Origin of the sequence: Sinosporangium siamense, assembly GCF_016863435.1 — a bacterium.
GTDB classification, from domain to species: Bacteria; Actinomycetota; Actinomycetes; order Streptosporangiales; family Streptosporangiaceae; genus Sinosporangium; species Sinosporangium siamense.
This window is the reverse complement of record NZ_BOOW01000020.1, coordinates 288,358-345,384: the sequence shown is the minus strand read 5'-3', so window position 1 is coordinate 345,384 and position 57,027 is coordinate 288,358. Positions and strand designations below refer to the sequence as shown.

Genomic DNA, 57,027 nt, shown 5'->3' with positions numbered 1-57,027 from the left:
GCCTCGGGTCGTGCCAGCCTCGGGTCGTGCCAGCCTCGGGTCAGTGGCCGCGGCGGGTGCGGAGGAAGTCGTTGACGACATACTCCCCCAGCCGGTCGGCACTCGGGGAGAAGACTCGGCCCCCGTTGCGCCGGGCCACGTCGTTGACGAACCCGACGAGGCGTTCGTCGTCCGCCAGCATGAAGACGTTGATCGTCGCCTTGCGCCGGGTCATCTTGTCCACCTCGGCCAAGGTGAGCTGAAGCGTCTCGGGCGAGGGTGGCCACGCGAAGGCACACTGGCCGTTGCGCATGAGGTGTGCGGTCGGTTCGCCGTCGGTGACCATGAGCACCACCGGCTCGAAGTCGGGGTGCCGGTCGAGGTGGCGGCCCGCGATCAAGAGCGCGTGGTGCAGGTTGGTGCCTTGGACCATGTCCCAGTCGAGGCCGGCGAGCTCGTCGGCCAGCAGCACGCGGGCATAGTTCGAAAAACCGATGATCTGCACGGCGTCCTGCGGGAACCTCGTGGACACCAGGGCCTGCAGGGCCAGCGCGGTCTGCTTGGCGGCGGCCCAGGTGCCGCGCAGCGCCATGGAGTAGGACAGGTCCACGAGCAGGCACACGGCTGCCGCGGTGCGCCGTTCGGTCTCGGCCACCTCGAAGTCGTCCACGGTGAGCCGCACCTCGGCTCCGCCGGGGCGCGGGCGCACCGCGCCTCGCCGCACTCCGTTGACGACGGTGCGCACCACGTCGAGCGGCTGCTCGTCGCCGTAGTGCCAGGGCCGTGACGCGCCGGTGAGCTCGCCCGCCGCGCCCGCGTCGTGCTGCTCGCGGTCGCCGCGGCGGCCCGCCGACATCGAGGTGAAGATGCGGCGGAGCGCGGTTTCGCCGAGGCGGCGCACGGCCTTGGGGGTGAGCTCCAGTTTGCCGCGCCGGCGGCGGAGGTAGCCCTGCCGTTCGAGCTCCCTTTCGATCTGGCGCAGCGTGTTGAGGTCGTCGACGGCCGACCTGCCGAGGGCCCGCCGTACGGCTTCCTCGTCGATGTCGTCGAGGGTCGCGCCCGGGTAGTCGAGGCGCAGGGCGGCTTCGAGGCCGCTCAGGTCGGCGAGTTCCTCGATGGCGGTGACGGCGTCGGACATGCCGAGGGGGGTGTCGCCGGAGAGCCGTTCCGGGGTGTCCCAGACCAGATCGGGCCGTCTGCGCAGGAGGGCGTCGCCGAGGCGGCGCATCTGCTCGCCGAGGCCGCTGTGTTCGAGGGTCTCGGCCATGAGGGCGGAGAGTTCGGCTCGCTGCCTCGGGGTGAGGGAGGCGAGCATCCGCTGGGTGGCGGCGGCACGGCGGGCAAGGAGATCGACCAGCTCCTCAAGATTCTTCGGCTTACCGCCCAAGAGGTCGCCATATTTCTCAAAAAACCGGGCAAAGTCTTCTTGGGTATGCTCGCCGCGGGCGTCCCGGTCGAGCATCTCGTTGAGCTCGGCGATCATGTCCCGCACCCGCGCCAGCACCGCCGGGTCCGGATTGGTGAGCGAGTCCCGCAGTCCGTGGAACTGACTGTCCAGCACCTCGCTGCGCAAAAGGTCGCGTAGCTCCTCGAACGCCTGCCGCGCCTCCTCCGACCGCCACCGATAGGACGCCAGCTCCCTGATCGCGCCCGCCGTGTCGTCCGGCAGGTTGTCGAGCTCGGCCAGCCGCAGCCGCGTCTCGTCGTCAAGCTCGCCGGGCGGCCCGGCGAGCTCCGCCCGCTCAAGGTCCAGGGCCCGGTCCAGCAACTCGCGCGCCCGCTCCAGGGTGCCGGAAAGGCGCCCGCTCTCGCGCAGCTCGGCCCGGCGCCGCCGTACCTCCGCCAGCATCCCGGCCAGCCCCCGGCGCTCCCCGGTGCCGGGCAGCCCCCGCTTGAGCAGGTCGCGCAGGGCGTGCACCGGGGTCGAGCCGGCCAGGATGGCGTCGCCCATCTCGTCCAGCGCCGCCCGCACGTCGTACGGCGGAGCCAACGGGTCGGGCCCGTCGTGATAGCGGCTATAGCGGTAGGACATCTCCCTGGATCACGTCCGATAGGTCATGACGCCGTCAACGTCGTCCTTGGACAGGCGACGGGTGAGGAACAGGCCCTCCAGGGCGAACTCCACCGCCGCCGCGGCGTGGCCGGGAGATTCGTCCCCCTCGCCCATGCCGACCCCCGCCATGATCTTCGACAGCCCCGCCACGGTGCCGACCCGCCGCAACAACTCGGCGGCCGGGACCAGCTCCCCGGACTCCACCTGCCCGCCGTCGGTGAACTTCTCCAGAAGCGGCACGAGGTCGGTGCCGCCGAGCGTGCTGCGGAAGGTCTCCGCCGTGGCCCGGCGCAGGAGATGGGCGAGGATCTCCGTCTCGCGCCCTTCCTCGCTCACCTCGAACTCCACTTTTCCGCGCAATGTGTGGACGATGCCTGGTAGGTCGCAGATGCGGGCCACCGCATGCTCCTCACCGGCCAGCGCCGCCCGCCGTACGGCGGAAGCCGAGGCGGTCTCGGCGGCCGCGACGGCGAAGCGTGCCGACACGCCCGACCGCGCGTCCACGGCGGTGGACTCCCGGACCAGCCGGGTGAACCTCGCGATCACGTCGACGAGATGGCCGGGCAGGTCGGAGCCGAGGCCGTTCCAGTCGAGCCTGGCCTCCTGCCGGATCAGCCGGAGCTCGGCGGCCAGGTCGAGCGGGTAGTGGGTGCGGATCTCCGCGCCGAAGCGGTCCTTGAGCGGGGTGATGATGCGTCCCCGGTTGGTGTAGTCCTCCGGGTTGGCGCTGGCGATCAGCAGCAGGTCCAGGGGGAGGCGCAGGCTATAGCCCCTGACCTGCACATCCCGCTCCTCCAGCACGTTGAGCAGGGACACCTGGATGCGCTCGGCGAGGTCGGGCAGCTCGTTGACCGAGAAGACGCCGCGGTTGCTGCGGGGCACAAGCCCGTAGTGCACGGTCTCGGGGTCGCCGAGGGTGCGTCCCTCGGCGATCTTGATCGGGTCGACGTCGCCGATCAGGTCGCCCACGGAGGTGTCGGGGGTGGCGAGTTTCTCGCAGTAGCGTTCGTCCCGGTGGCGCCAGGAGATCGGGAGGTCGTCCCCCGCCTCGGCGGCCAGACGCACGCATCGTACGCAGACCGGGGCGTAGGGGTGGTCGTTGATCTCGCATTTCTCGACGACCGGCGTCCACTCGTCGAGCAGTCCCGCTATCGTGCGGATCAACCGGGTCTTGCCCTGCCCTCTCTCTCCCAGCAAAACCAGGTCGTGTCCGGCCAGAAGCGCTCGCTCCAGGCGGGGGAGCACGGTGTCGTCGAAGCCGACTATTCCCGGGAACCTCGATTCCCCGGCGCGCAACCTGGCCAGGAGGTTTTCGCGGATCTCCGCCTTGACCGTGCGGTGGACATGGCCGCTCTCACGCAACTCACGCAGAGTGCGGGCTCCGGGCGTTTGATGCACGTGATTGAGACTACGTGGCTATCGCCGGATCTGGCAGCCTGATTGGCATTGCGCCTTTTCATGCCGTCCACTGGGGCACCGCTGGAAGTGCCCTCATCTCACCTCATACGTTGCCATACCCAGCAGATATGAAAAATGCTCATTCGAGGCGTCTGCGGATCTTGACCATTGCGTGACCCTTGGGAAGCGTGCAAGTCCCCCAAGTGGGGAGAATCGGGCCAAGAGGGCTACCTTCGTCGGAGGAGGCGAGTACATGTGGCATTGATGACAAGCCGCTTCGCCGACGGTCTCGCGACTGGACCCGATCTTGAGTCTGCGGCCGAATCGGCGGTACGGCAGGCCGTATCCGGCCTTAGCGGTCCCCCTGACCTCGTGTGTTTCTTCGTCTGCGGCGACGACCCAGACGACGTGGTCAGAGCGGGACAGCGGGCCATGCGGTGTGCCCCCGGAGCCAACATCATCGGATGCAGCGCCACGGGGGTGATCGGCGACGGCCAGGGAGTCGAACTGACCCCCTCGGTGAGCGCCTGGGCGGCCACCCTCGAAGGCGCGCGGCTGACGACGTTCGCGCTCGACACCATGCGCGCGAACGAGCGTTACGTCGTCGTCGGCCTGCCCGACCGCGACCCCGACGACCGGGTCGCGATCCTGCTGGCCGACCCTTACACCTTCCCGACCGACGCCTTCGTCGAGCGCTCCTCCGAGGTGCTCGGCGAACTGCCGCTCATCGGCGGCATGGCCAACGGTCTCCAGGGCAGGGGCTCGGTCCGGCTGTTCGCCGACGGCGAGGTCTACAACGAGGGGGCCGTCGGCGTCATGCTCAGCGGCCCCATGAACGTCAGCACCGTGGTCAGCCAGGGCTGCCGGCCCATCGGCCCCACGATGGTGGTCACCAGGGCCGAGGAGAACCTCCTCCTCGAACTGGCCGGGCAACCCGCGCTCGCCAGGCTGGAAGAGATCGTCAGCGCGCTCGACGAAGACGACCGCGAACTCGTCGCCTCCGGGCTGCAGATCGGCCTGGCCATGGACGAATACGCCGAACGGCACGAACGGGGTGACTTCCTGATCCGCGGCGTCCTCGGCATCGACCCCGAACGCGAAGCCGTCGCGATCGGCGACGTCGTGGAGATCGGCAGGACCGTGCGCTTCCAAGTGCGCGACGCGGCGGCCGCCGACGAGGACATCTACCAACTGCTCGAAGCGCACCAGGAGGAATTCGGGGGAGTGGACGGCGCGCTGCTGTTCTCCTGCAACGGCAGAGGATCGTCCATGTTCGGCAGCTCGGACCACGACGCCATGGCCCTGCGCGACACGCTCGGCCCCGTCGGCGTCGCTGGATTCTTCGCCGCAGGGGAGGTCGGACCCGTGGGCGGGCACAATCATGTGCATGCCTTCACCGCGTCCATCCTGGTCTTCTCCTCACCTCGGCGCTGAGACGGCACCGGCCCCGTGAAAAGACCTATGCGACGACCTAGGCGACAGGGCCGGCCCGGCGTGGTCCGGGGTGCCGTCGGTGAGGACTACCGGTGACACCCTCCTCAGCAGTGCTCGCCATCGATATCGGGGGCACCAAGTTCGCCGCCGCGATCGTCGCCCCCGACGGCGAGATCCACCGTGCCGGCCGCATCGCCACACCCCCGACCGCCGACGCCGACGAACTCTGGCACACCCTCTCCAGCCTGATCGACCACATCTGCGAAGGCGAAAGCGTCAGCGGCGTCGGGATCGGCTGCGGCGGGCCCATGACCTGGCCCGGCGGTGAGGTGTCCCCCCTCAACATGGCGGGCTGGCGCAGATTCCCGCTGCGGGCACAGCTCGCCGTGCGATTCCCCGGCGTGCCGGTCCGCATCCACAACGACGCCATCTGCGTCGCCGTCGCCGAACACTGGCGCGGCGCCGGCAAAGGCACCCGCAACATGCTCGGCATGGTCGTCTCCACCGGCGTCGGCGGCGGCCTCATCCTCGGCGACCGCGTCATCGACGGCGGCACCGGCAACGCCGGCCACATCGGCCACGTCATCGTCGAACCCGAAGGACCCGCCTGCGGCTGCGGCGGCCGCGGCTGCCTCGAAGCCGTCGCCCGCGGCCCCGCCGTCGCCGCCTGGGCCCTCGACCACGGCTGGCGCCCCGTCACCCCCGAGATCCACGACGACGCCTACCGCGAATACGGCTCCGCCACAGCCCGCCGCCTCGCCGCCGACGCCCTCATCGGCGACGAGATCGCCCTGGCCGCCATGGCCCGCGCCGGCCACGCACTCGGCCTCGCCATCGCCTCCGCCACCCACCTGTGCGACCTCGACCTCGTCACCATCGGCGGCGGCGTCTCCCAGGCCGGAGCCCCCCTGTTCGGCCCCCTGGAGGTCACCCTCCGCGAACACGCCCGCATGGACTTCTCCCGCCGCCTCCACGTCGTCCCCGCCGCCCTCGGCCAGGACGCCGGCCTCGTCGGCGCGGCGGCCCTGGTTCTCGCGGGCGACCGGTATTGGTCTCCCGGCGACGGGCCTTGGTCATCCGGCGACGGGTCCCCGGGCGAGTAGGGCCCGCCCTGTTGTTAGTTCTGCCCGTCGTGAGTTCTGCCCGTCGTGAGTTCAAGGGACACGAGATTTACGGCTGGCGCCAGACCCTTGGCCGCCTCCTCGGGGGCCGGGTGAGTTTGGGGGCTGATGATCGTCGTCTTGTGCGGCTTCCGGGACAAGACCGAAGAAGGAACGCCGACCAGGGGCCCGGCGGCGTCCGCGGGACGGGTGAGAAAACATGACACAAGACGTCGGGTTTTACAGCAACTATGGATTCCCCGGTCGGCACGGATGTGGGTGTGGACCGGAGCCTCATGGATAGACAAGGACCTCAATGCGCGAAACGCCCGAAGAGCTCAAGGAGCTTCAGGATCTCCTCGAAGCCTCCCTTTCCAGCTCCACCTCGCACCTCCGCTCGATCGTCACCGAGAACACTCTGACCGCGGAGCAGGTCACCCGGGTCCTGACCGGCATGTGCACTCTCGCCCTGTCCACCGTGACGGCGAAGGGCGAACCGCGGATCAGCGGTGTGGACGGGCACTTCCTCCACGGAAAGTGGTGCTTCGGCACGGCGCGCGACGCCGCCAAGGCCCGCCATCTCGCCGCCCGTCCCGCCGCCAGTGCCGCGCACATGCGCGGGGAGGACCTGGGCGTGTTCACGCACGGCACGGTGGAGATCCTCAACCCCCAGCACGGCGAGCCGGCCGCGGACTGGCCTTACCTGCGCGCCTACTTCAAGGACTTCTACGGCGACGACTCCTTCGACTGGGACAACGATGTGGTCTACTACCGGCTGCATCCGCACTGGATGACCGTCTACGCCCCCGACGTAGACAAGCTCACCGCGGTGTCCAGGTCCTGATTCCGGGTAACGGGCCGCGCCGAGTCTCGCGGTCGACCAGCGCCGTCTGACAGCGTCGTCTAGCAGCGCCGAGCCGTCTAGCAGCGCCGACTGACAGCGCCGACTGACAGCGCCCGTTAAAACCCGCGGCGACCCCGGTTCACGGTCGCGACCGGCCTCTGGCACCGGCCCCTGGGAGGGGGAGGCCGAGAGGTCAACACACTGTTCTCTTGGCCCCCTTTGCCCGCGCCACTTTCCGGTGTCGTCTGCTTGGTGGGATGAACTACGTCAGATGTCTGGCTTCCGCCGTACGTGGTGGGGTCAGCGGAGGGCGTCGACCGGTTCCATGCGGGCGGCGCGCAACGCCGGGTAGAGGCCGGCGAGGAGGCCCACAACGGCACCTGCGACGGGGGCGAGCAGGGCCAGTTGGAGGTCGAGGACGGGGGTCCACTCGCGGATGGCGGACACCGCGACCACCGCCACCACGCCCACGCTCGTGCCGATCACGCCCCCGGTCAGGCCGATCAGGGTCGACTCCAGCAGGAACTGCCCCGCTATGTGCCGCCGGGCGGCGCCGAGGGAGCGGCGCAGGCCGATCTCGGCGACGCGTTCCATCACCGTGACGAGGGTGACGTTCGCGATGCCGACCGCGCCCACGACGAGCGAGACCAGCCCGAGGATCAGGAACAGGCTGTTGACGTCGCTCTCCACGCCCTCCTTGGCCCGTTTGGGGCTGGGCGGGGCGGCGACGTGAAGCTCGGGGGCGCGGTTCGGGCTGAGGGCCGTGGGCACTTGCTTGGCGATCATGTCGGCCGCGCCGAGGGAGGTGTTGATCAGCACACGGGACACGTGACGAATATCGAAGTCGGCGCCGACCGAGCGGGGCACGATGACCGCCGATCCCAGGATCTGCTCGCGCCGCAGATCGCCGAGGATGCCGATCACGGTATATGCGCGTCCGCCGATGAACACGGCGGGTGCCTTCTCCAGCCCGGAGATCTTGAGCAGTTTCGCCGCCTGCTCACCCAGCACGGCCACCCGTTCGCCGCGCCGGTCGTGGCCGTCATCGAAGAACCTCCCCTTGACCATGCGGCCCTTGGCGGCCGTCGGCAGGTCCGGCGTGGCGGCCAGCACGGTCATGCTCTGCTCGCTCACCGCCGTCGGATCCACCAGGTTGTTGGCCTTGACCGCGAGGTTGGTGCTCTTGTCCGTCTGGGCGATGGCCGCGACCGAGGTGACGCCCCGCAAACGGGTGAGCTCCGCCGGGGCCTTCCAGGTGACCAGGGGGTTCTTCTTGTCCTGGGGCACGTCGACGCTGATCGTGGTGACGGTCAGCTCGTCGAAGCGGCCGACGATCTGGTTGCCCGCAGTGGCGGCGATGCCCATGGTGATGACAAGCGTGGTGATGCCGAGCACGGTGCCGAGCGTGGTCAGAGCAGAACGCACCGGGCGCGCCAGCACCCCGGCGAGCGCCTCCGCCCACAGATCACGCGGGTCCATGCTCGACGCACGAACGGTCTTCGCCGCCGCGGACCGACGCCTCGCCCTGGACCGGGGCTCGCTCGACCTGGGCTCTGTCGAGCCGGGTTCTGTCGACCTGGGCGCTGCGCCCGCCGGCTCCGCGTCCACCGAACGGTGTGGAGGCATCAGTGCTCCTCGGTGAGGACGCCGTCGCTGATCCGGACCCGGCGCTGCGCACGCGTGCTCACCTGGTCCTCGTGAGTGATCACGACGAGCGTCATGCCCTGGTCTCGCAGCGAGTCGAACAGGTCGAGCACCGCGTCGGTGTTGCGGGTGTCGAGGTTGCCGGTGGGTTCGTCGCAGAGCAGCAGGGACGGCGAGCCCATCAGCGCCCGGGCGATGGCGACACGTTGCCGCTCGCCACCGGACAGCCGGTTGGGCAGAAACTGCACCCGATGCCCCATGCCGACCTGCTCCAACGCGTCGATCGCCCGCTTCCGGCGATGACGCCGATCCCTCCCGCCGTACACCTCGGCCAGCATTACGTTCTCCACCACGCTGCGCTGGGGAAGCAGGTGAAAGGACTGGTAGATGAAGCCGATGCGGCTGCCACGCAACCAGGTGCGTTGTTTGTCCTTGAGCTTGGTGGTCTCGATGCCGTCGAGCAGATAACTGCCGCTCGTGGGGCGGTCGAGGAGGCCAAGAGTGTTGAGCAGGGTGGACTTCCCAGACCCCGAAGGGCCCACGATGGCCAGATAGTCACCCTGCCCAACGATCAGCGACACCTTCGACAGGGCGTATACCGGTGGGTCCGAGGGGAAGACCCGGCTGACGTCCTGAAGGCGAATGACCTCGGTTGAACTTCCACGATGCGCTGTTGGGTCGTGCGGAGTCGAGCCACGGGGTGCTGTGTTGTGCAATATCGACTCAAGTGGTGTTTTCTCACGCATTCCCGACCACGACCCGGTCGCCCTCTTTGAGGTCCGCTGAGTTCACCGGGGTGATCTCCACGTCCCCGTCCGCAGTGAGCCCGGTGCGGACCTCGACCTCCTTGGTCTTGTCCGTACTCGTCTCCACCTGCACCCGCGGCTTGCCGTCGGCCGAGGTCACGACCGCCGCGACCGGCACCGTGAGCACGGGCTCGTCGGTCTCGCCCACGGAGATGCGTACGGTGACCGGTGTGCCGACGAGTGCCCGCAGCCCCTTGGTCGTCGTCGGGGTGAGCAGCACGGGCTCGGCGCCGATGGCCGGCTCCTCGTTCTGCTCCCCCTTGGGCTTGTCCTCGCCACTGTCGATGCGGGCCCTCGCGCCGATGGCGGTGACCTTCGCGGGGAACGTTCGCCCGTCGCCGGTCTCCATGGTGGCCGACAGGCCCACCTTGAGCAGCTTCGCCTCGGCGACGTCGACCGAACCGGTGATGGCGAAGGACGAACTGGTCACCGTCGCCACCTTGCTCTCCACGACCGCGCCAGCTTTGACCTCCACCTTGTCAATCCGTGCCGGAAGCGTGGGGAGGAAGACGATCTCGCCGGGGGGCAGGCTGATGCCGTGCGTCTTGAGCTGTTCGCCCAGCAACCGCCGGGCGTCGGCCAGGCTCTGCTGGGCATTGCTCACCTTCAGGCGTTGAGGGGAGAGTCTGCGGGCGTTGCGCAGGTCGCGCTCGGCGGCGAGGAACGCCTCGTCCGCTGTGCGCAGCGCCTTACGCTGCTCTTCCAGCAGTTTGTCCCGGGTCAGGGTCTGCTGCTCGCTGTAGTTCACGAGGGCGGCGTTCGCCTCGTCCAGGCTTTGGCGGGCGTTGTCGACCTTGAGCTGGAGCAGGCGCTTGTCGTCTTCCGGCTTGGCCGCCGCGAGCGCCTGCTCGGCCTCATGCAGGCTTTCCTCGGCGGTGCGGATGGCGGCCTGCATCGTGCCGATCTTCTCCCGGTCCTCGGGCGTCTCGTTGGTGCTCCGCGTGCGCTGGAGCGCCTTCTGCGCGAGCTCCAGATCTCTGCGGGCGTTGTCGTATTTGATCTTCAAAAGGTAGAGGTCGCGGCCCTCGTCGAGCGCCTTCTTCTCGCTGAGCAGGGTCTCCTCGGCGATGCGTACACTGCGCCGCAGATCGTCGATGGATCGCTGCGCGTCAAGCGACGGCTCCTGCGCCTTGTAGCCGCGCTTGGCATACCAGTTCTTCAGAGCGGTGGCCGTCGCCTGGTCGAAGGTGCCCGACGTCGGGCTGCCGAACCCGAGCCGGCGCAGCGCACGCTGGAGTTGCCGCACGTCGGCGCCGGAGGTGCCGAGCGTGATGGTGCGGTGCATCGGCACCTTCCCCCGCAAGGTGAACACCGGGCGGCCGTTGACCTCCATCATCACCGACCCCTCGCGGACCCGGCCCACCCGCGGCGCGCGCGTGACCCGCTGTGCCTCACCTGCGGCGCTGGTCGACGCCGTGCCGGTGCCCACCACGCCGCCGAGGGTGACGGGCAGCGGCGAGCCGTAGGCCAGGGTGCCGCTCACCGCGACGGTGCTGGTGAGCTTCTTCCGCTCGACGGCCACCGTGATCAGCGACGGGGGCGGCGGTTTGCGGGAGGCGGCCTCGTCGGCGGGCGACCGCAGTTGGTTGCCGACGAGCCAGCCACCCCCCGCGATGAGCAGGACCCCGCCCACGACGAGGGCCAGGATCCGCTTGGGGGATTTCACCGTGATTCCTTGGAGGTTTCCGTGGATTTCTTATCCCGAGTGGAGCCGGCGCTTACCATGTGAACCCGGTGTCCAGGTCGTTTGCCTGGCGCACTTGGTTTGTGACGTCCAAGTTCTTCGGCAGATAGGCGGCGTAGAAGTCCTTGCCGCACTCCAGGTCGTCGAGCGCGTCCTTGATCTCCCGCGTCAGAGCGGCTCTGGCCTGCTCCGGCGCGAGTTTCCTGGGCCCGCCGGCCTTCATCGCCTCCAGGGTGTGACCGAGCGCCTCCGCCCGCTCACCAAAGAAGTGGTTCTCCCCCCGAGTCGCGATCTCCGTTGGTTTGAGGGAGGCGACCTCGTATCCCCTGCCCTTCATGCATTCGCCGAACTTCTGGGCCGACTGGACCAGGGCGGTGTCGCCGTCGAGGGAACGGTCCCTCGCGCTCTTGATCGCGGTGGCCTGCGACTCGAGAACGTCGTCGTAGTTCGACACCTTCATCCCGAGCACGGATTTGGCCGCCTCCACGGAGCATGCCTCCTGGGCATTCCTGTGTGCGGTCCGCTGCGTGGTCGACAGGCTCGCCACGATTTTGTCGTTGGGATTCGCCGACGTGCTCTCGGCGCTCAACTCATCGGGGTAGACCTCGTGGGCGAAGGCGCCGTAGCCGTACTTCGACCGGTGTTTCTTCATGGTCTCGTAGTCGCCGGACTTCATCTTCCGCTCCTCCTCGCTTTTGACGAGGGGACGCGCGTATGCGATGTACTTGAAGCCCTTTTCCTTCATGCAGCCGACGAGGTGGCTTTGCACGAGCTGCTGTCTGTCCTGGCCTGCGGCAGGCGCCCCTTCGCTCGCGGGCGCGCCCGCGGGGGCGGCGGTGTTCCGCTCGCCCTGCCCGCCGCAGCCGGCGAGTGCGGCGAGGGAAAGCGCGAGGATTCCGGTATATAGCCGTGCGGACATGAAACATGTGCTCCGTTCACTGCGGGGGAGGGCGGAGGCGGCCGGCGGCCTTCGACTCCGCAATGTTTTCCGCGTTTTCCACTCGACGGCCACCGCGATCAGCGACGGGGCGGCGGCTTGCGGGAGGCGGGCTACCAGATGATTCCGGACTCCACTGAGTAGTCCTGACGCACCTGATCGAAGACTTCCGTTTCCTTCGGCGTGTAGGCGGCGTAGAAATCCTTGCCGCACTCCAGGTCGTCGAGCGCGTCCTTGATCTCCTTGGCCAGATAGGCCCTGGCCTGCGTCGGCGAGAGCTTCTTCCCCTCGCCCTCCTCCGGCGGCCCGTCGTCCAGGCCGAGCACCTTCGACCGCTCCTGGATGAAGGTGCTGGCGCCCCGGCCCACGATGTTCGTCGGTTTCATAGACGTGATCTCGTAGCCCTTGGCTTTCATGCAGTCGCCGAACTTCTGCGCCAGTTGGACCAAGTTGGGGTCGCCGTCGAGAATCCGCTGCCGCATGCCCGTCATCACGGCGACTTGTTCCTTGAGAATGTCGTCGTACTTCGACACCTTCATCCCGAGCACGGATTTGGCCGCGCTCAGGGAACACGCGTTATGGGCCTTGTCATATGCCGTGCGCTGCGCGGCCGACAGGCTTCCCGTCATCTTATCGTTCGGATTCGGCGACCTGCGCGCGCCGGAATCGCGGTGTTCGGGGTAGACCTCGAAGGCGAAGGAGCCGTAACCGTACTTCGACCGGTATTTCTTCATGGTCTCGTAGTCGCCGGACTCCATCTTCCGGTCCTCTTCGGTCTTGACGTCGGAAGGCGTGTAGGAGATGTACTTGAATCCCTGCTCCTTCATGCACGCCGCGACATGGTCCTGCACGAGCCTTGGCTTGTTCTGGCCGGAATCCGGCGAAGCCCCTTCCCCCGCGGGGGCGGCGGTGTTCTGCTCACCCTGCCCGCCGCAGCCGGCGAGCACGGCTAGGGAAAGCGCGAGAATTCCGGTGTACAACCGTGCGGACATGAAACGTGTGCTCCGTTCACTGCGGGGGAGGGCGGAGGCGGCCTGACGGACACCGCGATCAGCGGCGGGGGCGGCGGCCCGCGAGCGGCGGCTCACCATATGATTCCGCTGTCCACGGCGTATTCCTGGCGCACCTCATTGATGACCTCGGTCTCTTTCGGTGTGTAGGCGGCGTAGAAGTCCCTGCCGCATTCCAGGTCGTCGAGCGCGTCTTTGATCTCAGCGGTCAGGTGGGTCTTCGCCTGGCCCTGCGACAGCGTCTGCGGCGTACCGGCCTCGTCGTCGGAGACCTCGCTCGCACCGGGACCGGGCCCTCCGATGCCTGGAGCCGGTCCCCTTTGGAAACGGTGGGAGCCGCAGGCCGGGAACCGCCCGCCTCATCGCCACCGCCGTCGGCCCCGCAGCCGGTGAGGACCGCGGCGGGCAGCACGAGCAGGGCGACGCACTTTCTCAGATGCATACTGGGACTCGATTCGTGAGAAGGCATGGTGAGGAGAAGGCACGTCACCATGCGGGACGCCGCCTCGACAGATCACGTTGTGCGTGCAGGGGGGATCGGCGCCCGGCCCGGGGGCTCCGGTCGGATTTACACGGTCCAGCCCGGGTTAGAGCAGGACCTGCCGCCTGGCTTGGTACGGCACAGCCGCGGCGGCCACTGTCAAGAAGAAGAGCAGGAGCCAGTGGGCCACGTCCTGCGGCGTGTAGGTGACGATGTTCTCAACGGTGATCTCCGCGAGGACGGCGAGCATCGACACGAGGTAGATCGCCGCCGCGACGGCCCAGCGAGGATCCTTCGCGATATATCCGGCGAAGACGGCCATCAGCAGAAGCGCCGTCTCCAGCACGATCCTGCTCATCGTGCCCGCACTCCGGCCGGCCACGTCCAGCCACGCCGGGTCGCTGAACGACAGAGCGGGCACGGTCGCCCACCACCACCAAGAGCGGACCTTCACCCGCCTTTTCCTGGCGGCGAGGACCGCGATCCCCAGGAAGAGCACGGCATACGTGATCAACGGGGCCACCGGTCCGCCCATGCCGTACATCGCGGGTCGATCCCAGAGATCGTCCGCGATGACCGGCACCAGCGTTTGGTCCAGCAACGGCACGCCCAGCGCGATCGACCCCGACTTGAAACCGATCAACGCCGCGAACGGCAGTGCCGTCCATAACCAGCCGCGCATCACGGCCAGCACCAGGAACGCCGACATGCCCACCCAGAGGGGAAGCTCCCTGAAGAAGGGCGCGAGGTACGCGAAGTTCGCCACCGCCAGGATCAGCGTTCCCAAGTGCAGACCATCTGCCCAAGGGATGCCGACCGCGGCGTATTCGGCTCTGGCCCGGAGCCCTCCCCGGACCAGAGCCACGGCCTCGCGGAACGAAGGGAAGGTCCTGCCGGGCTCTGCGGTGTCCAGCAGGGTGCCTATGAGCTCTTCGCCGTAACCATCACGGTATCCACGAGGGTAAACACGCATCAGAGAGCGGCATCGTCGTTCCATCAACGCCGTGCCGGCCCCCCCTGGCGGCGCGGGGCTCGGTGCCGACGGTCATGAGAATGTCGCCCCCGGGCGTGGAATCCGGTTCACCACGATCGAGGCGGCTTGCTGCATGCGGTAAGCCTCCGCGGAGACCACCCCGCGCCCGTCGTCGGTGATCACGAAATAGCGGCGTGGCCGCCCGTCGACGACCTCCTCACGATCCACGGCGATCAGTCCGTTTGCCGCGAGCCGGTCGAGCGCACCGTAAAGCGTGCCGACCGGCAGTTTCACCCGGTCCTCCGAGAGGACCATGGTCCGCTTGATGATCCCGTGCCCATGGAGTGGGCCGTCGAGCAGGGCGGCCAGGATGAAGTACGTCGGCTCGCTGACCGAAGGTGATCCTTTCGCCATACTGGAAGACCATACTTCGGGCAGCGAAGTATGGCAACTCGGTCAAAGCAGCTTTGTGGATCGGCGGACCCCATCGTGGCGGCCCGCCGTCGGGTGGCAGACTGCTGACATGGCGAAACCCGAGGTGACCTACGACGACGTGGTCGCCGCCCGCGATCTGCTCTCCGATGTGGTCGTGCACACGCCCGTGCTCCACTCCCGCCTCCTCTCCGAGGCCGTGGGCGGGCCCGTCTACCTCAAATGCGAAAACCTCCAGCGTGCGGGCTCGTTCAAGATCCGCGGCGCTTACGTGCGCATCGCCCGGCTCACCGAGGAGGAGCGCTCACGGGGAGTCGTGGCCGCCAGCGCCGGCAACCACGCCCAGGGCGTCGCGCTCGCCGCCGGGCTCGTCGGCGCCAAGGCCACGGTCTACATGCCCGAGGGCGCCCCGCTGCCCAAGATCGCCGCCACCCGCTCTTACGGCGCGGACGTCGTCTTCGCAGGACACACCGTCGACCCCGCCCTCACCGCCGCCCGCGAGCACGCCGAGCACACCGGCGCGGTCTTCATCCACCCCTTCGACCACCCCGACGTCATCGCCGGCCAGGGCACCATCGGGCTTGAGATCATCGAGCAGCTCCCCGAGACCGGCACCGTCGTCGTCGGCATAGGCGGGGGAGGGCTCGCCGCCGGCGTAGCCCTGGCCGCCAAATCCCTCCGGCCCGGCCTGCGCATCGTCGGCGTCCAGGCCGAGCGCGCCGCCGCCTATCCCGCCTCCCTCGCCGCCGGCCACCCCGTGCTCGTCGAACCCGCCACCACCATGGCCGACGGCATCGCCGTCGGCCGCCCCGGCGACCTGCCGTTCGAGCTCATCCACTATCTGGTCGACAGCGTCGTGACCGTCACCGAGGAGGAGATCTCCAAGGCGCTCGTGCTCTGCCTCGAACGCTCCAAACAGGTCGTCGAGCCCGCCGGCGTCGTAGGCGTCGCCGCGATCCTGGCCCACCCCCACGCCTTCGACCCGCCCGTGGTCACCGTACTTTCGGGCGGCAACATCGACCCCCTCCTGCTCTCCAAGGTCCTCCGCCACGGCCTCGCCGCCGCCGGACGCTATCTCGCCTTCCGCATCCGCCTCCCCGACCGCCCCGGCGCCCTCGCCACCCTCCTGGGCCGCCTGGCCGACCTCGGCGCCAACGTCCTGGAGGTCGTACACGAGCGCGTGGGGGCACGCCTGCACTTGGACGAGGTCGAGGTGCTGCTCCAGCTGGAGACGAGAGGGCCGGCCCACTGCGACGAGGTGCTCGGCGCCTTGCGGGGGGACGGTTACAAGCTGATCTTCGGCTGACCCTTTTGGGGCCGGTCTTCCAGAGCCGGTCTTCAGGGGGCGGTCTTTGAAAGGCGGTTTTTAAGAGTCGGGTACGGCATGAGCCAGGTCAGGCGGCGGCGGTGAACTCCGCCCCCGCCTGTCGTGTTCGTGGCTCGCGCTCCGCCGCCACCTGCACACGCCGCCACGTCCCCACCGGTCGGCGGTGAGCCGTGATGCCCTTCGTCTACGACCCGAAGGCGGGGCAGTTCGCCCCCACCGGCAACGACAGCACCACCCGGCCATGGAGCACCGCTGCCGGGCGATCCGTCATATCACGATAAGTGCACCGGTTGGCCGGTATAGTTTGATCTATGGTGAGACCCAGTTCCAAAGAGCGTCTGCTGGACGCCGCCGCCGAGGTGCTGCTGAGCCAGGGCGCGGAATCCCTGACCCTGGAAGCCGTGGCCAAGCAGGCCGGCGTTTCCAAAGGCGGCCTCTTCTACCACTTCCCCACCAAACAGCGGCTGGTCGGGGCGATGGTGGAACGGCTGACCCAGGCATTCGACCACGCCCTGGCCCAGGCGGGGGCGAGACCGGGCGACTACCTGCGTGCCTACATCGAGGCCACCATCCCCGCCGAGCCCACCGCGAGCGCACCCATCGACCGTGTGACCGTCGCCCTGCTGGCCGGAGTGCTCGTCGATCCGGCGGGACTCGCGCCGCTCCGGCAGCGCTACGAGGCCTGGCAGGCCAGACTCGTCGAGGACGGCGTCGACCCCGCCGTCGCCACCGCCGTCCGGCTGGCGGTCGACGGGTGGTGGGCGGCCAGGCTGTTCGGCCTGGGCGAGCCCGGCCCCGAGCTCCACAGACGCACCCGTGCCTACCTTCTGGAGCTTGTCGATGCTGCGCACGACTAAGGTCCTCATGCTGCTGACCGACCTGGGCTTCCTGGTCTACTTCAGCGTCATCGGGTTAGGACTCCTGCCCCCTGAATGGGCCTTCGCCGACTACGCGAACCCGCTCATGGTGGACTGGAACTGGTCGTTCCTCTGGATCGACCTTGTAGCCGCCTTCACCGGCCTGATCAGCCTGCGGCTCAACCACTCGCCCCTGATGCTGGTCTCCCTCGTCCTGACCATGGCATCCGGCCTGATGGCGATCGCCTTCTGGACCCTGCGCGGAGACTTCTCCCTCGCCTGGTGGATCCCGAACCTGTACCTGATGCTCTTCCCCATCCCGGCCATAGCCCACTTAACAGCAACCATGAACCCCAAACCATCGCGAACCACGACTCCGTAGCCCCGCACCCGTGAAGGTGGGCCCGTCGAGGGCCGTCGCAGGCGGCCACGATCGGTGGTTGTCTCGCTTGGCAACCGGGCGAGTGGCGTGGATATGGCTGCGAGGCAAGGTGGGGTGGTGTGCATATGGGTCCGGATGCCGTTGGCGGTGTAAAGCCGTTGACGGTGTAAACGGGAGGAGCGGCGATCGAGGAAACCCGGTGTGATCCGGGTTCTGAAGCATGGAAGAAGATCTACTTAGTTTCCTAGACCTGGAGCGCGCGTAGCGGATACCTTCCCTGGGAATCCGCCACCAGGTCTGGAGTTCACATGCGACGAACCGCCCCCATCGTGGCCGCGGCTGTCTCCACAGCGGCGTTCCTGCTCGTCCCCACTGCGGCTCCGGCCCACGTCTTCCAGGCGGCCACCCCGGGGGCCGCAGGGCTCGGCGACTCCTACCTGCCGCAGGCGGGCAACGGAGGCTACGACGCCCTCCACTACGACCTGGATCTCGACTTCAGCCCGGCCACGCGCACGGTCGACGCCTCCTCCACGATGCGGGCGAAGGCCACGCAGAGCCTCTCCCGTTTCAACCTCGACTTCGAAGGCCCCGAGATTAGCCGGGTCAAGGTCGACGGCAGGCCCGCCGAGTTCAGGCGTGAGGGGCAGGAGCTGGTCATCACCCCCTCCCGCCCGATCCAGTCCGGCCGCACCTTCGAGGTCGAGGTGGCCTACGCCGGCCCGCTGAAGGAGATCAACGACGCCGGCCTCGGCCGCTACGGCTGGCTCCCGACCGTCGACGGCGCGGTCGTCATGTCCGAGCCCGACGGCGCCCGCTCCTTCGTGCCCGTCAACGACCACCCCAAGGACAAGGCGTCCTACCGCGTCCGCGTCACCGTCCCCAAGGGCCTCACGGCTCTCGCCTCCGGCGAACCTCAGGGCCCGGAGCGCACCCGTGACGGCCGCACCACCTCGGTCTGGCGCAGCAGCGAGCCCATGGCCAGCTATCTGCTTACCGTGGCCATCGGCAAGTTCACCGTGAAGCGCAGCACCTCGGGCGGGCTGCTCAACATCACCGCGGTCGACCCGGCCGCCTCCGCCGACGACGGGGGCCTGCACGCCAAGACCGCCGAGGTCACCGCCTGGGGCGCCAAGCTCTTCGGCCGCTATCCCTACTCGTCGATCGGCGGCATCGTCGACAAGGTCGGCGTCGGCTACGCGCTGGAGACCCAGACCAGGCCCGTTTACGACACCGGGGTGCCCGCCACCGACCTCATCGTGCACGAGATGGCCCACCAGTGGTTCGGCAACAACGTGTCCCCCGGCGACTGGCGCGACATCTGGCTCAACGAAGGCTTCGCGACCTACGCCGAGTGGCTGTGGGACGAGCAGCACGGCGGTCCCACCGCCCAGGCCACCTTCGACCGCTACTACGCCGCCCCCGACAGCAACCGCATGTGGAAGAAACCCCTGCCCGGCGACCCCGGCCGCAACGACCTCTTCGCCGGCTCGGTCTACACACGCGGCGCCATGACCGTCCACGCCCTCCGCACCGCCCTCGGCGACGACGACTTCTTCAAGCTGCTCAAGCAGTGGAACTACAAATACGCCCACTCCCACGCCCGCACCGCCGACCTGCTCGCCCTCGCCGAGCAGATCTCGGGCCGCAAGCTCGACGGCCTGTTCAACTCCTGGCTCTACACCGAAGGCAAGCCCCCGCTCTCGTAAGACCCGGCCACACTGGTTCAGCCAAAGTCCCCGTCGTGCTAAAGGTGCTTGAGGGGTCCGACGTGGTCAGGTGCCTGCCCGTCGCACACGAGAGTTCACACGCACGTGGGAAACAAACATTACGTGAGGAGTGTTGAGGCGGGCAACGTGTGGGTGTGGTGTGCGGACAATGGTAATGGCATCCGCGACCGTCTGGACACCCTTATCGGCAAGAGTCGCTGCTAATCCTGGCGGCCTTTGGCGAAGAGCACGGCATGTCATCGATGAAAGTCGTGCCCGAGCCCATATAGCACTCACCGCCATTTCCTGTCGGCGACCCGCGGCTGCGCAGGCCGGAGCGACAAGGCAAGCAGAACCGCATCGAAAGGACCCCCGGCAATAGCGGGGGTCTTCTCGTTGGCTTGCTACTCTGAATCTGGGTGGCTTGGCTAGAGGATAATTTCCTGTTTGCCGCCTATCCCTGTGTCGGGAAGTCCGAGTGTGTAAACGACTCGGCCGGCGATGGCTGCTGCAAAGTTTGCAAAACCTAGCTCGGGATCGGGTTCATTGAGAACAGCTGTGGCCTCTGAAGAACCCGGAGTGGTGGTGATGAAGCATGCGGCGTCATACAGGCGCTCACGTACGAGTCGCTGGCAAAGAATCCTGTAGCGATCCATGTAGGAAGTGTTAATAAATACCTTCTCCACCGGAGAAACTGTGGTGGGTACGGAGATGGGGGTCATGGACTTCGGGGTCGCTTCGAGGATGAAGAAGTAGCCCAACCAAGGTCGGAGGCTACCAAACGTGCCTTCTTCGTAAGCGCGCCATACATCGGTTGCCGATCCTATTGCCTCCTCAATGCGATTATTAACGTTGTTGCCGAAGGATGGTCCGACCTGCGATTTGAATTCGATCGCAGCGATTAGGGATCCTCGGTGTACAACGACAATATCCCATTTCTTTGCTGCTCTATAGTAGCCGGGAAGTTCCACGCCAGTCTTTTGGCGGATGCAGTCTCGTGGGATCCCTGATTCGACAAACTCTTGAATGACCACCTCTTCGAGTTCTCGCATATGTTGTCCCGCAGTTACTGCGCTGCGGAATCCGGCATCAGATCGGCCTGCATCCGACTGCTTCTTTGCCGCTCTTTCGCGAAGTTCCCAAAACATATTCACAGCGTGCTGTGCCGGATGTTGACGCATGTGTCTCCTAGTCTGGCAGGTGATCTAGGCCGTATGCCCGCAAGGCGGCCTCGGTGGCGGCTGACGAATCCCGCTTTTCGAAGGCTTCACGAAGAGCGTTGCAGGTTGACTCGTCGATATCATCTTGATTGGGGACGCGGATCTTACGCAAATACTGTGCCTGAAAACGGAGAGTTCCGCCACGCATTTTAACGGCGTAGGCCTCAACAAAGGCCTCGGCCACCTTGGACAGCATTAGTCCACCAAGGACTCTTAGATCCCATGAATCAGAGACTATAAAGTATAGATTATGGTGCGGATAGTATCCGCCTTCATCTAGCACGGGATGAATGGTCATCTTCATGTCTGGAAGAAGCAGTTTGGGCTGGGCGGTGAGATGGGGGTCTACTTTATCAATAGTCTTGTACCACCGACTAGGCTGTTTGATCGCAATGTGGCGCTTTCGGAGCACTGAGGCGTGCCTCTTGAAGTAGGACGCCAGTCTTGGGTAGTTGGTCAAATCAACCAAGTTTCCCGCGCTGTCCCAGGGGTTCACGAGATATGAGCCGTTCCACTCAAAAATCCCAGTCTTTGTGTCCCTGACCATAGATAGTGGGAGCAGGCGATCTGTCTCTACGAGATCGGCTCTATCTGTGATAAAGATTTTGTCGGCTCCAGTAGCTACGCCAATACCGACTCGCGTCCCAGTCCTTCTATCTTCGAGGAGCTGGTATCGCTGACTGAGCTCTTCTAGCATCGCCAGTCTGGCGGGAGAGGCTGAAGGCCAGGAGTCATCACCTGCAAACCAATGAGGAAGCCTGGCCGCATGATAGGTTTCGGTATCGACATACTGATCGTTGCTACTAGTCGTCCAGGATGCAAACTCGTGCGCCTGAGCACTGCTGAAGGAGCGGCGTGTATCGGCGGCGATCGCCGTGCCTTGAGTGCGATTACTGATCACGGTAATTGCTGGGTAAGCGGAGACCTGATCCTCGAACGCATCCACATCATGCATGATCAACGCTAGATCCATGCTGTATTGCCTCGCGATCAACTGTCGGAGCCCTCTGCCGTATTGGTTACGCATCCAACGGTCTGCGCAGATGAAGGCGAGTTTTCCGTCGCTCTTGAGGCTGACCAAACCTTTTTCGTAGAATCCCACGTAGATATCAGCACGTCCGCCCATCGTATTACACGACCGACGGTAGGCCGCCATGCGTACTTCAGGTACGTCTTCCAAACGAATATAAGGCGGGTTACCAACCACAAAATCGGCTGATTCGCTGGATCGACTACGCAGTAGGTAATCCCCCTGCAAGATCCATCCTTGGACGACTTTGTCTACTTCGATCGCGTTCCAGCCATCATCTATAAGCAGTCGTGATACGAGCTGTTGAGCTTGCTGCACATTGTGAGCGAGTAGATCGATCGCTTCGATTGCTGAGGCAGCTTCTAGCAATGATCGCTTGTGTCTCCGGCAAGAAGCACTGAGTCGCTGGACGATGGGACCGAGGAAAGCGCCCTCGCCGCACGCAGGCTCGACTATTCGCATAGAGGCAAGGTTTCGATCGGGGGTATAGCCCACAAGATCGAGCATGAGATCAACCACCCACCGGCGAGTGAAAACCTCGCCATTTTGCCCCGAGCGCCCTGGTGGGTCCGCTGGATGCGGAAGGTGTAGGTCAAAGAGCGAGTCAGCGGTCACCACACGACGATACTGCCCCTGCGGCACCACCACCCACAGTGCTGCAGCTCTAGCCCTCTGATTTTGATGTCGTTGACCTGCGCGGCTGGCCTAAAGCTCTTTATGGCTACTGCGCGGGACATCCTTCCCAGGATCTCTGATGCATTGAAGACGGGACGGCTTGGAGATCCACCATCTGCAAGTGCGGTTTCATACGATCAAGTCCTTGCCCCTGAGCCCGCCTGCATGAGTGCTAGCGCCGGTAGGGGCCGGCCTGGCGGGTGGGAGCCGGTGAAGCGGTGGGAGTTGGGGTGGGGCGTGAGTTGCCAGGGGTTGGGCGGGTTTGGCGGCGGGGGCGTTCGGGCCATTCGGGGCGGCCGCGTTTGTAGAGCCACACGTCGAAGAGGCTGTCGAGTTGCCGGCCGGAGAGGCGTTCGGCCAGGGTGATGAAGTCGTCTGTCGTGGCGTGGCCGTACGCGTGATTCTGAGCCCAGGTGCGGAGCACCTTGAAGAAGGTCGCGTCGCCGATGCGCTGGCGCAGGGCGTGGAGGGTCATGGCGCCGCGGGTGTAGACGGACTCGTTGAACAGGTCGTCGGGCCTGGCCTTGCCGGGTGGGTAGTTCCAGATGGGGGAGCTGGTCATGGACATGCGTCCGCGGAAGACCTGCTCGGCGGTGATGGTGCGGTTGTGCTCGGCCCACAACCACTCGGCGTAGGTCGCGAAGCCCTCGTTGAGCCAGAGGTCGTTCCAGCGTTTGATGCTCACGCTGTCGCCGAACCACTGGTGGGCGAGCTCGTGGGCGATGATGCTCTCATCGGGGATGAATCCGCCATACATCGGCTTGGTCTGGTTTTCCAGGGCATAGCCGGTGTTGAGGTCGTCGACTACGCCTCCTGTGGAGGAGAACGGGTAAGGGCCGAAGACCGTGCTCCAGTAGTCGGTGATGCGGCCCGACAGCCGGAAGACCCGGTCGAGCTGGTTGTTGTATTTCGGTGCCACGGCGGCGAGGTTGGCCAGGCCGCGGGGGGTTGTGCCGGTGCGGAGGGCGAAGTCGCCGAGGGTCATGGTGGCGAGGTAGGTCACCATCGGGTGGCGTTCGCGCCAGATGAAGGTGGTCTTGCCGTCGGTGGTGACCGGCCCGGCGACGAGTTCGCCGTTGGCGAGGGCGGTGAGCCCCTTGGGCACGGTCAGCTCGAAGTCGAATGTCGCCTTGTCGGCGGGGTGGTCGTTGGCGGGGAACCACGTTTTGGCCCCGTTGGGCTCGCAGACCACGAAGGCGCCGTCGGAGGTGGGGATGAATCCGTAGGTGCCGAGGTTGGAGGAGCCTCGTACGGGTTTGGGAGTGCCGGAGTAGGCCACCCGGACCGTGAACTTCGCCCCTTTGGCGAGCTGTGCGGCGGGGCTGATCATCAGCTCGCTGCCCTCGCGGGTGAACTGCGCGGGGGCGCCGTCCAGCGTCACCGACGCGACGTGCAGCCCGGACAGGTCGAGGTTGAACCGCGCGAGGTCGTGGAGCGCCGTGGCGCTGATGGAGGCGACGCCGGCGAGGTGTTTGCTGCTCGGCGTGTAGGCGAGCTTGAGGCTGTAATGCGTGACGTCGTAGCCGCCGTTGCCGTCACTGGGGAAGTCTGGGTCGCCGATGCCGGCCGCGCCCACCGTGCCCTGCACGGTGGAGCGGGCGGGATGCTCGGATCCCACCGGCGGTGAGGACAGGCTCTCGCCGTTGGACGCCGAACAGGCGAGCAAGGCGAGGAGGGTGACGGACGTCGTCGTTGCCAGTGACCATGACCTCATCAGCCGCGCGTGCCCCCTGTGCTCGGTGTGTGACACCTCCGTCGAGTGACAAAGAGCTTACGCTAAGTAGTCACCACTGGTCAGCTATCCACCACAAGAGTTCTGGCTGCCTTGTCGTGGATGGCCTGCTTTCTTGGGTCTATGAGGATCCAGCCAAGGTCGATGATCCACAGGCAGCACAACCAGGCGAGGACCGCCATCACGGCCTGCCGGATCGCCGCCTGGCCCACGGCGAGCCTCTCCCCGGTCTCGCTGATGACACGCAGGCCGAAGATCTTCTTCCCGATGGTCTGACCGTGCCAATACGCCTGGAGCAGCCAGTAGTAGAGGAATGCCACGACGGCCAGGAAGAAGGTCTGCGAGAGGTTGATCCGCGCCCAGGCGCCTCTCTCCTCGTCTAGGACGTGGCTCCAGGTCTGCCAGGTGACCGGGGTGCTGATCAGGCTGATGATGATCGAGTCGACGATGCCCGCGAACAGCCGCCGCCAGCGTCCGCCGAGCGGCGCCGGCACCGGGCCGGGTCCGCCTCTGTAGCCGGGCGGGGCTTCGCCGTACTGCGGGCCGCCGCGGGGCGGTGGAGACCAGGGTTCACCTTCAGGGGGCGACTGGCCGGGGGGCGGGTCGATGTAGGGGTCGCGATATGGACGATCGGGCGGTGGTTCGCCCGGAGGCGGCGGTGGTGCTCCCATTTGAGGGAGATCACCACGCGCCGCCTACTGCAAAGCCCGCGACACGCAAAGAGAGCGTGAAGGGCTTACCTGGGGCCGGTATCAGAGGTTGCCGCGCAGGTCCTGCTCACGCTCGATGGCCTCGAAGAGCGCCTTGAAGTTGCCCTTGCCGAAGCCGAGGGAGCCGTGCCGTTCGATGAGTTCGAAGAAGACGGTCGGGCGGTCCTGCACGGGCTTGGTGAAGATCTGCAGGAGGTAGCCGTCCTCGTCGCGGTCGACCAGGATGCGGCGCTTCTTGAGCTCCTCGATCGGCACGCGCACCTCTCCGATGCGGGCGCGCAGCTCGGGGTCGTCGTAGTAGGAGTCGGGGGTGGCGAGGAACTGCACGCCGGCGGCCCGCATGTGGTCGACGGTCGAGAGGATGTCGTTGGTGGCCAGGGCGATGTGCTGCACGCCGGGCCCGCCGTAGAACTCCAGGTATTCGTCGATCTGCGACTTCTTCTTGCTGATGGCCGGCTCGTTGAGCGGGAATTTGACCTTGCGGCTGCCGTCGGCGACGACCTTGGACATCAGCGCGGAATACTCGGTCGCGATGTCGTCACCGATGAACTCCGCCATGTTGGTGAAGCCCATGACCCGCTTGTAGAACTCGACCCACTCGTCCATCTTGCCGAGTTCGACGTTGCCGACGCAGTGGTCGATCGCCTGGAAGACGCGGCCGTTCTTGACGTCCGGCGGCGCCACGAGCGGCTCGGCGGCTACGTAGCCGGGCAGGTAGGGGCCGGAGTAGTTGCTCCGGTCGACCAGCGTGTGCTGGGTCTCGCCGTAGGTCGCGATGGCGGCCAGCCGTACCTTGCCGTGCTCGTCCTCCATGGTGTAGGGCTCGTCGAGGCCGCGGGCGCCCGCCTTGACGGCGTGGGCGTAGGCGGCGTCGACGTCGGGCACGTCGAGGGCGAGGTCGGTCACGCCGTCACCGTGATCGGCCACGTGGCGGCTGAGGTCGGTGCCCGCGCGAACCGATCCCCGGAACACGAAACGGGCGCTACCCGAGGTGAGGACGTAAGCCGCCTCGTCACGGCTGCCGTTCTCCGGCCCGCGGTAGGCGACCAGGCGCATGCCGAAGGCGGTCGAGTAATAGTGGGCGGCCTGTTTGGCGTTGCTGACCGCGAAGACCACAGCGTCCATGCCGTGAACAGGGAAAATGTCGTTCATGCGGTTACTGTCGGATTTGGTGGGCGGGTTGCGCAAGAGTGGACTGATTTGCTGGACAATCTGTATGGTGGATCGAGGGCTATCGTGGAGTAGCTGTACATCATGACGATTGATCAACTCGACGCCCGTCTCATCCTGCTCCTGACCGAGGAGCCGAGGCTCGGCGTGCTGGAGTGTTCGCGCCGCCTCGCCGTGGCCAGGGGGACCGTGCAGGCGAGGCTCGACCGGCTGGTCGCGCGTGGGGTGATCACCGGCTTCGGGCCCGACATCTCGCCCGCTGCCCTCGGCTACGACGTGATGGCCTTCGTCACATTGGAGATTCGCCAGATCAGCGGGCACGACCCGGTCGCGCACGGCCTCGCGCGCATTCCCGAGGTGCTGGAAGTGCACACGACCTCCGGGGGCGGCGACCTGTTCTGCCGGGTGGTCGCGCGCAGCAATGCCGACTTACAGCGGGTCATCGATTTGATCGTCGACGTGCCGGGGGTGCTGCGGACGTCTTCGGTGATCGCGTTGGACACCCCCGTGCCTTATCGCGTTTTGCCATTGGTCGCCGATGTTCCACGTCACAGAGACCATTAAGGCTTAGCATCCAGAGTGAAGAGTTGTTCGTCTCCTAGCATGAACCCCAGGTCGCACGCGTCGACAGGCTCCTGATCCGGCTGTCGTCGGCGATCTCGGAGCGGGGTTCTCCGAACTAGATCAATTCCATCGTTGTCGACCACAAGCGTTGATATGCGCTCAAAGCCAGTCATAGTCGGTCATAGGGAACACAGGCATAGTTATCGGTCGTTTACCCTGAAATTTCGCTTGATGCTCGGTGCCGGGGGGACGGTTGATCGTGCAAGTGGGGGTTTGTGGCGTGTGTGAGGGACGGAGATAGACGTGCGAAAGCGACGGATTCTCCGGGTGTTGTTGGTTTTGACGGGCAGCGGCCTGCTACTCGGCGTGGGAGCCTTCGCCGTGGCCTGGGCGCTCACCCCGATTCCGGACAGCACTCAGCCGGAGGCCACCGCCCAGGCATCGGTGATCTACTACCGCGACGGCAAGACCGTGCTGGCCAAACAGGGTGTCAACCGCAAGGCGGTCGAGCTGTCCAAGGTGCCCGAACACCTCCGCGACGCGGTGATCGCCGTGGAGAACCGCACCTTCTACCGCGACAGCGGCGTGTCGGTCTCCGGCACCGCCCGCGCCGTCTGGTCGACCGTGACCGGTCAGCAGCTCCAGGGCGGATCCACCATCACCCAGCAGATGGTGCGCAACTACTACAGCGGGCTTGGCCAGGAACGTTCTATCGTCCGCAAGCTCAAAGAGATCATGATCTCGCTCAAGGTCGACCAGTCGAAGTCCAAGGACTGGGTGCTTGAGCAATATCTCAACACGATCTACTTCGGCCGCAGCGCCTGGGGCGTGCAGGCCGCCGCCGACGCCTACTTCCGCAAGAACGTCCGCGACCTGACCATCGCCGAGAGCGCCTACCTCGCCGCGGTGATCCAGCAGCCGTCCAACTTCGCCAACCCCACCGGCGCCATGCGCGACGCCGCAGAGGCGCGCTGGAAGAGCGTGATCGCGGCCATGGTCGAGACCGGCGCCCTCACCGCCGAACAGGCCGCCGACCAGCGTTTCCCCACGCTGAAGAAGCCCAAGGGGGTCTTCGCGCCCAAGGGGCAGGACAACTATATGATCGACCAGGTCAACGCCGAGTTGGCACGGCGCGGCTACACCGAGGAACAGATCAACCAAGGCGGCCTGCGCATCGTCACGACCTTCGACAAAAATCTCATGAAGGCCGCCGAGCGCGCCGTGACCTCCGTCCTGCCCGACTCCACCCCGAAGAAGGTGCGCACAGGCCTCGCCGCCGTCGACCCCCGCAACGGCGAGGTGCTCGCCTTCTACGGCGGCCGCTCCTGGGAGGACAGCAAGGTCGACAACGCGTTCTACGCCAAGGTCATGGCGGGCTCCACCTTCAAGTCCTACGCGCTGGCCGCCGCTCTGGAAGACGGGCTCAAGCTGTCGACCCGCGTCAACGGCAACTCGCCGATGCGGGTCGCCTCCCACGACATCCCCAACTCAAGCGGGCGCTCCTACGGTGAGGTCAACCTCGTCACCGCGACCAAGGACTCGGTCAACACCGCGTTCGTCGACCTCAGCCAGCGCATCGGGCTCGACAAGGTGGCCGAGGCGGCCAGGGCCGCCGGCATCCCCGAATCCCAGCTCGCGCCGCATGAGGACGCCCCGACCTTCCCGCTCGGCGTGGCGTCGGTCAGCGCCGTCCAGCAGGCGACCGGCTACGCGGCCTTCGCCGCCGAGGGCATCTACCACGAGGCCCACGTGATCCGCTCGATCACGGACGCCGACGGCGAGAAGACCACCATCGACGTTCCCGGCAAACGCGCCTTCACCGAGCAGACCGCCGCCGACACCACCTACGCCATGACCCAGGTCGTCGAGGCCGGCACCGGCACCGCCGCCCGCCTCTGGGACCGGCCCGTAGCTGGCAAGACCGGCACGACCGACAAGTCCCGCGCCGCCTGGTTCGTGGGCTACACGCCGCAACTCTCCACCGCCGTCAACATGTTCCGCGACGACAACAAGACCGTGAAGGTCGGGGGATACGAGCAGTACGGCGGAGGCATGCCTGCCCAGATCTGGCGAGCCTTCATGACCGAGGCCATGAAGGGCAAACCCGTCGAACAGTTCCCCGAAGCCTCCGACTTCGGCTGGGACTTCCCCGACGACAACTACCCCGAGGGCGACGATTGGTACGGTGACCCGAACGGCGACCAGGGCATCAACCCCGCCCCCGACCAGAACGCCACCCCTCCCGGCACCTCACCCCCGACAACCGGCCCCGACACACCCGCCAACCCCAACAACCCACGTGGCCCGGACAACCCCGACGGCCAACCGGATGGCGAGAACCCCGGCGGCCCAGGCCAAGGCCCGGGACCAGGCGACAACCAGGGCAACGAACGCCGCCTCGGCGGGGGCCAGGACGAGGGACCGGTCCAGAACATCCCCGTCCAGCGCGACACCCGGTAGGCGGGTCGGGCTCTCGGGCCCTGCTTGCACGGTTGGGCAGGTGTGCGTCACCTCTACCTCGGTGGAGGTGACGGGCCGGGCTTCCCTGATCTCCCGGGGCATGGTGGGCGATCATCCCCGCACGTGCGGGGCCGACCCGCCAGCCTGCCCTTACTGCCGCACCTACTCAGGATCATCCCCTCGCGTGCGGGGCCGACGCCCTGGACGGCGACCTCGCCGCCGCTGCGATGGGAACATCCCCGAGTGTCCGGGACTGACGTACACGGCCGCGCCTACATCTACATGACTGCAGGAACATCCCCGCGCGTGCGGGGCCGACCGGACGTCGCCGTCACCTTCCATAACCGTGTGAGGAACATCCCCGCGTGCGGGGCCGACACGGCGGCGGTGTCTCTGAGCGCGTCGATGGGCGGAACATCCCCGCGCGTGCGGGGCCGACCGGATGCCGCCCATGCATGCCCAGTAGCCGCCAGGAACATCCCCGCGTGTGCGGGGCCGACTGGACGGGGTGGGAGACGCGGCGCGCGATCTCCGGAACATCCCCGCGCCTGCGGGGCCGACGCAGCCACCGAGGTGCCCGACGTCGCGACCTGGGGAACATCCCCGCGCCTGCGGGGCCGACCTGAGGGAGGCCCCCCCTTTTTAGAGCGCTCCAGGAACATCCCCGCGCCTGCGGGGCCAACACTCGCCTACCTGCGCTGTTGCGGAGCCATAGCCCTGTTTTCATTCGGTGGTTTTATGGAGTTGTGTGCCCCCAAGTTCTGTGGCCAAGTCGGCTGCGGTTGTGACCGGCATGCGGCACGTGAAGTCGCGGCACACGTAAGCCGCAGGTCGTCCTCGGACGAGTTCTCGTCCCTCCAGGAGAGGAACCAGGCTGTTGCCAGTCCCAGGCTCCTCCGCCGGGTCGTGGAGCGCCACCACAAGGCCAGGAGAGCGCGACAGGAGCGCGGTCCTGTGAAGGGCACGAGTGTCGAGGGAGTCCAAAGGCCCCACCACCGCGACCTCGACCGGGCCGGCTAGGGCGGCTTCGGCGACGGCGAGGCCCCAGCCGGCGAAGCGGGCGTGGCGGGGGGCCAGGACGGAGGCGGTGCCGAGGGCGGCGTGGGCGGCTTCGCGGTGACGGGCGGAGCCGGTGAGGGCGGCGTAGGTCAGGAGTGCGCCCGCCGCCGCGAACCGCCCGGACGGGGTGGCGTTGTCGGTGGTGTCCTTCGGGCGCTGGAAGAGGCTCTCAGCGTCGTCCGCCGTGTCGTAGAAACCACCCTCCCCGTCCCCGAAGTGGTCCAGAATCACCTCAAGCAGTGCACCCGCCCGCTCGAACCACCGGCTTTCCCCGGTCACCGAGTAGAGCGCCAGCAACCCCTCCGCCACGTTGGCGTAATCGTCAAGCACCCCGGCGTTGGCCCCCACCCGTCCGTCCTTGGACGTGCGGGCCAGCCTTCCGCCCTGCATGTGCACCTTGTCCAGGAGTTCGGCCGTCTCACGGGCCGCGTCGACCAGGTCCTGCCGTTCGAACAGCAGCCCGGTTTCCGCGAGCGCGGCGATTGCCAGCCCGTTCCACGACGCGACCACCTTGTCGTCCCGGCCGGGCCGTACCCGCTCCGCCCGCGCCCGCAGCAGCGTCTCCCGCACATGCGCGAGGCGCGTCGTGTCGGGCGTGTCGGACAGGAACTGCAGCACCGAACTGCCGTGCTCGAACGTGCCCCCCGGCGTGACGGAGAAGACCGACATGGCGAACGCCGCGTCCTCCTCCCCAAGTACCTCACGCAGCTGGTCGGGCGTCCAGACGTAGAACTTCCCCTCAACACCCTCACTGTCGGCGTCCAGCGCCGAGGCGAACCCGCCCTGCTCGGTGCGCATTTCCGCCAGCAGCCAGTCGGCGGTCTCCAACGCGATCCTGCGCGCGAGCACCGTGCCCGTGGCCCGCCACCAGTGCGTGTAGACACGCAGCAGCAGAGCATTGTCGTAGAGCATTTTCTCGAAATGCGGCACAACCCACTCGGCGTCCACGCTGTAGCGCGCGAACCCCCCGGCGAGCTGATCGTAAATGCCGCCCCTCGCCATCGCCGCCAACGTGTGCCCGGCCATGGAAATCGCTTCCTGGCCGCCTTCCCGCAGCAGAAACTCCAGCACCATGGACGGCGGGAACTTCGGCGCGCCCCCAAACCCGCCACGCACCGGATCGAACCCGCTTTTAAGATTGAGTACGGCTTCCGCCAGCGTGTCGTGGGTCGGCTGCGGCCCGGTGGGGAAGTCCCCGCCGTCGTTCAGCGCGGCGACGACCTTCGCCCCCTGCCCGAGCACCTGATCGCGCTCGTCGCGCCACACCTGGGCCACCCCGTCGAGCAGCCGGTGAAACTGCTGCCGCGGGAAATAGGTGCCGCAATAGAACGGGTGCCCCTCAGGCGTCGCGAACACCGTCATCGGCCATCCGCCCTGCCCCGTCATGGCCTGGGTGGCGGACATGTAGACCGCGTCGACATCCGGCCGCTCCTCGCGATCGACCTTGACGTTGACGAAGTTCGCATTCATCTTGGCCGCCGTCGCCTCGTCCTCGAAGGACTCGTGGGCCATGACATGGCACCAGTGGCAGGCCGAGTAACCCACGCTGATCAGCAGCGGCACATCCCGCCGCCGCGCTTCGGCGAACGCCTCCTCGCCCCACTCAAACCAGTGGACCGGGTTGTCGACGTGCTGGAGGAGATAGGGAGACGTAGCTCTGCCAAGCCGGTTCATAGTGCCAGCGTTTCACAGCCTTCCAGGCCCCGTCGCCCACCCTCCTCTTCGGGCGTCAGAAGAGAACGAGTCGCGTGAGAAGCACTCGCTGGTGCTTCCTATCGCTGCGGTATTCCGCGATGCCGTGGCCCTTTGGGATGAGGATCTCTCGCAAATCTGGATCCATGCTGGCTTGGCCGCTCCCAAGCAGCCAAGGATTTTCGCAGATGGAGACCGTGAGCGCTACCACGGTGGAGAACACGTCTGCCGAGATAGACGGATCGGCGAGTGTCTCGGCCACGATCTCAGACGGTATGACCGGCCATAGATCATCATCCTCAATCGCTAGGCGGTGCACTCCTGTCGTCTGCGTGCAATCTCATCCATAGTCGTAGTCGGAAGGGTCCCGGCCTCAGCGGCTGCATGGATGCGATCACGATCGGGATCGGTGTCCAGCATGGCACGTCCCCACCATGCCGAGATCACACCATCCAACTCTGGACCTTGCTGAGCCTCCAACAACTCGGCGAAGAACTGGGCTCGCCGGCTGCCACGCAGTGCGTTGGAGATGCCGCCGATGGTGCGAGGAACCCTCGGTCCTTCTTCGTGGACAGGCTGAGCGCTCATCTCCACCACCTTTCTCACAGTCAAAGATAGACCCAGACTTCTATCGGGGTGTGGAGTACGCGACACGCCAGTCGGAGGCGCCCTCGTATAGATCAGTTGTCACTCCTGGTCACCTCAGGGGATGGTGGTGTCCGCGGTGCGGAGGAGGGTGAGGAGGGTGGCGCGGTCGGCGGGGTTGAGGGGGGACAGGACCGGCATGTCTTGGAGGAGGCCGGCGATGAACTTGCGGCGGAGTTCATGGCCTTCGAGGGTGGCGATGAGCTGTTTGGCGCGGCGGTCGGCGGGGTCGGGCTGGCGTACGGCGAGGCCGCGTTGTTCGAGGGCGTCGGCGATGCCGGTGATGTGGGAGGGTTCGCAGTGCATTTGGCCGGCGATCTCACCGAGGCGGAGGGGCTCGCCCAGGCGGAGCAGGGCGTGGGCCTGGGGGGCGGACAGGCCGATCCCGGCGGCTGTGGTGTCGAGGTGGAACCTGAGCCGCAGCATCGCAATGATCAACCGGTCTAGGGTCTCGATCTCGTCGTCGTGGGGGTGCGGCGGCGTCGGCATGCGTGTGGCCCTCCCGGAAATCAGTTTCACCACGGAAACGATCCCGCCTCAAGCGACATTCCAGGATTTTGTACGGCATAAGCCACCAGGCTTGTGCCGTACGCAACCAGGAGCCGCGTCCGCGTCGGGGCCGGCGCGGGGTGAGCGCCGCCAAATCATCCTGACGTGCCCAAACGGGCCAAATCAGCCCGGTGCCCGCAACCGACCAGTGCCCCCAAACTAACCTGGCACGCCGGAAACCGGTGGCCAGGCCGGTTTAGAGGGTGAGGGCGCGCAGGATGAGTGCCGCGAGCGCGAGGACCAAGAGCGGCACCGGGCGGGCCGTCTGGCTCGCCGGGTCGCCCGCGCGGACGTGGGTGACGATGGCCCCGATCATGACGATGATCAGCCCGATCGGGGCGAGGATGCCGAGGATGCCGATCCAGATGCCGGCGAGTGTGCCGAGGCCGCCGAGGACCTCCAGGGTGCCGGTGATGCGGGTGAAGCCGGGGGACACGCCGAGGCGGCCGAGCTCTTTGACGATGGCCGGGTTACCTATGGCCTTGGGGAGCCCGGCCAGGACGAAACCCAGGGCTACGAGGATGGACACGACAACCAGCGCGATGAACATGGGGACCCCTCGCATGGGGAGCAAGCGCGACGGCGCGCACGGCACCGCCCGCGGACAGAAAGCTTAACTCGCTGAACTATAGTCCGAGTGAAGTAGTTCTGCCCAGCGGGTATGCCCTAACGGCTGCGCCCCCGGGGTTTGAGCGGGGTGGGCGGCAGCGGAGGCGCGTTGAGACGCGGTCCGGCATAGCCGTGCACGGTGCCGAAGAGTTCGCCTTCCGCCCATTCGCGGCGGGCCTCGGCGATTTCCTGGCCGGTGCGCCCGACGAAGTTCCACCACATGACGATCTCCTCGTCGAAGGGTTCGCCGCCGAGCAGCATCAGCCGGCTGCCCGCCGCTGAGCGGATGCGCAGTTCGCGGCGGCCGGTGCCGAGGTAGAGCAGCGACCCGGGCGAGACCGGCACTCCGTCGATCTCGGCTTCGCCGTACACGCTGAGCACGGCGTGTTCGAAGTCGCGCTCCACCGGCAGGGACAGGTCGGCCTCGGGGGAGAGCAGCAGGTCGGCTCCGACCAGCGGTGTGTAGGCGGTGCCGGGAGAGGTGGCCCCGGCGAGTTCGCCCATGATGACGGTGGCGGTGAGCCGCCGTTCCCGGAGCACCGGCAGGTTCCCGTGGTGTTCGAAGGCGGGGGAGACGTGGCGGTGGGCGTCCGGCAGGGCGACCCAGAGCTGCGCGCCGTGCAGGAGGTCTGGGTGGTCGGCGGGGGACTCCTCCGAGTGCGCGATGGCGCGTCCGGCGGTCATGAGGCCGAGTTCGCCCGGCCGTAGCGTCTGCAGGCTGCCCAGGCTGTCCCGATGCAGCACCTCGCCGTCGAGCAGCCAGCTCACGGTCTGCAGGCCGATGTGCGGGTGGGGCGGCACCTGCATGCCGGGTTCGCCGACGATGTCGTCCGGCCCGTAGTGGTCGATGAAGCACCAGGCGCCGACCATGCGGCGGCCCAGTGTCGGCAGGAGCCTGCGCACCTTCGTGCTTTCGCCGAGAAGCACCTCACGCCCGGGGAAGAGTTCGTGCACGGGGTGGGCGGCGGTGTCGCGGTGGCCGCCGCAGACGGTGACGTCCGGGTGGATGTCCAGATTGCTCATGCATCACAACATAACGACGGCCCGTAAACCGGTGGATGCGGGAGGCGGGGGCGGGGGCGTAGGCTCAATGCTCGTGGATCCGCACGACGTCTCAGCTTGCGCCGGTCGGCCTGTCGCCTCTCTGACCAGGAGAGACGTGATCAGGGCCCTGCTTTCTGTGCCCTCGGGGGCGGCGCTCGTCGCTCTCCCCGGACTGCGCCGCGGCATGCTGGCCGAGGGCAATCCGCTCAGCGCGGTGTTCTGGGAGACCGCGCAGTCGACCCTGCTGTCCATCGAGGCGGGCACCGCCACCATCGGCGACGTGCACCGGTGGCTTGAGTCCAGCGGCACCGAGCCGATCCTGCTGACGCGCGACTACTTCGTCTGGCCGGAGGAGGACGAGCGCGGCCCCCAGGCGGTCGAGCTGCACGCGATGCTCGTCGCACATCTGGAGGAGCTGGTCGCCGAGGGCGAGATCGACCCGGACGCGCTGGCGTCGGGCGACCGGGCCGCCCGGGACGCCTACGAAACCGTGCAGGCGCAGTGGCTCAACACCCCGCTGCCCGACGGCCGGGTGCCGAGCATCGTGATCGGCGACGAACAGGACGAGGAGCTGTTCGCGGCCTGGGACGAGGAGGAGGCGTTCGCCCTCAGCGAGTTGCGGCGCATCGTCGCAGAGGCGCCTGTGCAGCCGCGGGAGCCCTCTCCCGCCGAGCTGGCGGAGGTGTGCGGCGAGTTGCGGCGTCTGCTGGTCGATCCGGTCTATCCCGGCAACGTGCTCAAGGCGTGCGCGGGGTTCCAGGGCGACGAGTTTCCGCGCGACGATCTCGAACTATGGCTGACGGTGGTGGCGGGCATCGCCGGGCCGATCTCCGACCTCGCCGCGGACGACCTGACGGAGCGGTTCGCCGATCTCGACGCCGGGCTCAGCCTGGAGGACTCCACGCTCGCGGCCCTCTGCGCGATCCACCACGCCGACTGGCTCGCGGTCGTGGCGGCGCTGGTGCGCCGCGGCCCTGGCGTGCTGGCGTCGCCGGAGCGGGTTGCACGGCTGATCGCCGAGTCCGAGGACATCGACGTCGAGATGGACGATCCTGACGACCTTGAGGCGATCGAGACGCTGTTCGCCTCGGTGGTGCCGCTGTGGGAGCGCCTCGGGGTGGTCGACCGCGCCGAGATCCTCACTCCGCTGGGCTGGTGGGGCCTGCCGAAGGCGCTGGAGAAGGCCTGGGCGCCGGCCGATTGAGACGTATACGGCACGAGCCCACGGGACCTGTGCCGCGCACGGACGGCCTTGGCGGGGCGAAGTCAACCGGGCTCGCGCAGGAAGGGGCTGGCCGCGGACATCCCGGCTCATGCCGTACGGCGCAGCCAGGGGTGTCCGAGCAAATGAGGTGGATGAGGCCGTCCCGGCTAATGCCGTGCGGCGCGGCCAGAAGATGGCTCATGCCGTACGGCGCGGCCAGAAGGTTAGCTGTCTGAGCGGACGGTGTGGAGGTAGGACTCGTCCACCAACTCCACGAACTCCGGGTGGCGACGGATATATGCGGAAATGAATGGGCAAGCAGGCACCACCGTCAACCCCGCGTCCCGGCTCGCCTCCAGTGCCGCCTGGGCGAGGCGACCGCCGAGCCCCCGTCCCTCGAACTCCGCGCGCACCTCGGTGTGCGGAAAGACGATCTTGTCCCGGCGCAGGCGGTAGTCCGCGAAGCCGGCGAGGGTGTCATCGACGTACACCTCATAACGGGACGCCTCGGGGTTATCGGCAACCCGGATGTTCTCCCCCATCACATGCCTCCCTTAAAGCCGATCCAGCACCGACCCTATGTCAGACAGGGCAGCCGCCGACGCACTCCCCCTGCGGCAAGGGGAGGGGGAAGAAGGAGAACGACCCCTCAGGAGGTGCCGTTCTCCTTCGGCTTCTTGAAGTCGACCCTCTTCTTTTGGTCGGCCTTCTTGAAGTCGGCCTCGAAGGGCACCTCGATCTTCGCGATGTGCCTGTTCATCGACTTGAGAAGCAGGAACAACGCGAGCCCGATCGCGGCGATGACCAGGAATCCGAGGATGCCCGGGCTCACGGCCGAGGTGATGGCGCTGGAAGGGTTCACACCTCCAGTCTGCCACCTGACATGCGTGCTCCCACCGGCGGAGTCTTCGCCCGCTGTCAATGGCAGGCCTGCGAGACCTCCTCGGCGTGAATGCCGGCGAACAGGTCGTCCTCGGGCAGCGCGCTCGGGACGAGGGAACGGGCGAGGTGGTAGTCCTCGGTGGGCCAGACCTCACGCTGGAGGTCGATGGGGCAGGTGAACCAGAAGCCGTCGGGGTCGACCTGTGTGGCGTGGGCGATCAGCGCCTGGTCGCGCAACTCGTAGTATTCGCCGCAGGGCACCTTGGTGGTGACGGGCCACTTCTCGGGGCGGTCCTCCCACCTGCTGATCCAGTCGGCGTAGGGGGAGCCGATGCCGCGGGTGGTCATGGCGTCGTGCAGCGCCTCGAACTTCTGCTTGCTGAACCCCATCTGGTAGTAGAGCTTCAGCGGCTGCCACGGGTCGCCGGTGCCGGGATAGCGGTCGGGGTCGCCTGCGGCCTCGAAGGCCTCCACGGAGACGCGGTTGGTCATGATGTGGTCGGGGTGCGGATAGCCCCCGTCGTCGTCATAGGTCAAGATCACGTGGGGCCGGAACTCCCGCACGGCGGCCACCAGGGGCGCGGCGGCGATCTCCAGAGGCTGAAGGGCGAAGCAGCCCTCGGGAAGCGGCTCCTCCTCGCTGTCCGGCAGGCCCGAGTCGACGAAACCGAGAAAGCGCTGCTCCACCCCGAGGATCTCGCGGGCACGCTCCATTTCAAGCCGTCTGACCTCGGCGATGTTCTCGAGGATCTCGGGGCGGTCCATCTTCGGGTTGAGGATCGATCCCCGCTCGCCGCCGGTGAGGGTGCACACGAGCACGTCCACACCTTCCGCGACGTAACGCGCCATGGTCGCGGCACCCTTGCTGGACTCGTCATCGGGATGGGCGTGCACGGCCATCAGCCTGAACGATGCGGACACGGGCTCGAAGTCTCCTCTTGGGGTCTTTCACTCTGCCGCCGGGTAGTTTGCTTGGGCAGAAGCGAGGGCGGGCCCCCCGCAGGGGACAATTGTTTCGGATAACACCGAGGAAGTGCAGGGAGATTCCTTCATGGTCACCAGAGACGCCGAGAACGGCTACCAGACCGTCCCTGTTCTCGGCACTCCTGACGATCTCCCGGACAGACCCGCACGGCGTGGGCGATTCATCGTGCATGCCGTGATTGGGGTGCTCGTCGCGGTGTTCGCGGGTGGCTGGGGATACGTGATGCTGGCCGCGAAGGGCAACCCTGAGGTCATCGATCAGACGATCACTTTCGACACGAGTAGAGCCGACTCTGCCGGGATAACATTCGAAGTAGTCAAGCCGTCCGATCGTGGTGCCGTCTGCCGGATCCGGGCCGATGACGTCAACCATGTGGAGGTGGGCAGTCGCGAGGTCACTATCCCCGCCGGAGGGGGATATGCCCGGCTTTCGGAGCGGCTGGCGACAAGCGCCCAGGCCACGTCGGTCAGCGTTCACTACTGCTATCTCATATAGTGAGATATTTGGGGAAGCGTTCGAGCGTCTGACTTGTTAGCCTGTCGAGATTCGAACGTCCGCAACCAAGCTCAAGCCCCCAGAGGAAGCAAGGAGAACCCGTGGCCGAGTCCCACGACGAGAACGTCACCTGGCTTACGCAGGAGGCGTACGACCGCCTGAAGGCGGAGTTGGAATACCTCTCGGGCCCCGGGCGCGTCGACATCGCGAGGAAGATCGAAGCCGCTCGTGAGGAGGGCGACCTTCGCGAGAACGGCGGCTATCACGCGGCGAAGGAAGAGCAGGGCAAGATGGAGGGCCGCATCCTCCAACTGCGCCACCTTCTGGACAGCGCGCGAGTCGGGGAGGCGCCGCGCACCGAGGGTGTGGTCGGGCCGGGCATGACCGTCACGATCCGCTTCGACGGCGACGAGGACGAGGTGACCTTCCTGCTCGCCTCCCGCGAGGAGAGCGGCGCACCCATCGACGTCTACTCACCGAGGTCGCCCCTCGGCTCCGCGATCAACGGCAAGAAGATCGGTGAGAAGGCCACCTACACCATGCCGAACGGACGGCAGAACACCGTGGAGATCTTGGAAGCGGTGCCTTACGTCGGCAACTAGCCATGTCTGAGCCATGACGCGACCCGCGCATCGGGGCCAAACCGAGTGAGCCGAGCGACGATCCGCACGGCCGACCAGCGGGCCGCCTGAGTGGGGCCGAGATGTTCAGTTGACCCATCGGGGGCGGGGCGCCCCCCGGTGGGTCATCGCGTTTTAGGGGCCGATCCCTTCTCTTGGCTGATCGTTCGGCCAAAAGTCAGACGATGACGGCCGACGTCAGCGATGCTGGGAAAAATGGCCATTGCCTCCCTGCTGATCTTCAGGTAGAGCTTTTGGGGGCGGGGTTCGCGCGACATGAGAAGGGGTGGTGCCGTGCTCGACCAGCGGGCGCGTGTTCCACCTCAGCCACCTCCGCATCCCCCCTCCCCCCCGCGCGGTGGCCTCACCCGCGCGCTCGCCGAGGCCAGACGCGACCTCGCCTACCGTCCGAGGCTCTGGCCGTACGGCGCGGGCCCGGTTGTCGTGCGGCGCGTCATGGGCGTCGTCGGCGCGGCGGTGGCGGGCACGCTGGTCGTCGGTCTGATGGCCCTGGCGGACATGTCGGCGGCCGAGCCGGAGCCGAGTGCGGCGGGCACCGGCCTGATGCGCATGCCGGCCGAGCGGCGCGGCGGTGAGCCCGCGTCGGGCACGGCGTCGGGCGCCGACGGCTTCGTCGCCGGCACCGGTCCGGTCAGGCCCGTGGTCGAGCAGGTCGCGCCGCTGAAGGGCTTACGCAAGCCTCACCTGTTCGTGGTGGCCCGCAAGAGCATCGACCAGAGCACGGCGGACCGGGTCGCGCGGGTCAAAGGGGTGCGCGCGGTCGAGCTCGCCGACGCCGCCTCGGTGACGATGGACGGCAAGAAGGTGCAGACGCTCGGTGTCTCCCCGTCCTCCTTCCGGGCCTATACGCCGAAGAGCACGGCGAACTCCGACTCCCTCTGGGCCAACGTCGCAGCCGGTGATGTGGCGGTGTCGTTCGTGCTCGGCAACGACGGCGGGTTACGGCTCGGCGGCACCGCGAAGAGCGGGGCGCGCTCCCTGCGGATCGGTGCTTACGCCACGATGGGCCTCGGCACGATCGACGCCGTGGTGTCGCGGCAGACCGCCAGGTCCCTCGGCCTGCCCGAGAACAACGCCCTCGTGGTGAGCGCACCCTCGGTCGACTCGGCCAAACTGCGGCGCACACTGCTGCGGGTGCTGCCCAAGGGCACGCAGATCGCCTCGGTCAACCCGGTGGCGCCCAAGGTCACGGCGGGCGGCTCGGGGCAGACCGGGCAGACCGGTCAGATTCCGTGGTCGGCGGAGTCCTTCATGAGCAGCGATCAGATCCGCACGGCGCTCACCGCGGCGGCGAGCAAGCTCGGCCGGCCATACGTCTGGGGCGCGGAGGGGCCGGACACCTTCGACTGCTCGGGGCTTGTGCAGTGGGCCTACGCCCAGGCGGGCATCCGGGTGCCGCGTGTGACGCACCAGCAGTTCGTCGCGGGGCCGCACGTGCCGATGGCGCAGATACAACCGGGTGACCTGATCTTCTGGCGGCACGACCCCACCAACCCCGGCTATGTCTCCCATGTGGCCATCTACTGGGGTGACGGGAAGATGCTCCACGCGCCGCGCACCGGCGACGTCGTCAAGATCTCCCCGGTGTCCACCCGCAACCTCGCCGGGGTCGTACGGATCAGCCCCGGTGTCGCGGCCCGCGTCCGCTGACCGGGGATCCGGTACACACCGTCCGCGAACCCCTGTTCGAGAAGGGCACGGCAGGGTCGTAACCGGACGGTGATGTTCGCCACACCCTAAGTGCCGATGATCATGCGATTGGGCCACTATTGGGCGTCGTGTTCGCCGGGATCGTGGGAGCGTGCCCAGGGGGCGCCGCCCCCGGCCCGCTGTCAACTCCCGAGGGCGGTTCCGGTGATCGCCGGACGGGAGGGGCCGCGAACCGCCGCCCGGGAGGCGTGGAGACGTTCCTGCGGGCGAATTTGGAAAAAGATTCACAAGCGGCCCTGCGGCTCTGCGCCCGCCATTCCGGTGGCCGGTTCCCCGGGCTGGGCAGGGCGAACGGGCGGCGAATGGACTAAACCTCTTACCGGATTGGTTTAGACCTCTCCGAATGGTCTGAACCAATGCGTGAAATCGCTCTATTAAACATCCGGTAAGTGGGTAGGTGTTCTCTGTACCACAGCCCCTGCCTGCTCTGACATGCAGGGTTGACGGCCGCTGAAAGGCCGGTGTCCGGTCCCGGCGGGCGGGGTGTGTGCCTCATGGAATTCACCGCCTGGGAACAGAGCTGAAACGCGGACGCCCGATCGTGGAAACGGTCTGGCGAGAAGAGTTCAAGTGGTCTACGCCAATTGGATTAAGTACGGATTCTTCATTGATGATGTTCTGGCCCCTGAGAGCGTAAGGAGCCGCTGTCGTGTCCCTTTCTACTGAGATGACCGCCTCGACGTCGCACGCCGAGCTGGCCGCCTGGGTGAACGAGATCGCCGAGCTGACCCAGCCGGACCGCGTCGAGTGGTGCGACGGATCCGAGGCCGAGTGGACGCGCCTGACGAACCTGCTGGTGGAGCAGGGCACGTTCAAGCGCCTCAGCACGCGGCAGAACAGTTTCTACGCCGTCTCCGACCCCACAGACGTCGCCAGGGTTGAGGACCGCACCTACATCTGCTCCGAACGCGAGGAGGACGCGGGCCCGACGAACAACTGGATCGCCCCCGGCGAAATGCGAGCCACTTTCGGCAAGTTGTTCAAAGGCTCGATGCGGGGCCGGGTCATGTACGTTGTGCCGTTCTGCATGGGGCCGCTCGGCGGTGACATCTCCCAGCTCGGCGTGGAGATCACCGACTCTCCTTATGTCGTGGTGTCGATGCGGGTGATGACACGCATGGGCGAGCGGGCGCTGCGCCTCATCGAGAAGCGCGGCGACTACGTCAAGGCCGTGCACTCGGTCGGCGCCCCTCTCGCGCCGGGCCAGAAGGACGTGCCGTGGCCCTGCAACCAGACGAAGTACATCAGCCACTTCCCCGAGACCAGGGAGATCTGGTCCTACGGGTCGGGCTACGGCGGCAACGCGCTCCTCGGCAAGAAGTGCTACGCGCTCCGCATCGCCAGCGTCATGGCGCGCGACGAGGGCTGGCTCGCCGAGCACATGCTGATCCTCAAGCTGACCCCGCCGAAGGGTGAGCCCCGCTACGTCGCCGCAGCCTTCCCGAGCGCGTGCGGCAAGACCAACCTCGCCATGCTGCAGCCGACCATTCCCGGTTGGAAGGTCGAGACCATCGGCGACGACATCGCCTGGATGCGCTTCGGCGAGGGTGGCCGGCTCTACGCGATCAACCCCGAGGCGGGCTTCTTCGGCGTGGCGCCCGGCACCGGCGAGACCACCAACGCCAACGCGATCAGGACGCTCTGGGGCAACAGCATCTTCACCAACGTGGCCCTCACCGACGACGGCGACGTGTGGTGGGAGGGGCTCACCGACGAGAAGCCGGCGCACCTGACCGACTGGAAGGGGCGCGACTGGACCTCGGACAGCGCTGAGCCCGCGGCTCACCCGAACGCGCGCTTCACCACCCCCGCCGCCCAGTGCCCCACGATCGCGCCCGAGTGGCAGGACCCCGCGGGTGTGCCGATCTCGGCCATCCTGTTCGGCGGACGCCGGGCCACTGCCGTGCCTCTCGTGACCGAGTCGCGGAGCTGGCAGCACGGCGTGTTCCTCGGGGCCAACGTCGCCTCGGAGAAGACGGCGGCGGCCGAGGGCACGGTCGGCGAGCTGCGCCACGACCCGTTCGCGATGCTGCCCTTCTGCGGCTACAACATGGGCGACTACTTCGCCCACTGGCTCAAGATCGGCAAGATGGCCGACCCGGACAGGCTGCCGCGCATCTACTACGTCAACTGGTTCCGCAAGGGGGAGGACGGCTCCTTCCTGTGGCCGGGCTTCGGCGAGAACAGCCGGGTGCTCAAGTGGATCGTCGAGCGCCTCAACGGCGAGGCGGAGGCCGAGGCCACGCCCATCGGGTTCGTTCCCGCGGCGTCGGCCCTGGACACCGAGGGTCTCGACCTCGACAGGGCCGACCTTGAGACCCTGCTGGAGGTCGACCCCGACGTGTGGCGTCGCGAGGCGTCCCTGATCCCGGCCCATTTCCAAAAGTTCGGCAATCAGCTTCCGAATGAGCTCTGGGACGAATATCGAGACCTGGTCACCCGTCTGGGCTGAGCTGATGTCTCGGATTTGAACCCGAGCTTTCCGGGGGTGTCCGCCAACGGCGTCGGACACCCCCGTGATCTTTTATGGGCGAGATCGTCTACGAGGCTCCAAATGATGCGAGAACCCTCCCCACGGCATGGTGCTTCTGCCACCATGACGGAAAAACTCCTCCTTTGCGGAAGGGGAGGTTCGGTATGGAGTTTGGGTTACTGGTCGGCGCGGCCGCGACGGCCATCTATACAGGGACTTCAGCCAACAGGCTGACCGCTGAACACGCACGGGCACGCGAGGTGGCGGCGAGCCTCCACCGCGACGACCTGTCGACGCTGGAGCTGGCCTATCTCGCAGGAGGGCCACGCCGCGTCATCAACACCGCTCTGGCAGGTATGACGGCTGCCGAGGCCGTCCGTATCGCCAGGGGCGGGCTCGTGACCGTGGTCAGCGGCGTGTCTCAGCCCTCCGAGCCCGTCGAGCGCGACATCCTGGCAGCGCTCAACGGCGCGGGGGGCTCTATGCAGTTGGGGGCCCTGCGGCGGCAGGTGGCCAGTGGCGAGGCCCTGAGCGCCATGAGAGACCGCCTGTCGGGCAACGGCCTGGTGATCGCCACGGCGGCGCTGGGGAAGATGCGCCGGCGCGCCACGGGCCTCAAGATCGCCTCGGTCGTCTCGATCGTGTTCGCCGTGGCCTCGCTGATCGCCGAGATCACGTTCGTGCACCCCCAGTTGACGGCCACGGCCGCCGTCATCGTGGCCGCGGTCGCGGGAGTCGGCGGTTTCGCCATGTTGCGAAGACACAATCAGGCGTTGAGCGATGTCCTGAGCGGTCCCGGCCGTGAGGTGGTGATGTCCGCCAAACGTCTGCACGCCCCCGGCGTACATCACACGGCGGACGCCGACACCAAGGCCAGCGCCAAGGCCGACGCCAAGGCGGGCGACGAGGACTCCGAGGACGACGGCGACACCAAGCGTCCCAAGCGGCGCGTGCATCCGGCGGGCATAGCCGCGGCGGCGATGTTGCCCATCGCCCTCTACGGCATGAACGAGGTCGAAGACCCCGAGCTCCGCGAGCAGCTGGCCGCCCCCGACTCGGTGTCGAGCGGTGCCGTGGTCACGGGTGCCTGCGGCGGCGGCAGCGACTCCGGCGCCGACATGGGCCACTGGGGCGGCTCCGACGGGAGCGGCAGCAGCAGTGGCGGCGGTGACGGCGGCGGTGGAGACGGCGGCAGCAGCAGTAGCAGTGGCGGGTCGGGATGCGGGGGTGGTGGTTGCGGAGGAGGTTGATTCGCAACCGCGGGATCCTCGGGGCCCGCTCCGCGGATCACCCGCATGCGGGTGATCCGAGCGGCCGGAGGTGAAGCGCGTGTCTGGGGGTGTCCGCCGATTGTGGGGGACACCCCCGGCGGCTTATTGGTGGCAAGCCGCTGAAAAGCGCCGGATTTCAGGGTGCAAAACCATGTATGGCTGGTTTCAGAAAGATCAGTCACATTTGAGGGATACGGGCGTGCGTGGCGATCAGCCGCGCCGGCGAATGAGGAGAACCTGGTCGTGCCTTCGCTCGGAGTCGGCATCGGATGGCGACCGGAGATCGACCGCACGGTGGAGCGCCTGCCGGATGTGGGCTTCGTCGAGGTCATCGCCGAGAACATCGGACCGGAGCACCTGCCCGACTCATTGACCGTGCTGCGCGGCCGAGGAGTGCCTGTCGTCCCGCACGGGGTCGGCCTGAGCCTCGGAGGTGCCGAGCCCCCCGATCCCGCCCGCCTGGCCCATCTGGCGGCCTGCGCGGAGGCTCTGGGGTCGCCTCTGGTGAGCGAGCACGTGGCCTTCGTGCGCGCGGGCGACCTCTCGGCCGGCCACCTGCTTCCCGTGCCCCGCACCCGCGAGGCCCTCTCGGTCGTCGCCGACAACGTGCGGCGGGCCCAGGACGCCCTCCCCGTGCCGCTCGCCCTGGAAAACGTGGCCGCGCTGTTCGGGTGGCCGCAGGACGAGATGACCGAGGCGCAGTTCCTCGGCGAACTGGTCGAGCGCACCGGCGTGTCCCTGCTGATCGACGTGGCCAACCTCTACACCAACCAGCGCAACCTCGGACTGCCCGCCGTCGAGGCCCTCGACACGCTGCCGCTGACCGAGGTCGCCTATGTGCACGTGGCCGGCGGCCACGTGGGTGGCCACGGGCTCTGGCTCGACACGCACACCGAGTCGGTGCCCGAGGAGGTGCTGGAGATCCTCACCGAGCTTTGCTCCCGCGTGGCCCCGCCCGGCGTGCTGCTGGAGTGGGACGCCGCCTATCCCTCCGACGCCGTCCTGGCGGGAGAGCTCGACCGCGTCCGCGAGGCGGTGGCCCGTGCTTCCTGAGGTGTTCTCCACGGCGGCCGACGCCGTGCTGGGGTTCGCGCCCGACGTGGTCAGGTACATGGTTCTGAGCCTGTTCCTGGGCTTCCCCCTATTGCTTCTCGCGCACTGGTGCATGGCGCGCCTTGAGCGCCGCCCGGGCGGGGCCAGGGGACGGCACCGCCGTACGGAGGAGCTCTGAGGAGGGCCGTGTGGCCGAAGTGCTCATCTTCGCCGGGGCGCCGGTGCTGCTCTTCCTCGTCGTCGTGATCGTCGCGGCCGTCCGCGGCGAGGGCGGCGGGCGTGACGGCGAAGACGAGGGTTCCGGCGGTGACGGCGGATGCGGCGACGGCGGGGAATGAGGCCTGTACGGCACAGCCGGCGAGGAGAGTGAGCATGTGGTGGGAGATGCTCTTCCGTGTCACGGCAGGGGTCTGGCTGGCCGGATGCCTCGTCTGGGTGGTGCTCACCGTCGGCGACGGCGGCGGATGGGGAGGCGGGCGAGACTACGGGGGTGACTTCGGCGATGGCGGTGGATGCGGTGCGGATGAGTGAAGCGGATGAGTGACGGGGCGCCGATCGGCGAGCCCCCGGGTGTGGAGTCCGTCGGGCATCGTCGAGCATGGCCTGCTCCGCGCGGAGGCGAGCCCCCGCGCGCGGGGTCCCTCAAGGAGGCGCGGGCGGCGCTGGCCGCGGCGCAGGCCGAGCTGCTCGCCGCCCTGGTGGCCGGCGGCGCGGTGCCCGAGGGCTTCGACCGGACCCGCATCGAGGCCCAGACACAGAGCCTCGCGGCCAAACGCCGCCGCCTCGTGGCCAGGGTCATGCCCGAACTGGGGACTGCCCTCGGGGCTGAGTTCCCCCGCTTGTTCGCCGCCTACGCCGAGGGCAGGCCCCCACCCGGCCGCGTGCGCACCGACGCCGAACACTTCGCCGCCTGGCTCCGCGAACGCGGCCAGCTGCCCGAAGAACACGCTTCAGTCGTCCGGCAGGTGTGGTGGCGCCGCCTTTGGCGTAGGGCCTCCTGAGAACTGTACCGGGCGGCGTAGGGCCTCCTGAGAACCGTGGCCGGGCCCGCCGCGGCGCAGTGGCAGACCGCGCCGTCCGCTGTGCCGGGACATGACCCGCCAATGCCGAGGGGAGAGGGCCTCCTGAGAGCCGTGGCCGGGCCCGCCGCGGCGCAGTGGCAGACCGCGCCCTCCGCTGTGCCGGGACATGACCCGCCAATGCGGAGGGCGGAGGGCGTCATCAGATACCTCCGAGGAGACCCCCGCCTTCAGGCGGGGGAGGAATCGGACCCCTGCGCAGCAGGACAGGGGCAGGCGTTTCGCCGCCAGGCGAAACGCAGTTTCGAACACCTGTCCGCACGGTGGGCTGGGGCCTCGGCCTCGGGGAGGCCGAGGTGGGCAAGGGGTGGGCGCGGGGAGCGCGCCGTCGTGAGCGTGGCGCGCTTTCGTCCGTCCGCGCGGCGCGCGATTCGGCGAGGTGTATGCCGTGCATTTGCGGTGCGAGGGAGACGTGGGTCGCGGCGAGTGGTGGGTGTGTCCAATGGGTTGAGGTGATCCAAGGTGGTGGCGCTCATGTGCGGCGTCCACGAGGTACTAGTGGAGCTAAGCGATCTGCTGGAGAAAGTGATGGCCTGAGCTGTCGGAGGTCTCTGGAGTGGATGTGACGTCGAGCGTCGTCATCGTGGTCGTCTTACTCGTTCTCCTTGGGGTGGGCCTTCTCGCGGTCTTCCTGTCCAGGCGCCGGCGGGCGGCGCGGCCTTCCGGCGTTCAAGCGCCTCCGCCTCCGCCCCCTCCGCCCCCCAAGCCCTCGGGCACCTTGCCGCTGCACCCGCCGGCGCCGCCCAAGCGGCCTGGCGGTGGAAGTCCTCGCGGCGGGAGTACGGCGGGGCGCAGGCGGGCCCCGGCGCCGCGGTCGCGCAGGAGGCCGGGGAGTGGGGGCGGCTACATCTTCGGGAGCGGTGGAGATGGCGGTGGCGGTGACGGAGGGGGCGGTGGCGATTAGAGGAGAGCATCGCGGTCATTAGACGGGCCCTGTACAGATGGGCCCTCTGCGGACAACCGGCGGCCCCAGCCTGACGAAAACGGCTCTCTACGGGACAACCCCGGCAGGGTTCCTCCGCGGGAGGGTGCCGCGGTCGTGAGCCGGATGAGGTGGGCTGTGGGGCGCACCTGACCTGTGTGGTTTGACCATCGCGTGGAGTGCTGTCGGGTTTGGTGGTGTGTGGCAGGGATACCCCATGTGAGGTGGGGAGACTGCGTTGTGTAGATGGGTCATTTCTGACCGTGATGCCGGTGGTGTGCAAGGACAGCATGGGCATGCCGTACGAGATCACCTTGGAGTTGCGCCGGGACGGCACGCCGTACGGGGTCGTGGGGGAGCGGTGCGGGTGGTTTCTCTCCCGGTTCGCCGACGCGGTGGCCCAGGCGCGGGACGGCGGGGGTGAGGGGACCGGGCCGTGGCCGGATCCGGACGACCGTTTTCCCGAGGAGAAGGGGAACGGCGAGTTGTTCGCGTTTCGCTACATGTCGCGGTCCGGGGCGGCCCACGGGGGCGAGTTGCGGTGCCAGTTGCGCACCATTCCGGTCTGGGTCGGCGGGCACTCCGGCGGGGAACGTCGTGCGGCGGGGGAATGGCGGTTGACCAGGCGCGCGTTTGTGGAGGCGTGGGGCTCGACCGGGGTGGGGCTGCGCGCGGTGCTGACCTCGTCGGAACTCGCGGATTTCGTGAACGCACTGGTAGCCGAGGCGGAGAGTCGATTTTCCGGCTTTGTGCCCGATGAGAATGCGGCTACAGGCGCCGGGCGGTGGCGAAGGCGGCGATAATTGCCTGTCAGCGCCGCTCTTTTGGGCAGGAGAGGGCGCCGAGGGGAGGGACTCCATTGGGCGTGCGCGAGCTGGTGTACCGGTTGTATGAGCGTCGGCTGGAGGCCAAGCTCACACCGGCCATGATCCCTCGCCATGTCGCGGTGATCGTCGACGGCAATCGCCGCTGGGCGCGCTCGATGGGCATCAAGGACGTCAGCCGAGGTCACCGCAAGGGCGCCGACAAGATCAGCGAGCTGGTGGCGTGGTGCAGCGAGGCCGGGGTCGAGGTGGTCACGGTCTGGCTGCTGTCCAGCGACAACCTTGAGCGGCCCAAAGACGAGCTTGAGCCTCTCATGCGGATCATCGAGGATGTGGTCCAGGAGCTCGTCGACTCCGGCTGGAACATCAACCCCGTGGGGGCCCTTGATCTTCTGCCCGACCAGACCGCACGTGTCCTGAAATATGCCAAAGAAGCGACATCGCACCGTCCTGGCCTGATTGTGAACGTGGCAGTTGGGTATGGAGGAAGACGTGAGATCGCTGATGCGGTGCGTTCTCTGCTCCAGGAACATGCGAGCAGGGGCGCGAGCATCGAGGACCTCGTCGAGGTCCTCGATGTGGAGCACATCGCCGAGCATCTCTATACGCGTGGCCTGCCCGACCCGGATCTCGTCATCCGCACGTCGGGGGAGCAGCGACTCTCCGGATTCCTGCTCTGGCAGAGCGCCCACTCTGAGTTCTACTTCTGCGAGGCCTACTGGCCTGACTTCCGCAGAGTTGATTTTTTGCGGGCGATCCGCTCATATGGCGCGCGGCACCGGCGGTACGGCTCCTGAAGCCGAAATCCCGAAGGCTGACGCACCCGAAACACGTCCGTCCTATCCCGGCAATGGGCCGGAAACGGCACGTGAACACCCCCTTTCGGTCAGGCTTGACCTCTTGGGAATGGGGCTTACAGGACCTACCGTAGGACGTAGCCGGGCATCGACCGGCTACTCCGGAGAGGGCCCGCCTTTGCGCCACGATCTGCCAAGAGGGGCCGGGATCCGGCGCCGCCTTATGCAGGCACGGGCGTGCGCGCGGGTCCGGTCCGCTCACCACCTCATCTGGCAGGGCGCCCCTACCAGGCGCCCGGGGGAGATCGCGTGGCAGTGTCCTCGACCATCCCGTCGTCCTCAAGTGAGCAGTCGTCGCCGGTAGCCAAGCGGCCGACCGCCCGCAAGTCGTCGTCCCGGCGCCGCGCACCACAGCGGCGAACCTACGTGTTGGACACATCCGTCCTGCTCGCCGACCCGGCCTCGCTGACGAGGTTCGCCGAGCACGACGTGGTCCTGCCCATCGTCGTGATAACCGAGCTCGAGAACAAACGGCACCATCCCGAGCTCGGATACTTCGCCCGCAAGGCGCTGCGTTACCTCGATGATCTGCGTATCCGGCACGGCAGGCTGGACGGGCCCATGCCCGTCGGCGACGGCACCCTCCGGGTGGAGCTCAACCACAGTGACCCCTCGATCCTGCCCGTCGGGTTCAGGCTCGGCGACAGCGACACCCGCATCCTGACTGTGGCCCGCCACCTGGCGGCCGAGGGCTGCGACGTGGTGCTCGTGTCCAAGGACCTGCCCATGCGGGTGAAGGCCGCCTCGATCGGCCTGGCCGCCGAGGAATACCGCGCCGAACTCGTCGCGGAGTCCGGCTGGACCGGCATGGCCGAGCTCCAGGTGGCCGCCGGCGACATCGCGGCACTCTTCGAGAAGGGCACCGCCGACATCGAGGAGGCCCGCGACCTGCCCTGCCACACCGGCCTGCGGCTGCTGTCGGCCAAGGGCTCGGCGCTCGGGCGCATGCTGCCCGACAAGTCGGTGAAGCTGGTGCGCGGCGACCGCGAGGTGTTCGGCCTGCACGGCCGTTCTGCCGAGCAGCGCATCGCCCTGGACCTGCTCATGGACCCCGAGGTCGGCATCGTCTCCCTCGGCGGCAGGGCCGGCACCGGCAAGTCCGCACTCGCGCTCTGCGCCGGCCTGGAAGCGGTGCTGGAGCGCCGCCAGCACCGCAAGGTCGTGGTCTTCCGCCCGTTGTACGCCGTGGGCGGGCAGGACCTCGGCTACCTGCCGGGCTCGGAGAACGACAAGATGGGCCCCTGGGCGCAGGCGGTCTACGACACGCTCGGCGCGGTCACCACACCCGAGGTGATCGAGGAGGTCCTTGAGCGAGGCATGCTGGAGGTCCTGCCGCTCACCCACATCCGCGGCCGCTCGCTTCACGACGCCTTCGTGATCGTGGACGAGGCCCAGTCACTTGAGCGCGGCGTGCTGCTCACCGTGTTGTCCCGCATCGGCGCCAACTCGCGCGTGGTGCTCACCCACGACGTCGCCCAGCGCGACAACCTGCGGGTGGGGCGGCACGACGGCGTGGTCGCCGTGGTGGAGAAGCTCAAGGGGCATCCGCTGTTCGCCCATGTCACCCTGACCCGCTCGGAAAGGTCGCCCATCGCGGCCCTCGTCACCGAGATGCTGGAGGACGTCAGCCTCTGATCCCAGGCCTCTGACGTCGTCCGCCGTCCTTCGACTCGTCTTGGGAGCGGTCACGGGGGGAGCTCGGTGCCCGGTTGCGCCAGATCGTGGAACGCGCCGCAGATGTGCTCCCCCAGTGACCGTGATTTGCCCCTGTCCACCTGAGTGATCCGTACGACCCATATCTCGTCCCGCACGCCCCGCGCGGTGCACGTGATCTGGGCCAGCGCGGTGCGGGTCAGCGGGCGCACGCCGCCCACCGACACGTGGAGGCGGAGCCCCGAGGCCACATCCGGGTCGTTGCGCACGAACGCGCCGTATCTGCTCAGCTTGCTCTCCCGGTGGGTGAGCCCGTCCAGCGCGCTCGTCAGTTTCTCCCCGGGCGGCTGCTCACCCACCTCGAACAGGGTGGCCATGACATCCTCTATGGCGGTCGACTGCACATAGACCGGCACCGGCACCAGACGGCCGCCGCGTAACAGATAGATGGTGATGAGCCGCGGCTCGGCGACGATGACGGGCGCCACACCGCGCTCCACCGGGTCGGTCGGCTGCACGCCGCATCCGAGGAACGTTCCCAGCACCAGAAACATCGCCACAGGCGGCGCGACCCGCCGTCTGATCTCCCTCCGCCGCGCCGGCATCACGAGCTTGAGCAGGCCGGATCCGATGGTGGCACGTGACAGGCGGAACGCGGGGGAGGGGCTCATGTGCGCGGCAACCAGACTGTGAAAAGTGTGCCGGGTTTCTGGACTCTCACCGAGATCGTTCCTCCGTGGAGCTGGGCGTTGGATCTGGCGATCGGGAGGCCGAGGCCGCTTCCTACGCTCTTCGACTTAAAGAAACGGTCGAATACCCGCCCGAGCGCCTCAGGGGGGATGCCGTCGCCGTGGTCGCGCACCTTCAGCTCCAGCCCGTTGGGTGTCTCGCGCACATGCAACTCGATCGGGGGCGCGCCGTGCCGGTGGGCGTTGCCCACGAGGTTCGCCACGATCACGTCGAAGCGCCGCGGATCCAGATTGAAGGTCATCTCGGATGGCACGTCCAGCTTCACGGTGTCGGTCCATCCCCTGACCTCCAGCGAATCGAAGACGACCTCGGCGACGTTCACCGTCTCCAGGCTCAACGTGGCGGCGCCCGAGTCGAACTTGCTGGTCTCGATGAGCTGCTCGACCAGCACGCGCAGGCGCTCGACCTCGTGCACCACCAGGCGTACGGCTTCCGCCGGCGCGTCGGGCAGGCGCTCGGCCTCCTCCAGCAGCAGCTCGGTGACCGCGGTCATGGCGGTGAGCGGGGTGCGGAGTTCGTGGGAGACATCGGCCACGAAGCGGCGGGCGATGGCCTCCAGTGTGCGCAGCTCGGTGACGCTCTTCTCCAGCGCCGCCGCCGTCTCGTTGAAGGTGGCGGTCAGCTCGGCGAGCTCGTCGCGGCCCCGCACCGGCAGGCGGGTGTTGAGGTGGCCCGCGCCGAGCGCGCGGGCCGCGTCGCGGAGCCGCCGCACGGGGAGCAGGACGCGCCGCGCGGAGAACAACGCCCCGGTGAGCGCGATGAGCAGCGTGATGCCGCCGGCGGTGGCGAGGGAGCTGCGCAGCTCGTTGAGCAGGCGCTGCTCCTCCTCCAGGGAGACGAAGACGAAGACCTTCAGACCGGTGGGCTGGACCTCGCCGTCGCGTGCGGTGCGCTGCACCTGTGTGCCGATGAGCAACCATAAGTTGTCGCCGACCCGCACCCGCTGCGTGACGAGCCGCCAGGCCGCCCGGGCCCGTAACTCGTTGGGGACGTTCTCGATGGTCAGCGTGCCTGCGCCGTACACGTTGTCGGCATATTCCATGACGACCTGCCGGCCGGATCCGCCGAGGGAGGACCGCAGCTCCTCCAGGTCCTGCGCGGTCGGCGGCAGCTCGCCAGGCCAGAGCGACCCGAGCGGCACGGTGATGCGCTCGAGTACGGTGACCACACTCGTCACGGCCACGTCCTCGGTACGCTTGGTCAGGGCGTTCTTGGCCAGCTCATATCCCATGCTCGCGACCAATGCGGAGGCGGCCACCGCCACGAGCGTGAAGGTGATGACGAGGCGGACGCGCAGACCGGTGGGGAAGAGCTGCCGCAGCGTGTTCACGGGGGGCTGAACCGATAGCCGAAGCCGCGGACGGTCTGGATATAGGTTGGATTGGCGGGCACCTTCTCCAGCTTGGCGCGCACCCTTTGCACACAGGTGTCGACCAGCCGCGAGTCGCCCGCGTGTGTGTGGTCCCAGATGACGCGCAGCAGATAGCGGCGGTTGAGCACCTGGCCGGGGTGGCGCACCAGCTCAAGCAGCAGCCGCAGCTCGGTCGGGGTGAGGTGGATCTCGCGGCCGGCCAGGCTGACCTTGAGCGCTCCCCGGTCGATGACGAGGTCGCCGAAGGAGATGCGGTCGGTCGCGGTCGACTCCACCCGGCGTAGAACCGCCCTGATCCGGGCGTCGAGGACACGTGGTTCGACGGGCTTGACCACGTAGTCGTCGGCTCCGGCCTCCAGGCCGACGACGATGTCGAGGTCGTCACCGCGTGCTGTGAGAAGGATCACGGGGAGTTGATCGAGTTTCCTGATTCTCCGGCATACCTCCACGCCGTTGATCCCTGGCAACATGACGTCCAGGATCGCGATCTCGGGGCGCCGCGCCCTGACGTGGTCGAGGGCCTCCTCGCCGGTGCCGTACGCCGTCACCGAGTGGCCTTGCCTGCTCAGGGCGAGTTCAAGTGCCGTGCGAACGGAAGGGTCGTCTTCGACCAGGAGGATGCCTGCCACGCGGTCATTATTGTTCCACTCCACCACAAACCCCTACCTGTCACAGAACTGTGACGTGGCGCGAACGGAACCTGCACCTCGTATCGAGATCCTGGCGTGGGCTCACCCTTCGGTGCGGGGGTACGAAGGGTGAGCCGGGCAATGTGATGAAAATCACACCACTCCAAGAAATGTGACCTAACCAGGAAGTTAGGTCATTAATCCCCCAGGAGAAATCCACGTTCCGGTTGCGCACCACCCCCCTCCTCACGGCAAGCTCATAGGTCGTGAATTCAGGTCCACAGCAGCCCGCAAGCCCCCGAGGTCGCCGCCGGGGCTCCCGTCGGCCAGGCTCCTCCTGGTTGACGCCCAAGCGCGCGATCATCTTCGGCACGACGATGGTCGTCCTGGTCGGCGGCGGTGTCTATGTGGTCAACACCGCGATCGACAACGCCAACGCCCCCCGCACGCCGCTGACGCTGCAAGAGCTCGCCGGCCTCAGCGGGCAGGGCGACCCCTTCGCGCCCGACCCCGAGGTGGACATTCTGAAGGCGCAGGCAGCCCAGGCGCTGCGCGCCGACGAGCTCAAAGAGGGCCGCGACGGCCAGAAGCGCAAGCTCAGCCCCGTCTACGTTCCGGAGGAGCCGCCCAAGGGCGGCGGCTTCAGCTTCCCGCCGGGCTCCAAGCCCGACCCCGGCAGCAACAAGGCGCTGGGCCAGAGGATGAACGCCGCTCGCGGCTGGGCCGCCGAGTGGGGCTGCCTGGAGAAACTCTGGGAAAAAGAGAGCAACTGGAACGAGCGCGCGATGAACCGCTACAGCGGTGCATACGGCATCCCCCAGTCGCTCCCCGGCACCAAGATGGCCAGCGCCGGCGCCGACTGGCAGGTCAACCCGGCCACCCAGATCGAATGGGGGCTCGGCTACATCAAGGGTCGTTACGGCTCGCCGTGTGGTGCTTGGGGTCATTCCCAGCGCGTGGGGTGGTACTAAGGGCGGAGAGCCCTCTTCTCGAACGGGATCTCCTGGGATGGCAATCCAGCGCCATGGAGATGCCGGACAAGGGTGAAGAGGGACCCGTCGCCGGTCACGCTTGTCCCTGGATACGGCAAGCCTGAGTGCCCCGCGGGCGTGCGCGTCGCACGCTTGGCGGCATGGGTGTGAAGGTCAGCGTGGTCGTGCCGGTCCGCAACCCCGGTGACACGGCGGATGCGTGCATTCGCTCCGTGCTGGAGCAATCGCTCCCTGAGGAGGAATACGAGGTCGTCTTCGCCGACACCGGCTCAGTCGACGGCACCGCCGAGCGGCTCGACACCATCTCGGCGGGGCGGCCCAACGTCAGGGTGCTGCACCTGCCGGCCGGCGACTCGATCATGCGGGCCCGCAACATCGGGCTCGCCGTCGCCCGGGGCGACTATGTCTACCTCCTCGACCAAGGCGACCGGCTCGACCGGGGCGCGCTGCGCCGCCTGCACCTCCGGGCGGTGGAGACCGACGCCGACGTCGTCGTGGGGCGGCTCGTGCGCGAGCAGGGCCCGCCGCAGGCGGCCTTCTCCGGCAACCGCGAGCGGGCCGACATCCTGCGCGACAAGCTGCTGACGCTGCTCACCCCGCACAAGCTCTACCGCAAGGAGTTCCTCGAAACCCAGCACCTGCGGTTCGACGAATCCGGCGGGCGCGTGGCCGAGCAGGCCTTCGCCGTCCACGCCTATCTCACCGCGAAGATCATCACGGTCCTTGCCGACCAGATCTGCTGCCATCTCGGCGAGCCCGCCGTGCCACTCGCCGCCCGGCCCGCCGACACCGCCGCCGAGCTGCGCACCCTCCTCGACATCGTCGACGCCCACACCGAGCCCGGCCGGCACCGCGACCGCATCTACTCCCACTGGTTGCGGACCGTCGTCCTGCGGGCCTTCCTCAACCCGCGCGTGGAAACCTCCTCCCACGAGCGATACGCGATATACGCGCCCTACCGCGACCTCGTGGCCGAGCGCTTCCCGCCGCAGATCGACGCGCACCTGCCCGTGCACTTCCGGGCCATGTCCGCCCTGCTGCGCGCCGGGCGGCTCGACCAGATCACCACACTCGCCCGCGCCTCCCGCGCCACCCAGCTCGCCGCCGACCTGTGCGAGGTGCGATGGGAGGGCGACATCCTGGTGATGCGGCTCGACGTCGAGGTCATCGGCCACGGCGGAGTGCCGCAGCGGTTCCGCGTCGAGGGCGACCGCGTGTTCTGGGAGCCGCCCGTCCATCTCGACCGCGGCATCATCACCACCGACGTCGCCGACGTCACCGAAGCCGTCGCCCGCTCCCGCGTCGAGGTCTACGTGCGCCACGTCGACAGCGGCGTGATCTACATGCTGCCCGTCGACTGCCGCGCCACCCACCTCCCAGACGGCGACCGCATCCGCATCCGCGTCACCGGCGAGGCCCGCCTCGACGTTGGCTGCGCCGCCGTCGGCAACCCCCTGCCCGCCGGCCTGTGGGAGGTCCACGTGCGGATGTACGGCGGAGGCCACCACGCCCGCACCCGCGTGCAGCGGGCCGAGACCCCCCTGCAGTGCCTCGGCGTGCTCGCCGACTATCCGCGGCGGCTCGTCGTGCCCTGCTGGTCCGACGACGGCGAGTTCGGGGTGTGCGTCGAGCCCCGCTCCTTCGCCGAATCCATCGCCCTCGTGTCCCTCGGCGCCTCCGTCACCCGCCGCGATGGATATGTCTATGTCGTCGTGCCCGTGCCATACGTCCCGCCGAGCGGCGGCCCACCCGTCGAGCTCGCCTTCCGCCAAATCCTCGGCGTCGGCCGCGAAGTCTCCGCCCCCGCTCTCGTCGAACCCGGCGTGCCCGGCCGGCTGCCCGGACAGCTCATCGCCAAACTCCCCATCCGCCGCTTCGCCGCCGACGGCTTCCTCGGCGCCGGCGCCTGGACCCCACTCCTCCGCGTCGAAGGCAAAGAGGTCGGCCTGCGCTTCGGCCTCCTCGTCGGCCGCGGCTCCCGCGTCGAAGTCCGCCCCACCGCGGCGGTCGACCCCACCCAACGCTCCCTCTTCACCCGCGACACCGCCTTCCGCCGCTTCGCCAGACACCTCCCCGGCGCCCGAGCCCTAGCCCACCTGATCCGAAGGGGAAGAAACCGCTACCTCACGTAGGGCCAGCTTTAGCGGTGTGTCGCGGCCCCTGAACAAAGAGATCTCCGGCAGAGCGTTCAACGACCAAGAAGAACCCGAACACCGGAGATCACGCGGCCAACTTGGCGGTGACGAGGCGGTTCGACCTCGCCGATGCCCAGTGGACGGCCCTGGCGCCGCTGCTCCCGGCGGCGAAGAACGACCCTCCAAGCAGACCAAGCGGCAGCCGCACCTGGCGTGCGGGCAGAGCCGGCGCATGCTGCCGGTGGCGGTGACCGCCGGGCAGCGCGGGGACGCGCCGCAGTCCGAGGCGGTCACGGCCGCGATCAGGTGGCGGAAGCGCGTGGGAGCGCCCTGGCGTGACGTGCCCGAGTGCTACGGATCCCGGCAGGCGGTCCGCACCCTGCTCCGCCGATGGCACCGCGCCGGCGCCCGGCACCGGATCGCCACCGGGCTGCAGCCCGCGGCCCACGTGTCCGGACCGATCGCCTGGCGGGTCGCAGTGAACTCCTCGGTCTGCCGGCCCCACCGGCACGCCGCCGGGGTCCGCACACGCCGGGGCTTGCAGGCCCAACCGCCCGGTGGGGCGCGACCCGATCCCACCGACCACGCGCTGGGCCGCTGGCGGGGCGGCCTGCCGGCCAGCCTGGATCGGGCGTGCGAACAAGGTCGGCCCGTGCTGCCGGTGGTGGTGACCGCCGGGTAGCGGCACGACAAGCTCACGGTTCGGCTTCGCCGTGGGTTCGGCTTCGCCGTATTTCTCGTCGTCGAATTGGTTTTGGGGCGGGTCGGCCGGCGTCACGTGTCGGGGGTGTCGGTGGGGCCGAGGTGGTGGAGGTGTAGGGCTACGTGGAGTTCCAGGGAGCGGGTGGGGGTCTGCCAGTCGGCGCCGAGGAGGTGGGTGATGCGTTCCAACCG

At 67.7% G+C, this 57,027-nt stretch carries 51 protein-coding genes and 1 CRISPR repeat array (1 of these 52 only partly in view); of the genes, 26 read left to right on the top strand and 25 right to left on the bottom strand.

The annotated features are described in order from the left end of the window. Positions 1-40: 40 nt before the first annotated feature. Positions 41-2,011 carry a vWA domain-containing protein gene (locus Ssi02_RS16875; protein ID WP_204026494.1) on the bottom strand — a complete coding sequence of 657 codons (1,971 nt, stop codon included), beginning with the start codon at positions 2,009-2,011 and terminating at the stop codon, positions 41-43. A 9-nt stretch (positions 2,012-2,020) separates the two neighbouring features. Continuing rightward, positions 2,021-3,430: a sigma 54-interacting transcriptional regulator gene (locus Ssi02_RS16870; RefSeq protein WP_204026492.1), complete on the bottom strand. Its 1,410-nt coding sequence runs from the start codon at positions 3,428-3,430 to the stop codon at positions 2,021-2,023. A 264-nt stretch (positions 3,431-3,694) separates the two neighbouring features. Between Ssi02_RS16870 and Ssi02_RS16865 the strand changes: the two genes are divergently transcribed. The 3 genes from Ssi02_RS16865 (at position 3,695) to Ssi02_RS16855 (ending at position 6,808) form a co-directional block, all read left to right on the top strand. Beyond that, positions 3,695-4,864, top strand: a complete 1,170-nt coding sequence (locus Ssi02_RS16865; RefSeq protein ID WP_204026661.1) for an FIST signal transduction protein — start codon at positions 3,695-3,697, stop codon at positions 4,862-4,864. A 92-nt stretch (positions 4,865-4,956) separates the two neighbouring features. Further along, complete coding sequence (locus tag Ssi02_RS16860) at positions 4,957-5,967, top strand: ROK family protein (RefSeq protein ID WP_204026490.1); 1,011 nt, start codon at positions 4,957-4,959, stop codon at positions 5,965-5,967. 313 nt (positions 5,968-6,280) lie between these two features. After that, positions 6,281-6,808, top strand: a complete 528-nt coding sequence (locus Ssi02_RS16855; protein ID WP_204026488.1) for a pyridoxamine 5'-phosphate oxidase family protein — start codon at positions 6,281-6,283, stop codon at positions 6,806-6,808. A gap of 300 nt (positions 6,809-7,108) precedes the next feature. On the opposite strand, the gene Ssi02_RS16850 is transcribed toward Ssi02_RS16855, so the two are convergent. The 7 genes from Ssi02_RS16850 to Ssi02_RS16820 form a co-directional block, all read right to left on the bottom strand. Then, positions 7,109-8,287, bottom strand: coding sequence for an ABC transporter permease (locus Ssi02_RS16850; RefSeq protein WP_204026486.1), 1,179 nt, complete (start codon positions 8,285-8,287; stop codon positions 7,109-7,111). Positions 8,288-8,433: 146 nt separating this feature from the next. Beyond that, entirely contained in the window at positions 8,434-9,033 is a 600-nt protein-coding gene (locus Ssi02_RS16845; RefSeq protein ID WP_373870152.1) for an ABC transporter ATP-binding protein, read from the bottom strand. 157 nt (positions 9,034-9,190) lie between these two features. Continuing rightward, the gene (locus Ssi02_RS16840; protein WP_239128975.1) at positions 9,191-10,924 is read right to left on the bottom strand and encodes a peptidoglycan-binding protein; all 1,734 of its coding nucleotides are present in this window, start codon (positions 10,922-10,924) and stop codon (positions 9,191-9,193) included. Between the two features lie 52 nt (positions 10,925-10,976). Continuing rightward, positions 10,977-11,861, bottom strand: coding sequence for a hypothetical protein (locus Ssi02_RS16835; RefSeq protein ID WP_204026481.1), 885 nt, complete (start codon positions 11,859-11,861; stop codon positions 10,977-10,979). 131 nt (positions 11,862-11,992) lie between these two features. Continuing rightward, on the bottom strand, positions 11,993-12,871 hold the full coding sequence (locus tag Ssi02_RS16830) for a hypothetical protein (RefSeq protein ID WP_204026479.1): 879 nt from the start codon (positions 12,869-12,871) through the stop codon (positions 11,993-11,995). A 605-nt stretch (positions 12,872-13,476) separates the two neighbouring features. Then, complete coding sequence (locus Ssi02_RS16825) at positions 13,477-14,343, bottom strand: hypothetical protein (protein ID WP_204026477.1); 867 nt, start codon at positions 14,341-14,343, stop codon at positions 13,477-13,479. 72 nt (positions 14,344-14,415) lie between these two features. Then, the gene (locus Ssi02_RS16820; RefSeq protein ID WP_204026475.1) at positions 14,416-14,757 is read right to left on the bottom strand and encodes a PadR family transcriptional regulator; all 342 of its coding nucleotides are present in this window, start codon (positions 14,755-14,757) and stop codon (positions 14,416-14,418) included. Positions 14,758-14,866: 109 nt separating this feature from the next. Here Ssi02_RS16820 and ilvA point away from each other — a divergent pair, with 109 nt between their 5' ends. The 4 genes from ilvA to Ssi02_RS16800 all read left to right on the top strand — a co-directional run bounded on the left by ilvA (position 14,867) and on the right by Ssi02_RS16800 (position 19,047). Then, entirely contained in the window at positions 14,867-16,081 is a 1,215-nt protein-coding gene (gene ilvA, locus Ssi02_RS16815) for a threonine ammonia-lyase (protein WP_204026473.1), read from the top strand. Between the two features lie 332 nt (positions 16,082-16,413). Next, a complete protein-coding gene (locus Ssi02_RS16810; protein ID WP_204026472.1) occupies positions 16,414-16,959 on the top strand; it encodes a TetR/AcrR family transcriptional regulator in 546 nt (181 codons plus the stop codon). Continuing rightward, positions 16,943-17,341 carry a DUF5360 family protein gene (locus Ssi02_RS16805; RefSeq protein WP_204026471.1) on the top strand — a complete coding sequence of 133 codons (399 nt, stop codon included), beginning with the start codon at positions 16,943-16,945 and terminating at the stop codon, positions 17,339-17,341. Before Ssi02_RS16810 ends, Ssi02_RS16805 begins: the two co-directional genes overlap by 17 nt. 308 nt (positions 17,342-17,649) lie before the next feature. After that, positions 17,650-19,047, top strand: coding sequence for a M1 family metallopeptidase (locus Ssi02_RS16800; RefSeq protein WP_204026470.1), 1,398 nt, complete (start codon positions 17,650-17,652; stop codon positions 19,045-19,047). Between the two features lie 428 nt (positions 19,048-19,475). Here the strand turns inward: Ssi02_RS16800 and Ssi02_RS16795 are convergent, their stop codons facing one another. From Ssi02_RS16795 to hppD, 5 genes are all read right to left on the bottom strand, one after another. Next, a complete protein-coding gene (locus Ssi02_RS16795; RefSeq protein ID WP_204026469.1) occupies positions 19,476-20,228 on the bottom strand; it encodes a PaeR7I family type II restriction endonuclease in 753 nt (250 codons plus the stop codon). Between the two features lie 7 nt (positions 20,229-20,235). Then, entirely contained in the window at positions 20,236-21,912 is a 1,677-nt protein-coding gene (locus tag Ssi02_RS16790) for an Eco57I restriction-modification methylase domain-containing protein (RefSeq protein WP_275410696.1), read from the bottom strand. Between the two features lie 232 nt (positions 21,913-22,144). After that, positions 22,145-23,686, bottom strand: a complete 1,542-nt coding sequence (locus Ssi02_RS16785) for a M1 family metallopeptidase (protein ID WP_204026466.1) — start codon at positions 23,684-23,686, stop codon at positions 22,145-22,147. An 80-nt stretch (positions 23,687-23,766) separates the two neighbouring features. After that, entirely contained in the window at positions 23,767-24,375 is a 609-nt protein-coding gene (locus Ssi02_RS16780) for an RDD family protein (protein WP_204026464.1), read from the bottom strand. 81 nt (positions 24,376-24,456) lie between these two features. Continuing rightward, a complete protein-coding gene (hppD, locus tag Ssi02_RS16775) occupies positions 24,457-25,566 on the bottom strand; it encodes a 4-hydroxyphenylpyruvate dioxygenase (RefSeq protein WP_204026462.1) in 1,110 nt (369 codons plus the stop codon). 102 nt (positions 25,567-25,668) lie between these two features. Here hppD and Ssi02_RS16770 point away from each other — a divergent pair, with 102 nt between their 5' ends. Together Ssi02_RS16770 and Ssi02_RS16765 are read left to right on the top strand one after the other, a co-directional pair. After that, complete coding sequence (locus Ssi02_RS16770) at positions 25,669-26,148, top strand: Lrp/AsnC family transcriptional regulator (RefSeq protein ID WP_204026460.1); 480 nt, start codon at positions 25,669-25,671, stop codon at positions 26,146-26,148. 303 nt (positions 26,149-26,451) lie between these two features. Continuing rightward, on the top strand, positions 26,452-28,608 hold the full coding sequence (locus Ssi02_RS16765) for a transglycosylase domain-containing protein (protein ID WP_239128972.1): 2,157 nt from the start codon (positions 26,452-26,454) through the stop codon (positions 28,606-28,608). Between the two features lie 411 nt (positions 28,609-29,019). Further along, positions 29,020-29,288: a CRISPR direct-repeat array (repeat unit 25 nt; unit sequence GGAACATCCCCGCGCCTGCGGGGCC). Between the two features lie 43 nt (positions 29,289-29,331). On the opposite strand, the gene Ssi02_RS16760 is transcribed toward Ssi02_RS16765, so the two are convergent. The 4 genes from Ssi02_RS16760 to Ssi02_RS16745 form a co-directional block, all read right to left on the bottom strand. Then, positions 29,332-31,341 carry a thioredoxin domain-containing protein gene (locus Ssi02_RS16760; RefSeq protein ID WP_204026458.1) on the bottom strand — a complete coding sequence of 670 codons (2,010 nt, stop codon included), beginning with the start codon at positions 31,339-31,341 and terminating at the stop codon, positions 29,332-29,334. Between the two features lie 720 nt (positions 31,342-32,061). Beyond that, positions 32,062-32,523 (bottom strand): MarR family winged helix-turn-helix transcriptional regulator, encoded by a 462-nt coding sequence (locus tag Ssi02_RS16755; protein WP_204026457.1) that lies wholly within the window; start codon positions 32,521-32,523, stop codon positions 32,062-32,064. A 226-nt stretch (positions 32,524-32,749) separates the two neighbouring features. Then, the gene (locus Ssi02_RS16750) at positions 32,750-33,103 is read right to left on the bottom strand and encodes a DoxX family protein (RefSeq protein ID WP_204026456.1); all 354 of its coding nucleotides are present in this window, start codon (positions 33,101-33,103) and stop codon (positions 32,750-32,752) included. Between the two features lie 116 nt (positions 33,104-33,219). Beyond that, entirely contained in the window at positions 33,220-34,185 is a 966-nt protein-coding gene (locus Ssi02_RS16745) for a pirin family protein (protein ID WP_204026455.1), read from the bottom strand. Positions 34,186-34,321: 136 nt separating this feature from the next. On the opposite strand from Ssi02_RS16745, the gene Ssi02_RS16740 reads away from it, so the two are divergent. Next, the gene (locus tag Ssi02_RS16740) at positions 34,322-35,410 is read left to right on the top strand and encodes a hypothetical protein (RefSeq protein WP_239128971.1); all 1,089 of its coding nucleotides are present in this window, start codon (positions 34,322-34,324) and stop codon (positions 35,408-35,410) included. Positions 35,411-35,634: 224 nt separating this feature from the next. Here Ssi02_RS16740 and Ssi02_RS16735 read toward each other — a convergent pair whose 3' ends face one another. The 3 genes from Ssi02_RS16735 to mca form a co-directional block, all read right to left on the bottom strand. After that, on the bottom strand, positions 35,635-35,952 hold the full coding sequence (locus Ssi02_RS16735) for a GNAT family N-acetyltransferase (protein ID WP_204026453.1): 318 nt from the start codon (positions 35,950-35,952) through the stop codon (positions 35,635-35,637). 107 nt (positions 35,953-36,059) lie between these two features. Further along, positions 36,060-36,272, bottom strand: a complete 213-nt coding sequence (locus Ssi02_RS16730) for a hypothetical protein (protein WP_204026452.1) — start codon at positions 36,270-36,272, stop codon at positions 36,060-36,062. 56 nt (positions 36,273-36,328) lie between these two features. Further along, on the bottom strand, positions 36,329-37,213 hold the full coding sequence (gene mca, locus Ssi02_RS16725) for a mycothiol conjugate amidase Mca (protein WP_204026450.1): 885 nt from the start codon (positions 37,211-37,213) through the stop codon (positions 36,329-36,331). A 130-nt stretch (positions 37,214-37,343) separates the two neighbouring features. On the opposite strand from mca, the gene Ssi02_RS16720 reads away from it, so the two are divergent. The 13 genes from Ssi02_RS16720 (at position 37,344) to phoH2 (ending at position 50,237) form a co-directional block, all read left to right on the top strand. Next, positions 37,344-37,772, top strand: coding sequence for a DUF4307 domain-containing protein (locus Ssi02_RS16720; protein ID WP_204026447.1), 429 nt, complete (start codon positions 37,344-37,346; stop codon positions 37,770-37,772). 101 nt (positions 37,773-37,873) lie between these two features. Next, positions 37,874-38,374 (top strand): transcription elongation factor GreA, encoded by a 501-nt coding sequence (gene greA, locus Ssi02_RS16715; RefSeq protein WP_204026445.1) that lies wholly within the window; start codon positions 37,874-37,876, stop codon positions 38,372-38,374. Positions 38,375-38,668: 294 nt separating this feature from the next. After that, entirely contained in the window at positions 38,669-40,063 is a 1,395-nt protein-coding gene (locus tag Ssi02_RS16710; protein WP_204026443.1) for a C40 family peptidase, read from the top strand. A gap of 727 nt (positions 40,064-40,790) precedes the next feature. After that, positions 40,791-42,575, top strand: coding sequence for a phosphoenolpyruvate carboxykinase (GTP) (locus tag Ssi02_RS16705; protein WP_204026658.1), 1,785 nt, complete (start codon positions 40,791-40,793; stop codon positions 42,573-42,575). 185 nt (positions 42,576-42,760) lie between these two features. Further along, positions 42,761-43,846: a TIGR04222 domain-containing membrane protein gene (locus tag Ssi02_RS16700; RefSeq protein WP_204026442.1), complete on the top strand. Its 1,086-nt coding sequence runs from the start codon at positions 42,761-42,763 to the stop codon at positions 43,844-43,846. A 264-nt stretch (positions 43,847-44,110) separates the two neighbouring features. Beyond that, positions 44,111-44,920, top strand: coding sequence for an MbnB/TglH/ChrH family RiPP precursor modification enzyme (locus Ssi02_RS16695; protein ID WP_239128970.1), 810 nt, complete (start codon positions 44,111-44,113; stop codon positions 44,918-44,920). Further along, positions 44,910-45,098, top strand: a complete 189-nt coding sequence (locus Ssi02_RS16690) for a hypothetical protein (protein ID WP_204026441.1) — start codon at positions 44,910-44,912, stop codon at positions 45,096-45,098. Before Ssi02_RS16695 ends, Ssi02_RS16690 begins: the two co-directional genes overlap by 11 nt. A gap of 10 nt (positions 45,099-45,108) precedes the next feature. Continuing rightward, positions 45,109-45,258, top strand: coding sequence for a hypothetical protein (locus Ssi02_RS16685; protein WP_204026440.1), 150 nt, complete (start codon positions 45,109-45,111; stop codon positions 45,256-45,258). 34 nt (positions 45,259-45,292) lie between these two features. Beyond that, on the top strand, positions 45,293-45,451 hold the full coding sequence (locus tag Ssi02_RS16680) for a hypothetical protein (protein WP_204026439.1): 159 nt from the start codon (positions 45,293-45,295) through the stop codon (positions 45,449-45,451). A gap of 5 nt (positions 45,452-45,456) precedes the next feature. Continuing rightward, positions 45,457-45,921 carry an SCO6045 C-terminal-like domain-containing protein gene (locus tag Ssi02_RS16675; protein WP_204026438.1) on the top strand — a complete coding sequence of 155 codons (465 nt, stop codon included), beginning with the start codon at positions 45,457-45,459 and terminating at the stop codon, positions 45,919-45,921. Positions 45,922-47,217: 1,296 nt separating this feature from the next. After that, positions 47,218-47,724 carry a hypothetical protein gene (locus Ssi02_RS16670; protein WP_204026437.1) on the top strand — a complete coding sequence of 169 codons (507 nt, stop codon included), beginning with the start codon at positions 47,218-47,220 and terminating at the stop codon, positions 47,722-47,724. A 56-nt stretch (positions 47,725-47,780) separates the two neighbouring features. After that, entirely contained in the window at positions 47,781-48,542 is a 762-nt protein-coding gene (locus Ssi02_RS16665; protein ID WP_204026435.1) for an isoprenyl transferase, read from the top strand. A gap of 426 nt (positions 48,543-48,968) precedes the next feature. Further along, complete coding sequence (gene phoH2 / locus Ssi02_RS16660; protein ID WP_204026656.1) at positions 48,969-50,237, top strand: RNA 5'-3' helicase PhoH2; 1,269 nt, start codon at positions 48,969-48,971, stop codon at positions 50,235-50,237. A 50-nt stretch (positions 50,238-50,287) separates the two neighbouring features. On the opposite strand, the gene Ssi02_RS16655 is transcribed toward phoH2, so the two are convergent. From Ssi02_RS16655 to Ssi02_RS16645, 3 genes are read right to left on the bottom strand one after another with little or no spacing between them, the layout of a single operon-like run. Beyond that, positions 50,288-50,926, bottom strand: a complete 639-nt coding sequence (locus Ssi02_RS16655) for a hypothetical protein (RefSeq protein WP_204026434.1) — start codon at positions 50,924-50,926, stop codon at positions 50,288-50,290. Beyond that, entirely contained in the window at positions 50,923-52,335 is a 1,413-nt protein-coding gene (locus Ssi02_RS16650) for an ATP-binding protein (RefSeq protein ID WP_239128969.1), read from the bottom strand. The genes Ssi02_RS16655 and Ssi02_RS16650 overlap by 4 nt, the downstream gene beginning before the upstream one ends. Then, positions 52,332-53,006 carry a response regulator gene (locus Ssi02_RS16645; protein WP_204026433.1) on the bottom strand — a complete coding sequence of 225 codons (675 nt, stop codon included), beginning with the start codon at positions 53,004-53,006 and terminating at the stop codon, positions 52,332-52,334. The genes Ssi02_RS16650 and Ssi02_RS16645 overlap by 4 nt, the downstream gene beginning before the upstream one ends. Positions 53,007-53,347: 341 nt before the next feature. On the opposite strand from Ssi02_RS16645, the gene Ssi02_RS16640 reads away from it, so the two are divergent. The 3 genes from Ssi02_RS16640 (at position 53,348) to Ssi02_RS16630 (ending at position 56,815) form a co-directional block, all read left to right on the top strand. After that, positions 53,348-53,977, top strand: coding sequence for an aggregation-promoting factor C-terminal-like domain-containing protein (locus Ssi02_RS16640; protein ID WP_373870150.1), 630 nt, complete (start codon positions 53,348-53,350; stop codon positions 53,975-53,977). A 161-nt stretch (positions 53,978-54,138) separates the two neighbouring features. After that, complete coding sequence (locus Ssi02_RS16635) at positions 54,139-56,130, top strand: glycosyltransferase family 2 protein (RefSeq protein WP_204026432.1); 1,992 nt, start codon at positions 54,139-54,141, stop codon at positions 56,128-56,130. Between the two features lie 139 nt (positions 56,131-56,269). After that, positions 56,270-56,815 (top strand): transposase, encoded by a 546-nt coding sequence (locus Ssi02_RS16630; RefSeq protein WP_204026431.1) that lies wholly within the window; start codon positions 56,270-56,272, stop codon positions 56,813-56,815. 92 nt (positions 56,816-56,907) lie between these two features. Here Ssi02_RS16630 and Ssi02_RS16625 read toward each other — a convergent pair whose 3' ends face one another. After that, on the bottom strand, positions 56,908-57,027 hold the 3' portion of the coding sequence (locus Ssi02_RS16625; protein ID WP_204026430.1) for a helix-turn-helix domain-containing protein. It continues 1,809 nt past the right edge of the window; 120 of the gene's 1,929 nt are visible here — the last part of the coding sequence; its start codon lies beyond the right edge, outside the window — the gene reads right to left on this strand; its stop codon occupies positions 56,908-56,910.

What these genes read in the sequence shown, in the direction of transcription:
- Ssi02_RS16780 (WP_204026464.1), bottom strand. Translation starts at nt 24,375, where the DNA reads ATGGGAGCACCACCGCCGCCTCCGGGCGAACCACCGCCCGATCGTCCA.
- Ssi02_RS16770 (WP_204026460.1), top strand. Translation starts at nt 25,669, where the DNA reads ATGACGATTGATCAACTCGACGCCCGTCTCATCCTGCTCCTGACCGAG.
- Ssi02_RS16835 (WP_204026481.1), bottom strand. Translation starts at nt 11,861, where the DNA reads ATGTCCGCACGGCTATATACCGGAATCCTCGCGCTTTCCCTCGCCGCA.
- Ssi02_RS16760 (WP_204026458.1), bottom strand. Translation starts at nt 31,341, where the DNA reads ATGAACCGGCTTGGCAGAGCTACGTCTCCCTATCTCCTCCAGCACGTC.
- Ssi02_RS16800 (WP_204026470.1), top strand. Translation starts at nt 17,650, where the DNA reads ATGCGACGAACCGCCCCCATCGTGGCCGCGGCTGTCTCCACAGCGGCG.
- Ssi02_RS16810 (WP_204026472.1), top strand. Translation starts at nt 16,414, where the DNA reads ATGGTGAGACCCAGTTCCAAAGAGCGTCTGCTGGACGCCGCCGCCGAG.
- Ssi02_RS16805 (WP_204026471.1), top strand. Translation starts at nt 16,943, where the DNA reads ATGCTGCGCACGACTAAGGTCCTCATGCTGCTGACCGACCTGGGCTTC.
- Ssi02_RS16830 (WP_204026479.1), bottom strand. Translation starts at nt 12,871, where the DNA reads ATGTCCGCACGGTTGTACACCGGAATTCTCGCGCTTTCCCTAGCCGTG.
- Ssi02_RS16825 (WP_204026477.1), bottom strand. Translation starts at nt 14,343, where the DNA reads ATGCGTGTTTACCCTCGTGGATACCGTGATGGTTACGGCGAAGAGCTC.
- Ssi02_RS16745 (WP_204026455.1), bottom strand. Translation starts at nt 34,185, where the DNA reads ATGAGCAATCTGGACATCCACCCGGACGTCACCGTCTGCGGCGGCCAC.
- Ssi02_RS16750 (WP_204026456.1), bottom strand. Translation starts at nt 33,103, where the DNA reads ATGTTCATCGCGCTGGTTGTCGTGTCCATCCTCGTAGCCCTGGGTTTC.
- Ssi02_RS16850 (WP_204026486.1), bottom strand. Translation starts at nt 8,287, where the DNA reads ATGGACCCGCGTGATCTGTGGGCGGAGGCGCTCGCCGGGGTGCTGGCG.
- Ssi02_RS16875 (WP_204026494.1), bottom strand. Translation starts at nt 2,011, where the DNA reads ATGTCCTACCGCTATAGCCGCTATCACGACGGGCCCGACCCGTTGGCT.
- Ssi02_RS16700 (WP_204026442.1), top strand. Translation starts at nt 42,761, where the DNA reads ATGGAGTTTGGGTTACTGGTCGGCGCGGCCGCGACGGCCATCTATACA.
- Ssi02_RS16670 (WP_204026437.1), top strand. Translation starts at nt 47,218, where the DNA reads ATGCCGTACGAGATCACCTTGGAGTTGCGCCGGGACGGCACGCCGTAC.
- Ssi02_RS16680 (WP_204026439.1), top strand. Translation starts at nt 45,293, where the DNA reads ATGTGGTGGGAGATGCTCTTCCGTGTCACGGCAGGGGTCTGGCTGGCC.
- Ssi02_RS16720 (WP_204026447.1), top strand. Translation starts at nt 37,344, where the DNA reads ATGGTCACCAGAGACGCCGAGAACGGCTACCAGACCGTCCCTGTTCTC.
- Ssi02_RS16865 (WP_204026661.1), top strand. Translation starts at nt 3,695, where the DNA reads ATGACAAGCCGCTTCGCCGACGGTCTCGCGACTGGACCCGATCTTGAG.
- Ssi02_RS16855 (WP_204026488.1), top strand. Translation starts at nt 6,281, where the DNA reads ATGCGCGAAACGCCCGAAGAGCTCAAGGAGCTTCAGGATCTCCTCGAA.
- Ssi02_RS16795 (WP_204026469.1), bottom strand. Translation starts at nt 20,228, where the DNA reads ATGCGTCAACATCCGGCACAGCACGCTGTGAATATGTTTTGGGAACTT.
- Ssi02_RS16785 (WP_204026466.1), bottom strand. Translation starts at nt 23,686, where the DNA reads ATGAGGTCATGGTCACTGGCAACGACGACGTCCGTCACCCTCCTCGCC.
- Ssi02_RS16635 (WP_204026432.1), top strand. Translation starts at nt 54,139, where the DNA reads ATGGGTGTGAAGGTCAGCGTGGTCGTGCCGGTCCGCAACCCCGGTGAC.
- hppD (WP_204026462.1), bottom strand. Translation starts at nt 25,566, where the DNA reads ATGAACGACATTTTCCCTGTTCACGGCATGGACGCTGTGGTCTTCGCG.
- Ssi02_RS16710 (WP_204026443.1), top strand. Translation starts at nt 38,669, where the DNA reads ATGAGAAGGGGTGGTGCCGTGCTCGACCAGCGGGCGCGTGTTCCACCT.
- Ssi02_RS16705 (WP_204026658.1), top strand. Translation starts at nt 40,791, where the DNA reads ATGACCGCCTCGACGTCGCACGCCGAGCTGGCCGCCTGGGTGAACGAG.
- Ssi02_RS16735 (WP_204026453.1), bottom strand. Translation starts at nt 35,952, where the DNA reads ATGGGGGAGAACATCCGGGTTGCCGATAACCCCGAGGCGTCCCGTTAT.
- Ssi02_RS16655 (WP_204026434.1), bottom strand. Translation starts at nt 50,926, where the DNA reads ATGAGCCCCTCCCCCGCGTTCCGCCTGTCACGTGCCACCATCGGATCC.
- Ssi02_RS16675 (WP_204026438.1), top strand. Translation starts at nt 45,457, where the DNA reads ATGAGTGACGGGGCGCCGATCGGCGAGCCCCCGGGTGTGGAGTCCGTC.
- ilvA (WP_204026473.1), top strand. Translation starts at nt 14,867, where the DNA reads ATGGCGAAACCCGAGGTGACCTACGACGACGTGGTCGCCGCCCGCGAT.
- Ssi02_RS16820 (WP_204026475.1), bottom strand. Translation starts at nt 14,757, where the DNA reads ATGGCGAAAGGATCACCTTCGGTCAGCGAGCCGACGTACTTCATCCTG.